Source organism: Chitinophaga sp. CF418 (assembly GCF_900142925.1).
Taxonomy (GTDB): domain Bacteria; phylum Bacteroidota; class Bacteroidia; order Chitinophagales; family Chitinophagaceae; genus Chitinophaga.
Genome location: NZ_FRCN01000006.1, coordinates 1 through 57,671, shown reverse-complemented (window position 1 = coordinate 57,671; position 57,671 = coordinate 1). Strand labels below are relative to the sequence as shown.

The window sequence follows — 57,671 nt, the reverse complement described above, 5'->3', positions numbered from 1 at the left end:
AGATAGCCTCTCAGCTGAAACGGGAAGACGTAAGCGAGGCTGACAGGTGGGCCATTATGCGCTGTATTCACACCACTGCAGATTTTGAATATGAAGACCTCTACCTCTCTAATGGGAGCGCTATTACACAATGGCATAAATATCTGAAAGAAGGAGGTACCATCGTTACCGACGTGACCATGGTACAATCAGGTATTACAAAAGAATTTCTGAAGAAATATAATGCCAATGTATACTGTTATCTGAATGATGAAGCAGTACTACCGCTGGCCGAAAAAGAAGGACTTACCCGTAGCCAGGCAGGTATGCGCATCGCTATAGAAAAGCATCCGGATGCACTATTTGTGGTAGGAAACGCTCCTACCGCCCTCTTTGAGCTCTGCGACCAGTTACAGGAAAACAGGTTCAGTCCTGCGGGTATTGTCGGGGCGCCTGTTGGCTTCGTGAATGTAATAGAGTCAAAGCTGAAATTACAGGCGATGAAAAACGTGCCATATGTCATCATACAGGGACGTAAAGGCGGCAGCAATGTAGCGGCCAGTATTGTCAATGCAGCTTTCACCGTAAATGATAAGTAGTGGAATATATTGTAATCGGCATATCAAATGAACCTGACTGCATCCTGCCGGATGAGGTCAGGATGTTGTTACCATCGCACAGGATATTCTCCGGTGGAAAGCGGCACTATGAGCTGGTGAAAAAATATCTCCCCGAACATCACCAATGGATAAATATACAAGGCAATATGCCTGTTCTCTTTGAACAGTTCCGCGATCACAATGGCACTGTCGTGGTATTTGCTTCCGGAGACCCACTATTTTACGGTTTTGCCGGCACTATACAGCAATTCGATCCGGCAGCAAACATGAAGGTCTATCCTTATTTCAACAGCATACAGCTGCTTTGTCATGCGAACAACCTCTCTTACGCCAGTCTGGTGACTGTTTCTGTACACGGACGAACATGGGATGAGTTAGACAATGCCCTGATCACACAAGCGCCAATACTCGGCGTGCTGACAGACCAGCATAAATCACCATCAGCCATTGCACAGCGTATGCTGGAATATAATTTCACTAATTACAGGATGATCCTGGGTGAAGACCTGGGTGGCCTTCATCATCATTCTTCCACATTTGAATTGAATGATGCGATCAACTATACAGCTTATCCGCTGAACTGTTTGATACTGATTAGAACATCCAGACAGGCATTCTCGCACGGCATTGCAGACCATTTGTTCTATGGCCTGGAGAACCGACCGAATATGATCACCAAGATACCCATCCGCCTTACCAGCCTTTCCTGTCTGGACCTTGCGGAACGTCATGTACTCTGGGACATAGGTTTCTGTACCGGTTCTGTTTCCATTGAAGCAAGAAGACAATATCCGCACCTGCGTGTTATTGCTTTCGAACAACGGGCCGAATGCAGCGAAATCATGGACAGGAATATGCGCAGGCATTCCACACCAGGCATTACAAAGGTAATGGGTGACTTCTTTGAGACAGACCTTCACATCTACCCTGTTCCCGATGCTGTATTTATCGGCGGACACGGAGGCAGGCTGGAAGAATTGCTGCGGAAACTGGATACCATTCTCCCCTCCCGCGGCAGGATCGTATTGAATGCGGTAAAGGAAGATAGCAGGTGGCAGTTTACAGCGATCGCTCAGTCATTGGATTACAAATTGTCCGAACCTATGGTGGTACGGGTAGACGATCATAATCCTATCACCATACTAATGGCAGAAAAAAGATAACATGAGTAAAACAGTTATTATAGCCAGCACTGATAAAGGCGTTGCATTGGGCAGCAGGATCAGGACAGAATTTCCGAAGTCCCTGCTGGTCAGTACCCGTCATCATGAGCAGGCAACACATATAGATAGCATTGCGACTTTCCTGGAAGCTAATTTCAGCACCTTCGATACCTTGATCTTTATCGGAGCCCTGGGTATCTGTGTCAGAAGCATTGCCCCTTATTTACAGGATAAAAAAGAAGACCCTGCCGTCATCAATATGGATGACAGGGGGCTATTTGTACAGTCGGTGGTTTCGGGTCATATCGGCGGCGCCAATGACATCACCCGCAAACTAGCTGCTGCCATTGGCGCACAGGCGGTGATCACTACCAGCAGTGATCTACAGGATATCTGGTCGCTGGATACACTGGCGGAGCAATTTGGATGGAAGGCCGCCGCCAGTCAGGGCATGAACAGTATTATTTCGTTATTCGTCAATAACCAACCAACAGCACTACTGCTCGACATCAAAGACAAAGGCACGGCACATCTTGAAAAGACACTGCCGGCCTTTGTGGATGTCTATTATGATCTGGATCAGGCAGACCTGTTGAAGTATTCCCTGCTGATTGCGGTGACGCATAAGAAGTATCCGGTAACAATACCGGTGTTATACTTTCATCCACCGGTATTAAATATCGGGATGGGCTGCTCGCGGGATATAGAAACAGAGCTGCTGGACTCTTCTGTATACCAGCAGTTAGCACAGCAAGAGCTGGCTATGGAATCAGTAAAGGCTATTGGTTCTATTGATGTTAAACACGATGAAACAGCCTTCATTGCATTGGCAGAAAAGCTACAGGTTCCTTTCGTTACCTACACGGCAGATGAACTGAATACGCAGGCTGTTCTTAATCCCTCAGAAGTGGTAATGTCAAAGCTGGGTGTGCATAGTGTGTCTGAAGCATCTGCCATGTTGTTGTCCGGAAATAAAGAACTGTTATTGGAAAAACAGAAGATCACGGTTAGTTCCGGTAAGAAACATACGATTGCTATTGCCATTGACCGTCAGGTTGCCAGAAAGGCGGTGATCGCCATTGTGGGTGCAGGCCCGGGCGACGCGGAGCTGATCAGCCTTAAAGGCAAACAACTGGTGGAAGAAGCAGACCTGATCTTATACGCAGGTAGCCTGATTCCGGAAGAGATCACCCATTATGCAAAGAAGGATGCGATTGTAAGGAACTCTGCCAGTATGACCCTGGAAGAACAGATCGGCTTAATGGAAGAGCATTATGCAAAAGGACACCTGATAGTGAGGTTACAATCCGGTGACCCCAGTATTTACGGCGCGATACAGGAACAGATGACCATCTTCGATGAGAAAGATATGGATTATTACATTGTACCGGGCATCTCTTCATTCCAGGCAGCAGCTGCCAGCCTGAAATCGGAATTCACCATTCCGGAGGTGGTGCAGACCATCATCCTGACTCGTGGTGCGGGTAAGACGCCCTTACCCGAACATGAGAAGCTGAATGAGATGGCTAAACACAAAGCCACCATGTGCATCTTCCTGAGCGCCACTATTGCGAAGTCGGTACAAGAGCAATTACTGGAGCATTATGAACCGGAGACGCCTGTAGCAGTATTATACCGTGTAAGCTGGAAAGATGAAGAGATCTACACCGGTCAGTTAAAAGACCTGGCGCAGATCGTGCGTGATAATAAACTGACGCTGACCACCCTGGTGATCGTAGGTGTGGCTATCGGCGCAAGAAAGAACCGTTCACATTTATACAATCCTGACTGGAAGCACACTTTCAGAACAGGTAAAGCGATAAAAACTCACTAAATGATCTTAGTCTTTGGCGGAACAACAGAAGGTAAAAAGGTGGCAGCCATCCTGGAGAAGGCGGCATGTCCCTATTACTATTCCACCAAAACAAGTATTGATTTTCAACCGGGCGCATATGGCCGATACCGGCATGGAGCGCTGACAGCAGTGCAGCTACAGGCATTCTGCAAAGAGCATGCTGTCAGGGCCATCATTCATGCCAGTCATCCATTTGCCACATTACTGCATGCCACCATCCATGAAGGCGCGCAGGCATTGTCTCTTCCGGTGCTTCGTTTTGAACGCAGTTACCCGGAGAGGCAGGAACATCCGCTTGTGAAATATTGTACCTCTTACGCGGAGGCAATGTCCTGGCTGGACCAGCATCCGTTGAAACGGTTGCTGGCTTTGACGGGCGTGCAGACCATCGCTCCGCTGACTGACTATTGGAAAAACAATGATACCATCTTCCGCATCCTGCCAAGGGAAAGTTCTCTGGCGCTGGCGGAACAGGCAGGGTTTCCAAAAGAGAACCTGATACGGGAAATGCCAGGGGACGATCTGCAACAGGAACTGGACATTATACGGCAATACCGCATTGACTGTATACTGACAAAAGAAAGCGGGGAATCCGGTTTCCTGGCTATCAAAATACAGGCAGCCCTGAAAAGTAATATTCCCATCCTGATCATTGAACGTCCTGCCCTGCCGGATACATTCATACCGGTCAGCGATGAAGCATCACTCATGGCAGGGCTCAACAGCGTATTGTCATGAGCCTGCAGCCGGTTCCGGAAGGGCCCTTAAGACAAGGGTATACTACAGGGGCCTGCGCCACCGCCTGTACGAAGGCTGCGCTGTTGTCGCTCATTACACAGGAACCGGTAACTGAAATAGAGATCACGCTGCCATTGGGAGAGAAGGTAATGTTTCAGATCAGCGCCTGCTCTTTCAATACAGAGAGTGCCACCTGCACCACGGTGAAGGACGCCGGCGATGATCCGGACGTAACCAATGGAGCGACTATCGGCTGTAGGGTGTCTTTCAACGACACACAGGACGTAAGGTTCTTTCGAGGGGAAGGCGTCGGGGTGGTCACCCTTCCTGGTCTGGCCATCGGTGTGGGAGAACCGGCCATTAATCCGGTACCTAGAAAAATGATGACGGATGCAGTCCAATTCCTGACACACCGTTATTCGCTCCATAAGGGGGTAAATATCGAGGTTTTCGTAGTGAATGGGACGGAGATAGCTAAAAAGACTTTAAACAGTCGTATTGGCATCTTAGGGGGCATCTCCATATTGGGTACCACCGGCATCGTGAGGCCCTTTAGTTCCTCTGCCTACATCGCCAGCATTACACAGGGTATCGATGTGGCGCTGGCTAACAACTGCAGGGAGATCGTCATTAATTCCGGCGGCCGTTCAGAGAACATTCTCCGGAAACGCTTTCAGCACCTCCCGGAGTTTGCCTTCATTCAGTACGGTAACTGGATCGGGGAAACACTGGAGAAGATCCGCGCTGTTCCCCTGCAAAAGGTGACCATGGGCATCATGCTGGGTAAAGCCGCCAAACTGGCCCAGGGTGAACTGGATACCCATAGCGGGAAGTCCACCTGGGATAAACAGTTCATCTATTCCCTGGCCAGGGATTGCGGTTATAGTGAGGAACAATGTCAGCCCATCCTGGAACTGAACATGGCCCGGCGACTGACAGAACTATTCACCTTCAATGAACAGGAACCTTTTTTCCGGGAACTGACAGCACGCTGTTATGCTGTCTGCACTCCGCTCGTGCCGGATGTGCAGCTACAGCTACTATTGATTGACGCAAATGATACTATTCTAACTTTTTAATATGATCGGATACTTATTTACAGATTCAATACTCCTGGGCATCCAGCACTCATTCGAGCCAGACCATATGGCGGCCGTATCTGTGCTGGCCTCTGAAAAGGCGAACAACAGGATAGGGCTCTCAAAACTGATCTGGCGTTCTTCCCAATGGGCATTGGGCCACGCTGTTTCGCTGATCCTGTTTAGTTGTTTTGCCTTACTGCTGAAGTCTGCACTGCCCTTGGACGTTTCTTCCTATGCAGAAATTGTAGTAGGTCCGGTGATGATCTGGCTGGGAATATCTGCCATACGCCGCAATCATAAGCTGAAGCAGATGATGGCTACCCACAAGGTCTTCTCTGAACATGAGCATATCAACAACGCCCTGCATATTCACGGTAAACAGGGTCAGGAAATTGCCATGAACCCTTTAAGCCGTTCCTTTTGGGTAGGCATGCTACACGGACTGGCGGGCACCGGCGGAGCATGTGCTGTTGCACTGATCATGGCATCCAGCAGTACAGGTATTGCCATCGGCATCATCGTACTGCAAAGCATCGGCATCGTGGTAGCCATGACCACCTACAGTTGTGTACTGGCCTTTTCGGTATCCAGATTCATAGAACGCAACCAGCTGGCGTTTAAATCGCTCAATGCTGTTGTTGGCCTGTTCTCTATTGGCGTAGGCTGTCTCTGGATCTATAACAGTTTCGCATAACCATTAAACGGACCTTTTGATGAGATCATTTCCTTTTACAGCGATATATGCACAGGAAGACTTTAAACTGGCGCTCATACTCTGCATGATAGATCCGGGGCTGGGAGGCGTACTGGCACTGGGCGACAAAGGAACAGGCAAGACCACTACCGTAAGAGGTCTTAGCCACCTGATGCAGCACACCATAACAGACTTCCCCTTCATCAACCTGCCCATCGGCGCTACCGAAGATAGGGTGCTCGGTACCATCAAACTGGATATCCTCATCAACGAAAAAAGGACGGAAGTCCAGCAAGGACTGCTGGCTGCCGCCAATCATGGCATCCTCTATATCGATGAGGTCAATCTGCTGAATGACCACCTCATGGACGTACTGCTGGACGCTGCTGCCAGCGGAGGCTATCACCTGGAACGGGATACCATCTCCAAATGGTTTGAAAGCAGGTTCTGCCTGGTAGGCACCATGAATCCTGAAGAAGGCGAACTGCGTCCGCAACTGCTGGACAGGTTCGGTCTGAGTGTAACAGTAAAGACTCCCATGGACAGGATAGACCGTATGGAGATCATCAATCGCCGCTTACAGTTCGACACCGATATACCTGCTTTCCATGAAAAATACGAAGCACAGGAACAGCAACTGGCCCAGCAGATCATGTACGCAAGGGAGCATGTAAAGCGGGTCTCCTACTCCGACATTATATTGGCCAGCATCGCTTCTACCTGTATCCAATACCAGGTAGAAGGACTCCGTGCAGACATCCTGCTACTGAAAGCGGCGAGGGCGCATGCAGCCTTCTATAGCAAAAAGGAAGTCACTAGTGATGACGTTCACAAGGTGATGCCTTTTGTATTGTCGCACCGTTCGAAACATTATTCCTCCACTCAAAATTCTCAGCAGAAAAGGGAAAGCCAGTCCCCGCGGGAAGAAAAGGAGGGTGATTCGATAAGGGTCAGAATGAGCTGAGTAACAGCAAAAAATATCTGCTGCAGGCCGCAAAAACAGAACAATATGTGCAACTGAAAACGCGATCGGTCAATGCCAGGAAAGGGATCACAATGAAGGTTTCTCTTCCCCGCCAGGGCATCCAACAAAAGGTAGCAGCGCCATCGGCACAGATAGATATACTGGAAACAGTGAAACATTATCTGACGCATGACAAAGTAGAAATCAAACATAAGCATCACCGGTCCAAAGCGAGCATGTATGTTTTCTTCCTGATAGACTCCAGTGGGTCTATGGTGAAAGACAAACAAATCGCATATATCAAAGGGCTCGTTGCGCAAACCATAACCCGCTATAAATCAAAGCGGATAAAATATGCGGCGGTGGCACTAAACAATGGAGATGCTGAATTACTATCGGCTCCTACGCTACATGCAGAAGAGCTTATCAATACACTTGCTCAGCTAACCACCGGAGGGAAAACTAATATGAGAGCAGGATTCAGTATGATCGGCCAGTTAGTGAAAACGAATATACAGGAACATGTCAGCCTGTACATATTCACTGATGGGAAGATCAATGCTGGCAATACGGATGATCCATTCCGGGACGCGGTTGCGTTTTACAGACAATACCTGACCGGCATTAAACAGACGACCATCATTGACAATGAGAATGGCTTTGTGAAACTGGGACTAGCGAAAAAACTGGCAACGTCCATCAGCGGCGGATACCAACATATCCAACAAAACATCACCATCCCCGGCGATCAGCTCCGTTAGGAGCCGCGTGGTTGTAGCCTAGGTGGCAACCCGGGGAAACAATAACGGGGATTCACCGGTACGCAATCCCGGGGAACGGGTGGCAACCAGGGGAAACGATAAACGAAAAAATCATCATCATCAAATGATCCACTATATATCAGGCGGTCAACGCTCCGGCAAAACAAACTACGCGGTCCAACAGGCGCTACTCCTGTCTGAACACCCCGTATATCTCGCCACGTCCCGCATCTGGGATGAAGACCATAACGCCCGCATCACATCACACAAAAAAAGCCGTGACGCGCGCTGGGAAAACATTGAAGAAGAAAAGGAGATCAGTAAACTACAGCTCACAAATAAAACAGTCGTACTGGACTGCGTCACTTTATGGCTCACCAACTTCTTCGTGGACAACAACTATGATGTAGCCCTGGCACTAGCGGAGGCACAGAAAGAGTTTGATGCTTTTATACAACAGGACTTCAACCTGATCATCATCTCAAATGAAATAGGTATGGGCGTGCATGCCTCTACAGAAGGAGGCAGGAAGTTTGCCGATCTGCAGGGATGGATGAACCAATACATCGCGCAAAAGGCGGATAAAGCAACACTGATAGTTTCAGGGCTTCCGCTGACATTAAAATAACAAGTAACCAGACATATAACATGGCAACATTCAATATTCCACCGGTTAATAGCGACATCGCAGCAGCGCTGCAACATAAGATAGACAACAAGACCAAACCACTGGGATCATTAGGGCAGCTGGAAAAGATCGCTTTACAGGTGGGTGCTGTACAACAGACGCCCACACCTGCATTAAACCAACCCACTATAGTTGTCTTTGCCGGTGATCATGGCATCGCCAATGAAGGTGTCAGCCCCTTTCCGCAGGAAGTGACCTATCAGATGGTCTTTAACTTCTTACAGGGCGGCGCCGGCATTAATGTCTTCACCAGTCAGAACGGCATGCAGATCCGGGTAGTGGATGCAGGCGTGAACTTTGATTTCAATCAGCATCCCGGTCTCATACATGCGAAGGTAGCTATGGGTACTAAGAGCTATCTGCATGAACCGGCCATGACGAAGGTACAATGCCAGGAAGCGATTGAAAAAGGCGCTGCTATTGTCCGGGAGATCCACCAGGAGGGTTGTAACGTAATCGGTTTTGGTGAGATGGGCATCAGTAATACGTCTTCCGCCGCTATCATTATGAGCCTGCTTTGCGATATTCCGCTGGAGCAATGCATTGGCCGGGGAACGGGATTGGACGATGAAGGGCTGGCGAAGAAGAAGGCGATCCTCTCAGCGGCGATAGCCCGGCATAAAGGCATCGAAAAGACGCCCCTGAATGTATTGAGCACCTTCGGTGGATTTGAAATCGCGATGATGTGTGGTGCGATGTTACAGGCCGCTGCGGCAGGTATGATCGTTCTCGTGGATGGATTTATTTCTACCTCCGCACTGCTGGTGGCATCCAAAATAAATGAGCATATCCTGGATTACTGCATTTTCACTCATCAGTCCAATGAGCAGGGGCACCATCTCATGCTGACCCAGCTGAAAGCTGTACCTTTACTGAGCCTGGGCATGCGTTTGGGAGAAGGAACAGGCGCCGCGGTAGCTTACCCCCTTATCCGGTCAGCTGTGAACTTCCTGAATGAAATGGCCAGCTTTGAATCTGCAGGCGTATCCAACAAAGCATAGCGTATGAAAAAGGAGGTCCGCATATTCTTAACAGCGCTGATGTTCTTTACCCGCATCCCCGTACCCGCAGGTATTGACCATAATACAGCTGATCTGAACAGGTCCAGCCGCTACTTCCCCATGGTCGGCATCCTGGTGGGTATCATAGGCGCTGCCTGTTTTGCCGTCGCCTACAGCCTCTTCAAAGACATCTTCACAGCAGTTATACTCTCGCTTATCGCAACGCTGCTTGTTACAGGCGCATTCCATGAAGATGGTCTTGCTGACGTAGCTGACGGTTTTGGTGGTGGCTGGACGAAACAACGCATTCTGGAGATCATGAAAGATTCCCGCACAGGCGCATTTGGTGTCATAGCCCTTATCGTGATATTACTCCTGAAGATATGCCTGCTGGCGAAACTGGCTTTGCTGATGATCAATACGCATCTGCTGCTGTTCTGCCTCCTCTATGTGGCTGCACATGCTTTCAGCCGTACCATGCCTGTATTCCTGTTACGATACATGCCTTATGCACGGGAAGATGACGCTACATCCAAAAGCAAACCACTGGCTACGAAGATCAGCTGGCCGGGCTTCTCTGTGGCGCTCATCACCGGACTGATACCGTTGTTGCTGATGATATATGCCCTTCATTACTCGTATCTGCTATTGCTGGTCATCATTCCCTGCGGATTACTGACATTATACCTGGCCCGCTTCTTCCATAAGTGGATAAACGGATATACGGGCGACTGTCTTGGGGCAGTGCAACAACTGAACGAGATCACCTTTTACATGGGCATACTGGCAATATGGAATTATATCTAGTAAGGCATATCAAACCGGATTTCCCTGAAGGAACCAACTACGGACAGACAGATGTACCCCTGCCTGCAGATCATCATACGCTGCATGAAGCGATTATCAGGCTGTTGCCCACGGAATATGATGCCGTGTACAGCAGTCCGCTGACAAGATGCAAACTGCTGGCACAGGCCATCACCACCAGGCACATTACAGACAAGCGCCTGATGGAACTTCACTTTGGCGACTGGGAAGGCAGAAAATGGGACGATATCCCACGGGATGAACTGGACGCCTGGATGGCAGACTATATCAACCTGGCCCCACCCGGGGGAGAATCATTGCAGCAATTAGTCGACCGGTTTGCAGCGTGTATCAGAGATCTGCAGGCAACACAATCTCAACGGATAGTGATCATCACGCATGCTGGCATTATCCGTAGCGCCATGCATTTGTTCAATGGCATTCCACTCAGCCAGATCATGATGGAGAAAGTGGAATACGGAGGCATTTACACATTCAACCTGAAATAATCAACACATGAAAATATATACCAGGAAAGGAGATAAAGGCACAACGGCGCTCTTCGGCGGCAGCCGGGTAGATAAAGACGATGTACGGGTGAACTGTTATGGCACACTGGATGAGGTCAACTCTACTATCGGGTTATTACGCGCTAAACTAGGCAGCGACCATGAATGGCAGCCTAATTTACATAAGATCCAGAAAGACATGATGGATATGATGTCTCACCTGGCGCGTCCCTCCGATTGTAAAAAAGAGAATCCTAACCCAAAACCAGCCGATGGCCCGGAGTTCTGCGAACAATGGATCGACGAGCTGGAAGCCGGTATAACGACAAAGTCTGATTACTTCCTCTTACCCGGCGGCAATGAAATATCCGCACTATGCCATGTGGTAAGAACACAGATGCGCAGAGGAGAAAGACTACTGGTCTCTCTGATGAAGGTGGATACGGTGGATGATTATATCCTGTCATACATCAACCGTTTGTCTGATCTCTTCTTCATTCTAAGCAGAGCAGAGATGGACAAGGCTGGTGTGGCAGAAGAAAAATGGCAGTTGTTCCTGTATAAGAGAAAGAAGACTGCAGAGTAAGCATCCGCTCATCTGTTTATAATAACAATAATTATACACGCTTAAAAGATACATAATGGCTCAAAAAATTCCTGTTACTATCATCACAGGCTTTCTCGGTTCAGGTAAGACTACCCTGATCCGAAATCTTATTCAGAACGCCAATGGCCGCAGACTGGCCGTTATTGTCAACGAGTTTGGCGAGATGGGTATAGATGGCGAGATCCTGAAATCCTGCTGTTCCAATGAAGAAGATGTACTTGAACTGAACAATGGCTGTCTTTGCTGTACCGTACAGGAAGAATTCCTGCCGGTTATGTTACAGCTGATGGAACGTAAAGACACCATCGATCACATCATCATTGAAACCTCAGGACTTGCATTACCCAAACCTTTGCTGCATGCCTTTAACTGGCCTGAATTGAAACCACAGATCACGGTAGATGCAGTAGTGACTGTAGTAGACGTCGTAGGACAAGCTACCGGTGAGATCTGTGACAGGGAACGCGTACAGGCGCAAAGGCTGGCAGATGATTCCCTGGATCATGAAACCCCGATAGAAGAGCTGTTCGAAGACCAGTTGTCCTGCGCTGACCTGGTAGTGATGACAAAGAAAGACCTGTTAGATGAAATCCAATACGAAGAAGTGAGAGCGATCATCGCAGGCAAGGTACGTCCCGATGTGAAAATGGTGGCAGCAGCCAATGGCGTATTGTCCGCAGAGATCCTTTTAGGTGTAAATGCCGCGGCAGAAGATGACCTGGACAGTCGTCACTCCCATCATGAAGAAGATCATGCCAATGGTCTGGAACACCATCATGATGATGATATTGATTCCGTAGTAGTAGATATTCATGCACCTCATACACCAGAAACGCTGGTAGAAGCATTGAAAGAGCTGATCGGAGAATATGAGATCTATCGTATAAAAGGGTTTATTGATATTCCCGGTAAACCTATGCGGATGGTATTGCAAGGCGTATCCAACCGTTTCGATCACTATTTTGACCGTAAATGGAAAGATGGTGAAACACGTAAAACAAGCCTGGTGATCATCGGAGATGAGTTACACGATAAAGACCTGGGCACTATTATCAATGAAAGACTGAGTGTAGTCAGCTAATATCATACATGCATCTTATTCCAACTATTCCGGGAGGATGGAACCCTAATGGTGAAGGGGTCTTCCATATACAGCAGCAGCCTGGCGACATTGTGTTCCTGTCAGCAGCCGATACAGAGATACATTCCCTGAACAATGCGTACAGGGAACTGTATCAGCAGGCGGCAACATCAATGTTATCAAACACAGGAAATACGCCCCTGCCCTCACTGCGTATCGCTAATCTTGTGTACCTGAAACAGGAGCTCACGATCGATAAGTATGTAGAGGAAGTGATCGGGGAAGCGAAATTAGTTATCTGTCGCTTTCTGGGCGGTAAAAACTATTATCCATACCTGTTCGAAGCGGTCAGCATAACCTGTGAACTGAAGAAGATCCCTGTACTATTCCTCCCGGGATATGATGTACCTGATATTGAGCTGCTCAACAGTTCTACTGTTGATATCCATATTACAGATACAGTCTGGAAATACCTTTGCGCAGGCGGCAGGCGGAATCATCTGCAATGTCTGCAATATATCTTCCACACCTTCTTTCACCTGCCTTATTCATTTGAGGGGCCACAGCGTTTACCGGACCTGTTCCTCTTTCATCAGGAAAAAGGTGTCATTCCCGTAGGCGAAGAACATACGATCGTTCCACAACATTCTCAGTCGGGAAATGCGGTGATACTCGTATATCAGACCCATTACCTGGCGGATAATCTGGAGCCGGTATATTATCTTGCTTCGGCTTTAGAAAAACAGGGTATTAATCCTATCATTGCTTTCGCCAGTAATCTCCGTGACCAGGCTACCTGCGATGAGCTGTTTACCCTGTTGCACAAGGTCGGAACTGCCATAGATGTCATCATCAACACCACCAGCTTTTCCATCAAATCATTACTGGATAGTACAGACGATCAGTTCATTTTCAGAAAAATGAATGTACCTGTTATTCAGGCCATCTTCGCTTCCTGCACAAAAGAGATCTGGCAGGAGAACCTGTTTGGCCTGACGCCTACAGATGTAGCCATGAACATAGCGCTGCCGGAAATAGATGGAAGGATCATTACCACAGCGGTTTCGTTTAAGTCTTCTTTAGGGAGGGATGCACTGACGGATTCAGATATCCTTAAATATACCACTCATGAAGAAGGCTGCGACTTCGTTGTGGAATTCACCAGGCGTTGGATAGCCATCAGGAATAAAGAGAATGGAGATAAACGCATCGCCCTCATCATGCCTAACTATCCGAACAAGGATAGCCGTTTGGCCAATGGTGTCGGCCTGGACACGCCTGCCAGTATCGTGGAGATACTACGTGCATTAAAGGGTCACAATTATCATGTAGGAGAATTTGTACCAGCGGATAGTGGGGAGCTCATAGAACTGATCACGCATTACATCACTAATGATACGGATACTGCCTTATACAGACCTTACCAGGTAAGTCTAAAGATCTCGCAATTCTACCAGTACTACAATGCGCTTTCTCCTGTTTTAAGACAGAAGATTGAACAGCAATGGGGCCATCCTGATGGCTCTCCTAATTATAACGAGAATGAATTTATTATCCCTGGTTTCCTGCTGGGCAACACTTTTGTGAGTATTCAGCCTGCCCGTGGTTATAACCAGGATATTAAAGCGATTTATCATTCTCCCGATCTGCCGCCTACATATGCTTACCTGGCTTATTATTTCTGGGTGAATAATGTCTTCCACGCAGATGCGGTAGTACATGTTGGTAAACACGGCAACCTTGAATGGCTGCCCGGTAAAAGTGTGGCCCTCAGCAGAGATACCTGTTTCCCTGCAGTGTTGTTAAATCCCATCCCGCATTTTTATCCTTTTATCATCAATGATCCCGGCGAGGGCACACAGGCCAAGAGGAGGAATCATGCCATTATCATCGATCATCTGATACCACCTATGACAAGAGCGGAGAGTTATGGTGTACTGACAAAACTGGAACACCTGATCGATGAGTATTACGATGCATACAGTATAGATCCGAAGCGAACAGCAATCATCAAAACACAGATCACCCAACTGGTACGGGAAGCCAACCTGGAAGCCGACTTGCAATCGTCAGTGAAGGACATTGATGAGTTGCTGGTGAAACTGGATGGCTATCTATGTGAATTGAAAGAAGCACAGATCCGGGATGGCCTGCACATTCTGGGTAAAGCGCCGGAAGGAGAACAATTGACGGATCTACTCGTAGCATTACATCGTGTGCCGGTAGCAGGAAGGATGGGGATCACACAGGTACTGGCAAGGGATCTGGGGCTGTCATTGGATCCTTTGAATTGCGACTATCAGGCAGCTCTTATAGCCGATGACCAACATACTGTATTTGCGGAATGCCGGATCAATGGGGATGTAATAGCCGTACTTGAGGGTCTGGCTAAGGCACTGATCAGTGAAATGCTTACAGGATCTGATCAGCTGAATCCTGAACAATACCCGCTCACCAGCGAATACTGCCGGTTTATTATTGAGGATACCTTACCTAAGATACAAGCCACCAGCGAGGAGATCACTAATCTCCTACAGGGATTGAACGGTCATTACGTACCTTCAGGCAGTTCTGGCGCTCCTACGCGCGGACGGCTGGATGTACTGCCCACAGGACGTAACTTCTACTCTGTAGATGTGCGTGCTATCCCTACACAAACCGCCTACAACCTGGGTGTGAAGAGCGCCAACCTGATCATCGACAGGTATTTACAGGAGCACGGGGATTATCCGGAGTCGATCGGACTGTCTGTTTGGGGAACCTCCACTATGCGCACCGGTGGTGATGATATAGCCCAGGCGCTGGCATTGATGGGCGTGAAGCCCGTATGGCAGGCAGCAAACAGGCGGGTGAGCGATTTTGAGATCATTCCACTAATCACCCTGCGACGTCCACGGGTAGATGTAATGTTGCGCATCTCCGGCTTTTTCCGGGACGCTTTTCCTGATGTGATCTCCCTCTTTAATGCTGCCGTAGAGAAGGTGGCCCAGCTGGATGAATCTTTGGAGCAGAATCCCATCAGAAAGCGTTTCCTGAAAGAAAAACAGGAATGGCAAGCCAAAGGACTGGATGAAGAAAAAGCGTATAAGCGCGCTTTATTCAGGGTGTTCGGTTCCAAGCCTGGCGCCTACGGAGCAGGCCTGCAGGCCGTGATCGATGAGAAGAACTGGCAATCGAAAGAAGACCTCGCAAAGGTGTATATCAACTGGAGCGGTTATGCCTACGGTGCTGACCGTATTGGTGAGTCAGCTCACGAGGTATTTGAAAAACGTTTGTCTGATATACAGGTGGTCATGCATAACCAGGACAACCGGGAACATGATATACTGGATTCCGACGACTATTACCAGTTCCAGGGCGGACTGGCCAATGCCGTACAGACTATAAAGGGCGAACAACCTTCCATTTATTTCGGAGATCATGCAAGGCCGGAAAATCCTCAGGTGAAAACTTTGAAGCAAGAGCTGTTAAAAGTATACCGCTCCCGTGTTATTAACCCTAAATGGATTACAGGAGTAAAACGGCATGGGTACAAGGGCGCTTTCGAAATGGCCGCTACAATGGATTACCTGTTTGCTTATGATGCGACTACCGACCTCGTGGACGACTTCATGTATGAGGGTATTACCCGGGCATATCTCTTCGATGAAGAGAACAGGCAATTCATAGAACAGGTCAATCCCTGGGCGCTGAAAGATATGACAGAACGTATGCTGGAAGCCATCCAGCGGGGTATGTGGAAACAGCCGGAGAAAGAGACATTGGAGCGACTGCAGCAGTTGTTTGTGGATCAGGAATAAGGCTTAACATCACCCCTCACTGTCAGGGGCTTTTTCTTCCACCATGACAATCATTTTATCGGGGTCCCAGATATACGCACAATGTACATGTATTTCACTCAACAGGAAATACAAACTTGTTGGTATTTTTCAAAAGAGAAGATGCATTGGAAAGGATATATATGTTTTTTGCTGTATTCAAAATTTCATTTTGACAGCTCCGGAAAAAGTATTTAACTTTAAAAAGACCTCGAATTGACCGGCTCGTTTTAAGTACTATTACAGACAGACAAGATAACTCTATTGTAAAACAAGTCATGTGAAACCTCAGCATTGCTGGTAAAGGTTACTATTGTTTCATTCCACACCAACTCACTAATTATCTAAACACCTACTGATCATGCAACGTAATTTTGAACGTTACCTCGGACCCGTATTTAAAAGAGCGCAACTCAATCAACTGCGGACAGAAGCATTAAAGTCCGCCCAGTTTACAGGAAAGGGTATACAGCCGATGGAATACTCTACCTTCGAAAGTGATGAAGCTCCTATTGCAATTCCCCCGGAATTTAATGGTAAAGATTATGTCTCATTCCTGTTATGCATCGATGCTGAGATAGAACATGGCCTGATGCTGCAGTACCTTTACGCAGCCTACAGCCTTGGCGGGCCTCAGGTGCCGCCAGAACATCAGGAAGATGTGCGTAATGCGCAAGAGGTCATCCTGGGTATTGCAAAAGAAGAAATGGGACACTTCATTTCCGTACAGAACGTTCTGAAGCTGATCGGTGCTCCATTGCATTTCGAAAGACAGGATTACCCCTGGGATACTCCTTTTTATCCATTTCCCTTCAAGCTGGAACCACTTACTTTATCTTCACTGGCAAAATATGTATATGCGGAAGCCCCTCAAAGCTGGCTGGACAGCGACGATCCGTACGCTATAGAAATAGTCAATATTGTCAAACAGGAAGTACCGCACCCCAATACAGTCGGTGCGTTGTTTGAAGTGTTGCTCAAACTTATCAAAGATCCCAACGTTATTTCCGATGAAGCCTTCCAGGCAGAAACATATCCTTTCCAGGCTAAGTTTGATGAATGGGGCAGAGGTTACAAAGGCGGACACCGGGGCAACACCTTATCAGGCTTAGCCGGCACTCCTGATGTACTGGTGATGCCACTCGCCAGCAGGGATGACGCGTACAATGCCATCAATGAGATAGCTGAACAGGGTGAAGCTACTACGCTGGACACCAAACAGCCTTCACACTTTGAACGCTTCCTGACCTTATATAAGACCCTTAAACAAATAACAGCCGGTGCCAGCTGGTCTTTCTCCCGTAACCTGGCGGTTAATCCTGAAATACCTTCCAATTCCGATGATCCGGAGTCATCACCTTCTGATGGACAGACTTCCGATGAAGCACTCGACTACATCACCAATATAGAGGCACAGAACTGGGGTCACCTGTTCAATATCCGTTACCGGATGTTGTTGAACTTCCTTACACATAGTTTCGTGCTGGATAATGGTTACAACAATGCAGGCGCCATTTCCCCACGTGGTATGATCATCAATTCCACTTTCGGGGAAATGTACAATCTTCGCAGTATTGCCGCTGTGATGATACAATTGCCACTACTGCAGGATCCCGGTACTATCGATGAAAACACCAAATATGCCGGTCCGCCGTTCCTGGTGCCATACACCCTCCAATTGCCTGCAGGTGAACACAACAGGTGGCGTGCACACAAAGACCTCATCTTTGCATCCGGGCCAATCATCCAGACCTTGCTGAACCAATCGAAAGAACAGCATCACCGCTATCTCTATTCATTGCTTGAAGCAGATGCGAAACTCCTGCAGGTAATAGAAGAGCTTACAAGCATCTGTAGTTGTTAACTAACCAGTAAAAACAAACGTTATGCAAATCAAAGAAATCCGTATCCTTCCTCCCATCGCAATAGGCCGCCTTGGCGCTTCTCCGCTGCCGGTAGCCGCATATGACCTCGTTATTCCCGACAATAAACCTCTTGACTTCAGACAGATAATACCTCAGGAGACACTTACCGTGGACAATATTCAGAATACCGTCAGCGCCCATGTACCAGACCAGATCGTCTTCAAGGACCCTCCCGAAAGCGATGGTTACATTTGTCCGGTAGCACCTTTCCTGGAGCTCTTTGCTATTACTTCTGACAATCCGGATATGCTCGTTCCCCTTACAGAGGAATTATTGCAGCAGGCTGGCCTCACTCTCGACAATGTTAGCTGGTCTGTTACTGTGGGCAACTTAAAATTATTCCGCAGAACAGGTAATATCAAAGACAAGATCATCGCCACAGTGGAGAACATAAAAGACGCCTACGTATACAAACTGGTAGGGGAATGTCCCAACTTCCACGATGGCAAAACGCTGCCCCTGGGTTCGGTGCAATTCATTCGCCCATCAAACGATTTTCCCGGGTTACGGTTCCGCTTCACGCCGGCAGCCGGTAACGTGTACGGATCTTCCACAGAGAGAATAGAAAGCGAAGGCGCACAAGCGACTGCCGATCCGGTTATCACCAGTGACCTCCAGGTATTATATGACCCCGCCAAAGGCGGCTGGCAGGGATATAGTGAAACAGCGAAGTTCAATCCCACCTATACTATGCCGGCACAGATATTTGCCGGCTACAGTACAAAGCATGGTGACCAGGTAAGCTGGGGCTATCTTGATGATGAATGTGATGGTATTGTTACAGCTACCCTGCAGCCTGCTGATAACGGTCTTGCACCACTCAGCGCTACCGCACATATAGTGGCAGGTCCTCCTGCATTTGCACCGGATATACTGCCTATCCGTGCTGTGTCTGATGAACTGGAACAGATCATCATGGGCACAGCACCTGATAAGGAAGTGCCTATTGAAGTAGCAGAAGAAATAGTCCGCCGCGCCTTTGAATCCATTACGCTCATGAACACGGCTGTCATGAACGGCAACCCCATTAATGGCAGGGAGAATGTGGCCAGCACCATGGTAAGACAGGACACCAACGATTTCGGCCGCCTGTATGAACCTATTATGGCAAGTTCCATAGTTGACAACCTGGCCCTTCGCACCCTGCATGAAAGAGTCTTTAACGGGTTAAGCTCAGGAGCTGCCACCTGGTTTGCCTCCGCCCTCCGCAAGCCGCACAAGATCGGCGACCTCTCCGATACAGAGCGCCGCAAGATGCCCGGTCTCATGAGGGGCGCTGACGGAAGAGCGCTGACGCTCACCCACCGGATGATCAACAGTGTGATACAGGCAGCTTCGAATGCCATGTTCCGCACTGGTAACACGGCTACACCACCGCCAGCACCTCCGCCACCACCACCTGTTCCGGGCCAGCCATTGAAAGCAGATGAACTCATTGCGCAATTGCACTATCGTGGTCTCGGTAATCCGTACAGCGTATTGCCAAGGACCGCTATTTCCAACTGCTTCCCCGGACTTGAGTTCGACTTCAGGAACCTGTGGAGGCATACTTTCCAGAACGTCACCATGAGTGAGAATGATAACTATGTGCTCAATGATACTACCAGCTTCAATCTCACAGGCCGCCGCCTGGTAGCGGTGAACGGACAACCGACCATGGTGCGTGGCATAGGGCCGGTATTCCCGGGTGGAGACAATGTCCATTTAACCACCAGCGACAATCCCAGCGGTGCTGCATTTATGGAATGGTCCAATCTCATTGCAGGTTTTAAACTGACGCCCGGACAAACCGTACAGGCACAGTTCACCGCGGGAGAAGCCACACTACCAGTGCTGGTCACAGCAGATGAATTAAGTGATAAAGTAAAATATCCCGAGTTCACGCTTACCGTCAACAGTTACATGACACCCAATACAGCAGCCTTGTCGCCCACTATCGTTGCTCCCGGAGAACTGACACATGGTCTCTGCGCACCATGGCAGAACGACTACCGGGAATGCGCATGTTATTACTGGGCAGCCAGCCGGCCTGACTATGTGAATGTGGAACCAGGTGAAGATGGGCTGAGCCATGGCGATATGTGGCTCGCCAAACGGCGCACAGGGGAATATGTGCCCGACAACCGGACAGACTCCCGCCTTTTTTCTTATGACGATCTCTTCCAGGACTGGCAGGGTGAGCTCAGCTTCATTATCAATGGCCGTGATGCGGTAGCATCGCCATCGACCTCCGGAGATGGCGGCGGACAAAGTAGTGATAAAGCGGCCCAACCGGGTACGCAGGTGCATCCTAATCCTTCACTAATCGATAAATAATGGCTCCTGCAGCACAACATTCAAGCCCTAATTCACTGGCAGTCATTGCCGGTGAATTAGCCTCCCATATCAATAAAAAGTCGGGCCCGCGATCGCCGCAGATACATATGGTGCCCACAGCAGGCAATACCCAGCTGTTTGTTGCCAACGGCAGCCGTCTTTACAACATGTCGCCTTCCATTGAAGCACGTATAGAACAACTACTGCAACAACAGGATGAAACAGGCATCACCAATGAACTGATCACTCTCGGGCTGGACATGCCGGTGCTCATCAACGACGAGCCGCTGAAAAGCCCGAAGATCTATGCACTGTCGCTCGCCATTGCCCAGAAATGCAACATGGGCTGCACCTATTGTTATGCCGATCAGGGCGACTTTGGAGGTCCGATGAAGAACATGACAGCCGATATCGCCCGGCAATCCATTGATCTCTTGCTGAAAGACTGTGAACCCGGCAGTAAGGTACAGCTCACCTTCCTGGGGGGCGAACCGCTCATTAACAGGAAGGCATTGAGGGATGCCACCGTATATGCGTTTGAACAGGGTCGTCAGCGAGATGTACAGGTCAATTTCTCACTAACCTCCAACGGCACACTGCTGCAGGAAGATGATGCCGCTTTCTTTGAAGAATATGGCTTTGCTGTCACTATTAGTCTTGACGGCATTGGCGAACAGCATGACCAGCTACGCCCCCTGAAGAATGGCGCCGGTACCTATGGACAGATCATTAAAAAGATACAGCCATTACTGAGCACTCAGCGCAGGATGCAGGTATCTGCCCGGGTAACCGTCACCCCTGCCAATATGGACCTCCCAAAGACCTTACAGGAATTTGTGAACATGGGCTTTCACAGCGTCGGCTTTTCGCCCTTACTGCGTTCCAGCAGTGGTAAAGGTGAAATGTCAAAGGAAGACCTGGAGCAGATGCTGCAGGGCATGATAGCATGCGGACTGCTCTTTGAACAGCATGTCATCATGGGTAAGCGCTTCCCCTTCCTGAATATGGTCAATGCCTTGAAAGAGGTTGCCAAAGGCACCCACAGACCCTATCCCTGTGGTGCGGGCGCGGGTTATATGGGTGTATCTGCCGACGGTGAATTATCGGCCTGCCACCGTTTTGTAAATGAACCTGCCGGCCATATGGGAGATCTTACTAACGGAATAAATCCTACCTTACAGAATAACTGGCTGGCATCAAGACACGTGCACAACCAGGAACCCTGTCACCAGTGCTGGGCCAGGTATCTTTGTGGTGGCGGCTGTCACCACGAGGTATTGGAAAGAGGCCGTAACGCCTGTGACTATATCCGTGGCTGGCTGCATTACACGATGCAGGCCCACGAAAGGATCGCTAGAATGGCGCCCCATTGGAACAAATAGCTATTCAACACATATTATGACCCCACAACAAAGCACTGATGTGCTTATCATTGGAGCTGGCCCTGCAGGTACCTGCGCTGCATTACGCCTGCTCGCCCTCGGCCACAAAGTGGTGCTGGCAGAAAGTGAACCCTTTCCCCGTCCACAGATCGGCGAGTCCCTGTCACCCGGTATCCGGAACATCTTTGATTACCTGGATGCCACGGACCTGCTTACCCGACGCAATTATTTCCACCAGCTGAACGCACAGGTAATATGGGATACCACCACGCCGCAAACGGTCAATGCCGCACAACGCGGCCCGGGCGTAATGGTGGACAGAGGACAGCTTGATAAAGACCTGCTCGACCTGGCGATGCAGCGTGGACTGCAGCTTTACCAGCCAGCCCGCTTTGAGTCATGCAAACAGACAGATGGCGGATGGCAGTCACAACTCCGCCAGGATACGCAGACCATTACTGTCAACAGCAGGTTCATACTCGACGCTCGTGGACGCCGGGGCAACCATATGCAGAACAGGGTGCTTACCGCTCCACCTACAATCGCAATATGGGGCCATTTACCGGCACATCTCATGCCAGCCGACACATTGATTGAAGCAACAGAAAAAGGCTGGATTTGGGGCTCTCCTACCCCTGACGGACAATTCAGGACCATTACCTTCATCGCCCCCGGGGAGCTAAGAGGTAATACCGTTCCTCATGTATTCTATGACCTGCTTTCCCGGACGCAATTATTTCAGCAGGCAGCCGGCGACTGGCAGATGGATGACTTACAAACCTGCACCGTATTTACCTACGCACATACGTCCCCCTGGCAGGACAACTACCTCCGCTTGGGTGAAGCAGCATTTTCCCTCGATCCGCTTTCTTCTACGGGCGTGGAAAAAGCCATGCGCTTTTCTTTGCAGGCGGTCATCGCGGTCAATACCATTCTCAAAACCGGTCATACGGACATGGCACAGACGTTCTATGAAGACCGCATGATTGAATCTATCAGCAGCCATACACACTGGACCAGCGGCTACTACGCACAGGCCTGGCCGGGACAGCAACATGCTTTCTGGAGGGAAAGGTCTGTACCATTCATCGACAAATCGCCAGTGCCAACGGCATTCTATACAAGGCTCAGGGATAAATTCAGCGCACCCAAAGAAAAAGGACCAGAGCGACTGATCAACGTACAGCAGGAACTGCAACGCCTGTGGCATGAACAGGTACACCTGTCTTCAGCCCTGATATTCAAAGAAACACCTTGTGTGATCGATGATATACTGCAGCTCCGCACTGCCATCCAGCACCCCAACCTGGAACGTGAAATGGCCTACCTGGAAACGGTGGAGATATCCCCCCTGCTGTCGGCAGCGTTTAAAGAGGCCACTTTTGGCAGTATTGTACAGGAGTGGAGCAAAATAGTTCCTTTCGAACAGGCTGTCCGTATTGCCTTCTTTTTGTGGGATAAGGACATTTTATGTACCACTGCGCAGTAAAGGCGTCCGTTTCCGGACGCACCTCATGCTAAAAGCGAACAATTTAACAGGTGCAAAAACATACAATCAATTGACTATAAGACTATTGAAAGGTGGCATTGGCTTTGATCCACATCGGCACATCCTCCACCTAAACGTAACCTTATATGTTCAGGAACTATTTTGTTCTAGCCATCAGACACCTGAAACGCAATCTTAACTATGCCACACTAAATATCATTGGGCTTACCTTAAGTATTGCTGCCTGTCTGATCATCTTTCTGATCACTAAGAATGAACTGACTTTCGACAGCTATCACCGTAAGGCCGACAGAACCTACAGGGTCACCATGAATGCGCTTGACTTTAATCCGAGCGTATCCCTGGCTATTGCTCCTGCCATGCGTAGCACTTTCCCTGAATTGGAAACAGTTTCCCAGTACTGGCACCGTCTCGATGGTCTCGTGAAAGTAGGCAATACCCGTTACATGCAGAAAGAATACGCGTTCGCCGACGGTTCGTTTACGGACATCTTCGATTATCAGTGGTTGTCCGGCAATCCGCATACTGCACTGTCCACGCCCAATACGGTCGTTCTGACGGAAAGTGTGGCCCGCAGGTATTTCGGCGATCAGAATGCCCTGGGCAAGACATTCCAGCTTGACAATAGCTACCTGATGACAGTTACCGGCGTTATCAAAGACCTTCCTCCCAATACAGGCATGACCTTCGGATTCCTGGCATCTTTTGCTACCGTTGAAAAAGAGATGAAAGAGGCCATGGCCGAATTCTATGCCATTGTAGGCGGCAATACATTTATCGTTGTTCCGCCTCATTACGATATCAGAAAGATCGAAAGCCGCATGCAGGGTTTTATCAAGCAGAACTGGGGAAGCCAGATCGCGGCAGAAGCTAAGCTGCTGATGCAGCCCCTGAAGGAGATCCATTTTGATCAACGTTATATACAGAGCGCTACTACCTCCCGTAATACCTACCGCGCACTGATCGCTATTGCGATCTTTATCATTGTGACTGCCTGTATCAACTTCATTAACCTGGCCACTGCACAGGCCATGAAACGCGCCCGGGAAACCAGCGTCAGAAAAGTGCTGGGCGCTCACCGTTTCCAGCTGATACGGCAGTTCCTGGGTGAAACCAGTGTACTGGTGCTTATGACGGTGGTACTCGGTGTTGGTATCGCCTATCTGGCATTACCACAGGTGGCATCCTGGCTGGATGTACACATCGGCATAGCGCAATTAAATCAGCCCCTGATATACTTACTGCTGGCGGCCCTGACACTTATCATCATTTTACTGGCAGGGCTGTACCCAGCATTCGTACAATCGTCCTTTCAGCCTGCCGTCAGTCTGAAAAGCTCCACCGGTCAATCATCCCGTGGCTTAACCCTGCGCAAATCACTGGTATTCGTCCAATTCCTGGTATCACAGGTGCTGATTATCGGCACACTGGTGGTGGCCAAACAAATGGACTTCTTCAAAAACCAGGATCTGGGCTTTAATAAGGAAGCAGTGATCTCTTTTGGCATTCCCGACAGGGCAAAACGGGAAGTACTGGCGCAGGAACTAAAGGATAATACCGGTATCAAAGAAATGTCGTTCTCGACCGGCGCTCCTTCCTACAATCAGAATTTTGGCCCATTCTCCTGCCCGGAAAGAGGTCTTACAAAAGACGATGTAATGGAACTGAAATTCGTCGATGAAAACTTCATGAAGATGTTCGACATGAAAATGCTGGCGGGAGAAGGTATTACACAGGTAAAAGACGGCGATACCATCCGGCGGGTAGTAGTTAATGAGGCCCTTGTCCGGAAACTGGGATTCACACACCCGGAAGATGCGCTTGGACTGAACTTTATGTCAGGCAACGCGAAACTCATGATCAAGGGGGTCGTACAGGACTTCCAAAGTGAATCCAAACACAAGGAAAAAAGACCCTGTGTCCTCTTTAACAATCCACGTGCCTTTAATACAGTCAGTGTAAGACTGTATCCACAGCAGATGCCAGCTACTATTGCCCGGATTGAAAAAAACTGGTCAGCGCTGTTCCCTGATGACCTCTTTGCCTATGAATTCCTGGACGACCATATTGCAGCTATGTACAAACAGGAACAGAAACTCTATACGGCATACAGGCTGTTCTCAGGGCTGGCCATTATCATCGGCTGCCTGGGATTGTACGGACTGGTGGCATTTGCAGCCGTGCAGCGCAATAAGGAGATAGGGATCAGAAAAGTGTTGGGGGCGTCCATTCCTGATATTGTTGTACTGTTCGGCAAGGAGTTTATGTTACTGATAGCACTGGCATTCCTGGTAGCTACGCCATTGTCTTATTACCTGATGTACAACTGGCTGGGCAACTTTGCTTATCATATTTCGCTCAGTGCGGGCATCTTTATTGTTGCGATTGTGACATCAGTGCTTATAGCAGCGGTAACCATCGCCCATCAGTCTATTAAAGCAGCATTGTCCAATCCTTTAAAGAGCCTGAAAACGGAATAAATAAGGATATTGTAAGTACATAAAAGAGGGCGTCTCCTGGTTAATGAGACGCCCTCGCTTTATATAGGTAGTTCCACAGGCATTTACTGCCAGCCAGGCGTCTGTCTGAATATCTTATTGCCATAAGCGGCTGCTATATCTATTTCCGACTGTGGTACCGGCCACAAGGTATCGCGTAAGGGGAATTTTCTTGGGGAACCACTGGGATCTTTTATAGTAGGTATAATAGTTCTGTCAGTCCCCCAGCGTTTCAGATCAAAATAGCGTTGCCCTTCCATTGCCAGCTCTATCCTTCTCTCATGGCGGATAGCAGTGCGCATGGCATCCTGTGAAAGTCCAACAGGCAGTACCGGCATGCCTACACCGGGTCGGGTGCGTACAGCATTCACGGCATCGTACACACTTCCATCAGCTCCGGCAATTTCATTTTGTGCTTCCGCATACATCAGCAATACATCTGCATAGCGCAGGTATACCCAGTCCTGGTCACTTTGTGTACCAATAACAGTTAAGCGGGTAGAATCAACGCCTTTCTTATTCAGGAAACCAGAGGACGCGCCAATAGCGGCAGGATCAAAGACGGTCCCTCCTTTGTACAATACACCCGGCACCAATATAGTAGCCAGCAAGCGTGGGTCCCTGTTATTATAAGGCTTAGTGGGATCATACAATGGAGAAGTGGTAATAGGCTGACCATCAATACATTCATAGTCATTCACCAAATACCCCATCGGCTGAAAGCTGGCGCCGTAAGTATACAGGTATTCCGCAGGACTATAGGCGTTCGGCACCTGATAGCGCCCGGAGAACATAATCTCCGGATTATTATCCTGACCGGGTTTCAGGAACAATTTGCGATAGCCGCCTGTATACAAACTAAAGCGGCCTTCCGTCATGATCGTTCTGGCGGTAGCAGCCGCCTCCTGGAAGTTGTGGACGGTGAGGAATACCTTCGTGATATATCCCAGGGCAGCACCTCGCACTACATGGCCCTTATAAGCAGTATTCGGAAGATTAGCCGCGGCAAAACGGAAGTCACTCAATACCGAGTCCAGTACCACAGCTTTCGGTGTCCTTCCCTGCTGATAAGATGCCGGTTCCTTTCCCAGTGGCTGAAAGCTCAGTACAACATCTCCATATAACTGCGCCAGCAGGAAATAATAGTATCCACGTATGAACCGGACCTCTGCTATATACGTATTCTTTTCTGTATCGTCCATCGTTACGTTACCAATATTAGCCATGAAGATATTACAGGCTTCTATGGCCTTGTAGGAGGTATTATACGCGTCTGACTGAATAGTGCCGGTTGTAGGTTCTATAGAGCCGTTAGCGACATTTGAAAAGGCGCCGCTGTATGCATTGTCTGTCAGCGTTTCCCAATATGGTGTACCCGCACCCCAACCCTGACCGGTATTGTTGGCATTGGTATAATTATACCCTTGTATCAGGTAACTGTAAATGGCAGTCAAGGCCTGGTCTGCGTCGGCTTTCGTTTTCCAGAAAGTACCCGAAGACTGCTGATCCTGCGGATACCTGTTCAGAAAGTCCTTCCCGCAACTATAGAGTGTGATCATTACCGGTAACAGGATGATCCAATATTTTATGTTGTACTTCATTTTCTTAAGATTAAACTGTTTTAGAAAGCTGCTTTAATACCGAAAGCAAACACCTGGTTCTGCGGATGCGATACAAATCTTGTATTGTTTGAAACCCTTTCCGGATCAAGCCCTTTAAACCCGGTGAAAGTGAGCAGGTTATCACCGGCAAAGAATACACGTAAGCTGCTTAGCGCCGCGCGTTTTGCCAGGGCGGCCGGCAATGTATACCCTATCTGCACGTTCTTGAGCCTTAAAAAGGAAGCGCCTTTCAGATAGTAGGTGGATGCAGTGCTGATATTACTGCTGGCATCTCCCTGTCCGGTTATGTAAATCAGCGGCATAGTGGTGCTGGGGTGCTCCGGGGTCCATGCATTCAGCCAGTCTGTAGTGGGAGGAGATCCCTGGTTGAATGGCTGAACGCCCCAACCGTTCACAAACAGCTTCTGTCCGTAGGAGCCATACAGGAAAACAGAGATATCAAAGTTCTTCCAGGAGGCGCTGGCGTTAAAGGAATAATCAAACTTTGGAAAAACACCCGGCACGATCACCCTGTCACTGGCATTAACAGTATCGTTACCTGTTACGTCCCTGAATTTCAAATAGCCTGGTTTAGGATTGTACTGCTGAATGGGAGACCGGGCTACTTCATCGGCCGACTGGAAGATACCCGCGTACTCATCCAGGTAGAAGCTGCCATACGGCTGCCCTTCCTGGATGATGGTGTTATTACCCGTATTGATGGAGGGTGCGCCAAACTTAATGACCCTGTTCTTATTTGTCTGAAAAGTAGCCCCTGCGGAAAACCTTACATTCCCTATGTTATCTGTATACTGCAAAGAGGCTTCCAGCCCTGTATTCTTCATTTTGCCCCGGTTGACGGTGGCTGCATTCAAACCCAGGTAGGCAGGAATTAAAGGCGTATACAGGATATCGTAGGTCAGTTTATTATACCAGTCGACAGTGACATCCAGTTTATTGAACAGGGTGATATCTGCACCGGCATCAAAAATGCGGGTGGTCTCCCACTTAATACTGCCGTCTACCAGTCCGTTCTGCGCTACGCCGGAGCTCAGCGTATTGCCCGAGAATGAATAAGCGTAACCGGTATTGGTATTATAAGCATTCTGGCTGGTATATACATCCTGATAAGGATAATTGCCAATGTTCTGGTTACCCAATTTACCCCATGAACCACGTACCTTCAGATTATTCAGCCATGTAATATTGTGGAGGAATTTTTCACGTGTAAGCACCCAGCCGGCGGAAACAGAGGGAAAAAGTCCCCAGCGATTGTCGGGCGGGAAACGGGAAGAGGCATCATAACGGGCATTGACCTCCAGCAGGTATTTTTCATCATAATCATAATTCAGTCTTCCGTAATAAGAGCGTAACGCCCATTCCGCGGAAGTACCGGTTGCAATCTGGGAGCCTGCCGGACCTGCATTCAATTCGTGCAGGCTATTGCTGGGGAAAGGAGTATTACGGCTGGCTACAAGTCGCTGTGCCTTGTTGTACTCTGCCTGGGTACCGGCCAACACCTTGAAATTATGCCGGTTGAATGTTTTTGAATACGTAAGCTGGGTATAGCCCACGGGGTAAACCATATTACTGTCTGTTACCACAAGTCCTTGTCCGTTCACATCCAGTGGCCGTTCGGCAGGATCGTTCGGTTTCGCAAACCAGTTATACTGATTGATCACGGGTTTGAAATCATACACCTTGTTGAAATTGAAATTAAGCCCTCCGCTTGTTCTCCATTCCAGTCCTTTTAAGAGACGGATGTTCAGGAAGAGACTACTTTGCAAATAGTAGTCATTACTGTTCACGAGCGCATTCTCTGCAATAGCCACGGGATTTTTATTGGGTGTTTGTACGCTGGGATATACAGAGTTCACATAACGTCCGCTACCGTCAGGCAATTTAGGTCCGTACATCGGCGATTGGGAGAGCGTGGACAGGAACATATCCTGGCTGCCCCTGGAGGCATATGTTCTTTTTCCGTAGTTGAGCGTAACACTGGAACCGAAAGTAGCCCAGTCATTGATCTTCGAATTCAGGTTAAACTGCAGGTTATACTTCTTGTATGAAAAACCGATCATGATATCCGGCTGATCTACATAACCAATACCGATGTTATAAACAGTTCCGTTACTGCCACCGGTCATGCCGATATGATGGGTTTGTACCCGTACTGTCCTCATGACCGCATCCAGCCAGTTGAAATTAGGATACCGCTTAGGATCGGAAGGATTAGTATAAGCGGCAATCATCTCGGGGGTAAACCTGTTTGTATAACCTGAATTGGCAGCTGCTACGTTGTACATCTGCATATACTGTGCAGAGTTATAGATCAGGTTATCAGGCAAAGCCGTGGGTTTGGTGATGCCGAGGCTATAGTCGTACGACAGCTGGAACTTCCCGCTTCTCCCTTGTTTGGTCGTCACCAGTATCACGCCATTGGCAGCTCTCGTACCATATATAGCAGCAGATGCCGCATCTTTCAGCAGCGTAACTGATTCTATATTCTGTGGGTCAAGTACTGTAAGACTTCCCGGTAAACCGTCTACAATCACCAGGGGGCTGCTTCCTGCGGAGCTATAGGAACCCAGTCCTCTCACCCGCAACACTGCGCCTTCATTACCGGCTTCGCCAGAGCCTTGGGTGAGCGATAGTCCCGGCATTTTCCCCTGTAACAGCTGCACTGGATCTGTAGCGATCCTTTTATTCAGTTCGGCGCCGTTCACAGTGGCAATCGCGCCTGTCAGGTCACTCTTCTTCTGTGTGCCATAACCTACTACCAGTACTTCGTTTAATCCCTTACTGCTTTCTGCAAGCGAAATATCTATCTGCTGACGGCCATTTACGGGCAACTCCTGCGTCTGAAAACCGATGACAGTAATCACCAGTGTAGCATTAGCAGGTACATTTGCCAGGGAATAACGGCCCCGGTCATCTGTAGATGTGCCGGTATTACTACCTTTTACTCTTACGGTAGCGCCGGGAATGGGTTGTTTATCGCTATCACGGGTAATGATACCGGTTATTGTCCGGACCTGGGCGTGTACAGCCGTCCAGGCGAAAATTAGTGTAATGCACAGGAGCAATAGCCTGATGCGGGGTCTGTAAGCATTAATCATAACGTATGGATTTAAGTGATGAAAAACATGTTTAACGGATCAACAGCTACAAAAAGAAAGGAATCGCAGGGTAATACCTATAGACAATGCAAACGTTTGCACATAAGCATCTGGTTTTAACGTGGGAAACAGGATAATGTGCCGTAAAGTCGGTGATTAGTATTACTGACGATCTATGATCATGGTGCCGGATACGAAAGAATCAGATATTGGGTTAAATAGCTCTCATGATTTTCTCCAATACAGATACTTTTTTCGCTTTTTTGAAAGACGCTGGCAGACAGTGCTGACGTAATACTGCGTCATATGGGGTAATTAAAATAAAAAAGGCGCCTCGTTCGTGAGACGCCCCTTTTATGGTTGGCTATTTTATCAGAACCGCAGGTCCTTCTCTCCCATTTTTCTGATCTTCACATTCAGCTCCTTCAGGTGTCGCTGGGTTTCTTTATCCAGACGGGGATCTGCCTGGTACCTGGCAATCAGCTGCTGTTCTTTTGCAAGCGATGCTTTCAGGATATCGCTCATATCTGTCTGGTAATAGGTATACACCTGATTCATGCCCGAGAACATCTGGTCCATATCATCACTCGGATAAACCATATCCAGCAGCTTATTGATATAGATCTTCTGCAGGTTACGCCTGTAGAAGCTTACACTCTTCCCTGCATACAGTTCCTTAAAGATGATCTTGTCCATGTCCTGCAATAACTCTTCTACAGTATAGGGGTTCGCCACTTTATCATCATACTGTGCGGCCAGCATGGAGGTTAAACGCATGCGGTTTAGCATACCGTTCATGGCGCTGCGGTAAACTTCCGTCAGGTCAATACCGAATTTGTCCGGTATCCTGTCCATCAGGGGCTTCTCATTCAGCCATTCGGGAATAGTAAAGAGTTCCTTATCCAGGAATGCCATCGCCTCTTTCTGACGCTTATATGCTACGGCCTCGTATACTGGACCCGGCTGACTACCGACCTTCTCGTAATGATACTGTCCGCCAACGATCTTCATCACGTGCCCTACATAGGTTACATACTGATTAAATAACGTAGACAGCATCTCCCGCATATTCGTAGCATCCTTTTCCGGCTCATTCGTCCATTCTCCCAGGTGCTTAATGATCCGTTTCAGGTTCATGATACCATAGGTGCTTGCCTTCACAGCATCGTCACCCAGGTCTTCATTCTGACTGCGGGGATCCAGGGGCTCCATCTCATTGCCAAACCAGAGCCTTTTATTCTTCAGGCTATCCGTTACTATGGCAGTCAGCACTTTCTGTTCTTCCCACTCGTCTTTGATATCCGGGCGCCATGTATATCCCCATTCAATTGCCCATTTATCATAGTCATTGATACGGGGAAACAAGCCGGCACGGCTGATATTGTCTTCCGGCTGCGCTACGTAGTTGAAACGGGCATAGTCCATGATGGAAGGCGTATGCCCATATTTTTCCACCCAGGCTTTATTACGCAGGTTCTCTACCGGAACGGTGGAGCTGGAACCAAAATTATGCGCCAGTCCCAATGCATGTCCCACTTCGTGGGATGAAACAAAACGGATCAGTTCTCCCATCAGTTTATCGTCCAGCACCAGTTTTCTGGCCCCGGTATCTACAGCTGCACACTGCACGAAATACCATTTCTGTAACAGAGACATGACGTTATGATACCAGAACACATGGCTTTCCAGGATCTCGCCGGAACGCGGATCGGTTACACTGGGCCCCATGGCATTCGCAATAATAGAAGGACGGTATACAATAGCGGAGTGTCTTGCGTCTTCCAGGCTCCAGGTGCTGTCTTCCTCACGGGTTGGCGCCTCCCTGGCATAAATAGCATTCTTAAACCCGGCCTTCTCAAAGGCTGCTTTCCAATCATTTACCCCTTGTATCAGGTAAGGCACCCATTTCTTAGGCGTCACAGGATCAATATAAAATACGATCGGCTTAACAGGTTCCACCAGCTCGCCTCTCTTATATTTTTCCACGTCTTCCGGTTTAGGCTCCAGTCTCCAGCGGATAGAATAAGCGGCGTTAGTCACCCCCTGTGGATGCGCGTCAAAGTCCCTGTGCGTAACAGAGAAAAAACCTACGCGTTTATCCTGCAAACGGGGACGTGCAGGTGTTTCGGGCAGTAATACCAGGGAGGAGTTCAGCTCCACACTGTAGTTGGATGAGGTAGGGTTCCTGCCTGCACTGTATGTTTTAAAGGCACGCACTTCCAGGTTGGTGGTATAAGGATGTACATACTTGATATAACTGCGGTCATTCTGTTGCGCACCCATACCTGCACGGTCTTTAAATAACTGTTTGGAGAAGTACAGGATATCATTATCGCTGTTGAGGAATTCCCCCATATTCAGCACTGCCCCGGTGGAATCAGCGTTATAGGCCACAATAGGGAAAACGGCAGCAATAGCCTGCAGGTTGTTCTTCTGCACACTGGCAAACATCGGCTTGGTGCTGTCGCCGGTGTATTCTGTAAAAGAGATCCTGCGCAGGAAGAGTTTATTACCTCTTCCCATCTCAAAACGGTATACACCCTGTCCGATATCGTCACCTACCAGGCCCCATATGCCATTACGCATATCCACAGAGGCTTCGGCAACACGGTTCACGATCAGGATGTCTTTACCCATCACGGAAAACGGCACTTCAAAGTAGTACTCGTCTTCTTTGGAATGCACCGTAATGAAGCCTTTGGACGTATGCATGTCCTTGGTGATCACCTCACTGTATTTCTTCAGTTTGGGCGGCTCCGGTTTCTTAGCCGTAGTATCTGTTTTTACCTCGGCGGAAGGAGCAGGTTTGTCCTTATCCTTACCTTTTCTCTTCTGCGCCGTTACATGTAAGGACGCAGCTAACATCGCGCATGACAACAGCCATGCACTTCTGCTTGATCTTAATTTCAACATATGTAATTTGTAATGTTTTTACCTCGGATTCTGTGTGATCTCCGGATTGAATTGAATATAAGTTGTGGCTATAGGAAATACGTATCGGTTGCTGTTTGGTTCCAGCGTATAAGTTTTGCCCAGGTAGGTACGTGTGACCGTTGTTGCAAAGGCCGGCTCAAGATTCAGTCTCTTTTGATCAAACCAGCGAAGCCCTGTACCCATCAGCTCACGGCGGCGTTCTTCCAGTACCAGGCGTAAAGCTTCTTCCGATGTTGCAGCCGTCAGGTCAGCATAGTCTTGTGCTGTAAAGCGTTTTACACGTAGTGCATTCAACAGCGATAAGGCATCTGCTGTCTTGCCATTGCGCGCATCACATTCCGCCCTGATCAGCATCATCTCCGGCACACCAGGACCTGTCCAGGCGCCTGTATTTGTAAGCATAGGACGCCAGAATCCCCGGCCCGTAAAAGGCGCCCAGGCATAAGTCGATCCATCAGCTGTGAATATGGTATAACGCAGGTCTCCCGTAGTAAAGAGCTGTACCAGTGAAGGGTTCATGGCATAGACCTGTGTCATGCCACGTACCTCCTTTGCCAGCATGACCTCAGGATCCTGGTACAACAGCGGTAACGAGATCACATTGTCTACATATTTCCGCAGGTCAAGCAGGGTGTATTGTCTTTCCAGCGCACTATCTGCATATTTTGCTGCATTCGAATAGTCAGCCATATAAAGCGATGCACGCGCCAGCAAGCCATAAGCTGCTGTAGCAGAAGGCACCATATTGATGATAGCCTGATCGGGCAATGCAGGTATTGCCGCTTCCAGATCAGCCTTTATCTGGTCGTACACTGCCTGTACGGAAGCCCTGTGCAAGGGTGCATATAGATCGGGTTTCAGCAACACTGGCACACCTGGATCAGCAGCAGCAGTTGTTTTGTTATAGTGTTTCGCATAACTATTCACCAGCATCAGGTAAGCGTAGGCGCGATGTACCAGCGCCTCTGCTCGTATACGGTCTTTTTGTGCCGGTGTGCCACCTACACTACCGGATACACCCTCAATGATCTGGTTGCAGACATAGATCTGCTTGTAAAACCGGGCCCAGTCCTGGTCTTCCCCTTCACCCACAAATGTGACTGCCCAACTATATACCGCGCCCAGCACAGAGAGCATATTCGTTTCAAAATTAGCGTCACTGATACCGTAGTCGTCAGATGCATAAGCGGGGAATGAACCCGAAGGCTGGAAGTCGTTTGCATTATATAATAGCTGCTGATAGTCGCCCGTATTTACCAGCGCCCGTCTGCCAATGGGTGAGACCTCTACATAGTCCCTGCATCCTGTGTTGAGGCACAAGAACACAATACCCAGCGCGAGATATATTAACCTGTTTACGATAGACATGATCTGTAAAGATTAAAATGAAACATTGAAATTGAAGGTATAGGTAGGTGCCGGCTTAAGACTACCGAAATTATTTTCCAGCACATACATCGGGTCAATACCCTCTTTATTCTTACGCCATATGACACCCAGGTTACTCACTGTCGCCCCCACATTCATGGTCTTAATGAACGGCCACTTTTTAAGTATGCGGGAGCCCGCCATATAGTTCAGCGAGAGCTGCTCCAGGCGCGCATGAGAAGCACTGATCACATTGATGTCTGCATCCCGGTAGCGCGCCAGGCTGGTGAAATTGGAATGGATAATTCCAGGGATATTGGTATTAGCCTCATCACCCGGCTTCCGCCAGCGGCGTACCAATGCCTTTGATGTACCTGCAAATCCCGGCGCGTTACCGCTCTCCGGATAAAGACCCGGTACCACTTCCTTTTTCATCATGTTATGTCCCATATAGAAAACCATTCTCGCAGAAAAACTCAGCTGCCTGAATCGTATTAAATGCATAAAACCTCCAAATACCGGCGGATTTAAACGCCCTTTAAACACCCGGTCTTCAGGCTTCACTACTTCCCCGTCAGTAGACGTCAGGATCTTGCCAGCATTGTTGTAGATCAGCGATTGTCCTTCCTGGTCCAACCCAGCCCATCTTAGTGCCGTCAGGTAATCGACCGGGTGACCCGCTACCGGAAATCCGGTTTCAAGCGTATTCGCGTTCACATTAAACCGTGTATCGGTGACCCTGTTGGTATTGTAAGCCAGGTTGAAATTTGTGCTGTATCCCCAGTTTTTTGTACGTATGATATTGGCATTGATACCGAACTCCAAACCATGACTGTTCATTGAGGCAGTATTATATAACAGTGTGCTCCAGCCATAGGTGGCATTGAAAGGTAAGGTGGCCAGTATACCGGAAGAGTGTTTACGGTAAATATCAAATGTGATACCCAGCAAACCATACAGGATATCAGCATCAATACCTCCATTCAGCGTACTAGTCGTTTCCCAGCCCAGGTGCTGATTACCCGGAGTACCGATAGTGCCGTATGTTAATCCCGTCATAGGATCAGCCGGCATTACATTTACCACAGGATAATTGGAACCGCCGGAAGGAGCTGTACCTGCTGTACCATAAGTAAGACGTAGCGCCAGGCCTGTCAGCCATTTCTTTCCCGGCATAAAATGTTCCTTCCTGACATCCCATTTCAGACCTGCCGACCATAAGGGAATAGCCCTGTCACGGCGCTCTATACCCAGCATGCTGAAATCATCAAAGCGCAGGCTCCCGGATACGAAGTACTTATCATGCAGGGAATAGTTGGCATTGGAGAAATAAGAGAGATAACGTTGTATATCAGACATCAATGCGCCGTCGGAATACCCCAGCGTACGCGTTCCGTAAAAGAAGGTCCTGTAAGGTACTGTCGGGTTCCAGGCCTGCGCAGAACCTGTATTGGGGTCATACCCATAGTGTGTCTGACGGTAGCCTTTTGACTTTGTCTCACGGATATCAGTACCAGCGATGAAGTTGATATGATGGATCAACTTCCATTGCTTATCTATATTCAATTGAGCCCTGAGGCCATAGTCACTTGACCAGGTATTGGTATGCTTTACGACATCCCCTATTGGAATACCATATACCAGTTTTCCGTTCTGGATAGATGTAGCTGTGTTCAGCAGATCTCTCGTAGTATAGCTGTTCAGTTCATCTATCAGCTCGATCTCCTGTGAACTGCGCTGGTACATACCCGACAACTGCAGGTCTGCCCAGGGAGTCAGGCGGGTGGTTATTGAAGTCTGTACACGGGTTGTCTGCTTGAAATAGTGAGTATTGGAATAATTCAGCTGATCAACGGAATTGTAAGTCCAGGGTAGCATGCCTAGTCTCCGCAGACTATCTTCCACTCGTGGCTTGAACAAAATACTGTAATTCACTGGCCGCCCCTGCTCATCTACCAGCAGATCATAAGGACGCAGGCCAAAGAAGCCTGGATTCAAAGCAGTCAATGCAGCCGCGTTCACCACACTGCTTGAATAATTGTGGTTAATGCCGGTAGACAATTTCACTTTTCCGTCCAGCAGGTCGGTATTGATATTACTGTTCACGAAATAGGAACTTGTCTTGTTTCCCTTGAACACCGGCAGGTTTTTAGAATAGTTACCGGACACATAGTAGCTGGTATTCTTTCCGCCACCGGTAACAGACAGGTTATACTGTTGTGTCACCGCCTGGCGTAACAGGTATTCCCTTATCTGAGACTGGTTGTTTGTGTTAGCCAGTCTTTCCAGGGCCTCATCACGCTGCTGGGGAGTAATATCGCCACGTTTGCCCAGGAACATATACTTCACGGCCTCACTGGGATTGGTATATCGCCAGTGCGTAAAAGGGTCCTGGTAAAAGTTGGCGTCAAACATCTCGCGTTCGAAGTCGATATACTCACGACTGTTCATCGCATTCATGTTCTTCATGTTTGCAGGGGCCGCAATACTCAGCGTTCCTCCCAGGGTAAGGGTTGTCATGTCTCCCTTCCTTCCTTTCTTTGTTTCTACCACGATCACCCCGTTTGCCGCACTGGAACCCCATATGGAGGTGGCGGCAGCATCTTTCAGGAAAGTAATACTTTCAATGTCTGCCGGGTTAAACGCATTTAATACATCGTAGCTGGTACCCGCCTGATCGCCCAGGAGCGGTGTATACCCCGGGCGCAATGCCAGGTTCTGATCAATGGCAGGAAAACCGTCAATGATAATCAGTGGAGCGCTTGTACCGAAATTGTTCACCCCTCTTATCTGGATACGGTTGTTACGAATATCGAACCGTACGCCAGGTACCTTTCCTTCCAGGCGCTTCATAATATTGATATCAGGTGTCTCATCCAGCTCTTTTGCCGTAATTAATGAGTAAGAACCCGTTGTAGCTGCCTTTTCTATCTTCTGAAAGCCCGTACTGATCACAACACCCTTTAACTCCCGCTGCTGTGGTGTCAGGGAGATAGTCACCTTCACATCCTTATCCCCCACTACGATCTTCTTCTGTGCCGGCAGGAAGCTCAGATGCCTTATTTCCAGGGTATAGTTACCCGGCGGTACTGCCGCCATGATAAAAGAACCGTCTTCTTCTGACATCGTCCCCCTGTCCTCAGTAGGCAACAGCCTGATAACCGCTCTTGTCACAGGACGACCTTTTTCATCCGTAATAACACCCGACACCATCGGGATCTTCAAAGCTTGTGCATAAGGCACCTTATCTGGTACTACCTTCCTGGATATAATGATCGTCTTATTCTCGATAGAATAATCCAGTGGCTGATCATCCAGGGCTTTCCTGAGGAATGGCTCCAGCTCCAGGTTTTTGACCGTCAGGGTAACACGCCTGGTCTTTACCAGCAGCTCCTGGTCATAGAACACGACATACCCGGTTTGTTGTTTAATGACTTTAAACACCTGTTCAAGCGGAGCATCTTTACAGGTATAGGTGATACTTTGCGAACGACTGCTCTTAGCGCTCGCCTGCAGGATGCAGACCAGCAAGAGAATGGTTGATAATCGCATAACTCGTAGCGTTTGGATCAATAACCGGTGGTCCTTCCGGACGGGCATAGGCTTCCCTTGCCGGTTACAAAAAGCTTGAAAAATCATACTTTTGTACTGGTTGTGGTTGATAAATAAATAAGCGTCTGACGAAGACTGTTTGTTTGCCGGCCATGGCTGTGGTCGTTCTACGGGGGTAGAACGACTTTTTATTTTGGCTGATATTTTCCTGCTACATTACGATTAGTCTGTTCCCATTTTCAATCCTGCATTTTACATCCATCCTTTCCAGTATGCGGAGTACCTGTTGCAGCGAAAGATCCCGCTGCATTTCACCACCAAATTTCCTGGCAGGTATCTTTCCTTCATATATGATCTCTACATCGTACCATCTTGCCAGTTGCCGGAGTACTGCTGGCAGGTCCATATCCTCAAAGTTGAACATACCGTTCTTCCAGGCCATTACCTGGTCCATGTTCACCTGTTTACTGAGCAGCAACTGCTCTTTATCTGCTACTGCCTGCTGACCTGGATTCAGCACAACGCGCCGGAGTAATGCGTCACTTTTAGTCATCACTACTTTACCTTCCAGCAACGTTGTACTGATCTGGCTTTCATCGGAATAGGCATGGATATTAAAGTGTGTACCGAGCACCTCTACGGCAGTGTGTTCGTCTATCTGCACGCGGAAAGGTTTGGCATTTTTAGCTACTTCAAAGTAGGCCTCCCCTCGTAGCATCACTACTCTTTCATTGCCATCAAAGGCGGTAGGATAACGTAGCGAGGTCGCGGCATTCAGCCATACGGCTGTACCGTCCGGCAATACCAACCGGAACTGTCCGCCGCGGGGAGTGCTTAGCGTATTGAACCCGGCAGCATGCGCACCGGCACTGTATTTTAACAGACCGCCCTGTTGCTGTATAGCCGTATTTCCCTGTACGACCTGTCCTTTACCTGTGCTATCCAACGCTACAACGTGTCCATCTGACAACGTCAGCAAGGCTTTGTCGGTGCCCGGCGCCTTATCATATACTGTGGCTATGACAGTTTCCCGCCGCTGTAGACGACTCATAAAAAACCATGTACCTGATACCAGTAGTAAGAGCATAGCTGCAGCGGCCCACCAGTAGCGGGGAAGAGAGAATATTCCACGGAAACCTTGTTGTTGCTGCAGATCATCTGTCAGGAATGAAAGATTGCTGAATACCTTATCAACAGGCCGCTGATAGAGGGCATACAATTCCCCGGCAGTACCTTCCACATCCACAGCTGCAAGCAATTCCTCCAATACAGGCCTTAGCCGGTCTACACCGGCATAAGCCATCAATCTTCTTATTTCTGCTTCCGAGCAGTCTTTTTGTAAGAATTTACCGAACAGGCGACGCAGTTCCTCCTCATGAAATATATCTTCCATAATAGCCATTACGAACAAGCTTGAATAAATAACTACTCCGAGGGAAAAAATTATTTAAATAAAAAATAGAGCAGGAGCATCCCGGTAATATCGGGACGGCTGGTCAGGTACTCCCGCAGGAATTGTGTGGCCTTAACTACGTGATTATTAACGGTAGATGGAGATATACCTAATAAGCGGCTTACTTCATCATGACTCTTGCCCTCCAGTTTACAGAGGGTAAATACCAGTTTACGTTGCGGGGGTAAGGCATCGATGGCTGTCTGGAGCAGGAATGCATTCTCTTTTTGCTCCAGTCTTTCTTCCGTATGCGTATAATGATCAATACTGGCTTCCAGCAGGCGGTTGATCAGCTGCGCGCTACGGTTGGCTTTCCTGAAAAGGTCTATGGCCAGGTTATCAGCTATTTTGAACAGATAGGACCGGAATGAACGGGTGGGATCTACCAGGGCATGCTTTTGCCACACGACAATAAATACCTCCTGCAGCAGCTCCGTAGCCAGATCTTCGGAATGTAACAATTTCAACAACTTGCCATATATCCTTGGGGCATAATGATAATAGATCACCTGGAAGGCATCCTTATCTCCCTTCGCCATTCTTTCAAGTAATGCTGTTTCATTATCTAGGACCTCCGGCATACTACCTCCATTCCCTCACTTTTTTTGGTTGAATCTGGGAGCTAATGTAATAAAAAATGGCAGGTTGTTATAACAGAACAAAAAAGCCGTTCCCCCGGGAAGGAGGAACGGCTTTCACTAATATAATCAACCGACCGGAGTGGCTAATGCTCTTCGGATAGTTCTTTTACTTTTTCCAGCGCCTTAGGCCAGGTCTCTGCGAAATAATCTTTATACTCGTCCACAATATCCATGTCCACCACCAGCTCTGTCTTACCATTTACACTTTTCAGTGTATAGTTCTCATGAGCGCCTGACCACTTTTTGACTTCTTCACTTTCTTTGTCTTCGACACCGTTCTTTACAAATCCGAGATGTTCTATCGACATGTACTCATTAGGAATATTTTCTTCTATCCTGGATATCATTCCGTCATTCTTTTCATTCAGGAACCGGACCTGACTGCCTTTTTTCCAGTCAGTTTTAGCGTATGATCCCGGAGTAAAGACTGAAGTCCATTCACGATAGGATGCATCCTCCCAAAGGACGCTCCAGACCTTTTCCCGGGGTCCGTTGATAGTGATCTTGAATTCATGTTTTTCCATAACATGTGTTTTAAATGTTTATAAACGTATGAGTAATGGAAAGCTTTGTCATTACAACAAAGATGAAATTCTTTTCACTTATACAAGCGGTGCAATTACGACATTTTAAAGGGGCAAACCAGTCGCCGGGAATGCCCCTCAGTTCGCTATATGGTCAACAGCCTGTTCTTTATTTTCCCGTTGTCTGTACGACTTTCCGGATAGTACCGTCGTCATTATAGAACAGCTTATCTACGCAGATCGACCTCAGCCAGTCGTGATGTGACAGTGCGCTGTTATGATAGAAAGCGTACCATTGACCTTTGTATTCCACAATAGAGCCATGGTTGGTATAACTGTCCGTAGGGTCCATATAGATCCCTCTGTATGTCCAGGGGCCCAGGGGACTATCGCTGGTAGCATAACGCATCTGGTTGTGCTTACCGTCCTTGTCATTATTATCAGAATAGGACAGGTAATATACGCCGTCCTTCTTATGCACCCAGGTAGCTTCATGAAAGTCTACCAATCCTTCCATTGGCTGCATGGTGCCGTCTATTTCCATCATGTTGTCCATCAGTTTACCGCCTTTGCAAACGCCGCCACCACCATAGTAGAAATAAGCAAGACCATCGTCATCAATGAATACACAGGGGTCGATCATTGATTCGAGATCAGGCAGATATCCCTGCACCTTGAAATCGCCCGCCGGACTGCTGCTGGTAGCCACTCCTATCTTCCAGGTCTTATTCCATTCGTCTCCGCTGGGATGAGGGAAGTAAAAATAATAGGTCCCTTTCCTGAACACACAATCAGGCGCCCACATAAAACCGCCGTCCTTTCTTCCCCAGGGCACCTGGCTGGCACGCAGTATCTCGCCATGATCTTTCCAGTTGATCATATCATCGGTGGAGTAAACATGATACTGGTCCATCAGGTCGCAGCCTCTTGGCGGCGCAATATCATGAGATGCATAGACATACAATCGTCCGTCCGACCATACATGTGCCGATGGATCAGCCGTATACATATCTGTAATGAAGGGGTTTTGTTGTGCCGTGGATGAAAAGGCCGACATTAGTAGTAATAAAAATAAACCTGCACGCATGCTGTTGATCTTTTGCATAGTCCTGAAACTTTGTAACTTATATTATGGTACTTTAACTTCAATTATCTGCGAATAGTTAAACTGCTTGAAACTGTCATCCACTCTTACACCCACCCTTGCATAGAATGTTCTGGCGGCCTTCAGATTGGGCACCCGTATTTCATAGGTCTTTGCAGCAATATCGGCCGACCAGCTGCTGTTGATATCAATCTTATTAGGATCGGTATACTGGCTGATAGTAGCGCCGCTGCCCACATACTCGCTTGTATTCACGAAAGGCTTGACATCCAGTATCCTGGGCAGGCCAGTTTCCACCGGTGCTGACAGTTTAAACCGCATGATCAGCGTGGTACCTTCCAGCTCATGTGTGAATTGGGTAATGCGCAGGTAAGGCGTCAACGTGAAATCTTGCGTAGTGGTTCCATTGATATCCATCTCAACACCCTGTACCGGCCAGAAAGCGCCATTGACAGGCGTTACGCGATAATGCCCGCTGAACAGTTTTGTATCTTCAAAGGTGCCATCAATTTTAGAAGGAATATATTGCGGCGTAGGCGTGGCGCTCCAGCTCAGTTCTTCCAGTTTGATCTGCACACCACCAGTTTCTGTCAGGAAGTTCTCCTTTGAATCATTATCAAGCAGTCTTCCCTTAAAAGCGGCATCCGGCCCATCGAAATTATCTTCCTTGGTACAGGAAGCCATCGTTACGGCAGTAAGTAAGATAAACAATCCTTTTATGATGTTTTGCATGGTAGTCGTTTTAATTTAGTGGTTAGGGTTATTGGGATACAGGTTGGGGTTCTTACCTAGTTCTCCGCCGGGAATAGGCTCGTAGTAGAACTTCTTCTCGAAGTTGTAGGAACGCTGGAAGGGTTCGAACTCACGGAGGAAGATATATTTCTGTTCATCAGCAACATAATATGGCATCAGTGCATGGTATTTTGTATTATCCAGTATCTTGTCTGCAATACGCCATCTTCTGAGGTCCCACCAGTATTGTTTTTCGAAAGCCAGTTCTTTACAGCGTTCATTACGCACAGTGTCTATCGTAAATGCCCCCGTTAAAAGGGGAGCGCCCGCGCGGTCTCTGATATCATTGATCACATTCCGGGCATCAGCCATGTTGCTCAGCTCAACAGCCGCCTCTGCCCTGTTCAGCAAAACTTCCGCATAACGCATATCTATCCAGCTCTGCGTGCTCATATATAGCCCGCATTGGGATTGAGCGCGGTTATAATCAATGTATTTCCGTACATAGAAACCAGTACGGGTAAGGTCGTCATTATCAGTGCTGATACCCGTAAAGCCTATGATACGCATGCCATTGAATAAAGTTTCTGTTTTACCAGCCAGGTGTCTGTAGGGCCGATTGGGAGGATTCTGCCCCAATTCATCAGCAGCGGTGCCGGTAAAATGCTCATAGATCCCGCGCTGCATATCGAATTGTTTACCCCTCAGCGTAGTGCCGGGGAAATATATCGTTGCCAGCAGGCGTGGCTCCAGCCCCTGTGCCAGCTGACTGGTATTATCAAAACGACGGGGAGTGCCATCGGCGTTCACCACGGGCAACTGTCCTGTATAGCGTTCAATAAGCTCCAGGGTCGGATAAGCACGGGAAAGACCATCCGCAGTCATGAAGCGGCAGGTCATGGTAGCATCCCAGCTGTGGGCTGTACCGGTGGTCAGCGAATAATCTCTCACCAGGATATTCTCTGTACTTTCCCTGTCCAGGAACAGGTCCACATAGTTCAGTTCCTTATCCGTCTTTTTACGGTATAAACTATAATGTCCTTCCAATAGTTTCGCGGCATCCCAGGCTCTCTGGAAGAAACCTGCTGCTGCAGATGCGGGAATACCAGCATATCCCTGATCACGGGCATCGCCGGCCACAAAGTTCTCTGAACCATATTTCGCTATACTGCCCGCATACAGCATAGCCCTTGACTTCAGGGCAGCGGCCGCATAACGGTTAGCACGCGCTCTTTCGCTGGTAGCCGGCATTTTATTGTAAGCGCTGTCCAGGTCATCGCCTATAAAGTTCCATACATCCACTTCCTTATCTCTGTGTACCTGCAGTTCTTCCAGGCTTTGCTCAGGATAATGCTGTACTTTTCTGATAATGGGAATGCCACCATAACGTTTAGCCAGCGCAAAGTAAAAATACGCCCTGCAGAAGTAGGCCTCACCCAACCAGGCATCGATCTGCTCCTTAGAAAAGCCTGTGCCATAAACAGGCAGGTTCTCGATAAAATAATTGACAGTACGGATATCACCATACGGCCAGTAACCGAAACCACCAGCCCCGTCATAGGTACTGCCGTAAGGGCCTACCAGCTCTCCGCAAAGTGCACCGGGATGATAAAAATGTTCCCATTGCCTGTTAAACCCGGAACCTTCCTGACGATAGTAGAAATCTTCTATAGGCAAGGCCCTGTATATAGTAGCCAGATATCCTTTTACACCTGCGTCGGTAGCAAAAACGTCCTTGTCCTGGATCACATTCAGCGGATCGATATTCAGGTCCCTGCACGAAGGCTGTAACAATACTGCCAGTATGGTGATGATGCTTATATATAGCTTGTTCTTCATGTTGTTTTCTATTTAAAAAGTAACACTGGCCCCTACACTGAATGTCCTGTTCATAGGATACTTATATCCGCCCTGGGAATAGTTCCAATCGGCACCATTGGCCACGCTGCCGGGATGCTCCGGATCACTGTTCTTTAAACCCGTAAAAGTGGCCAGGTTATAACTGTTGACATATGCCCTTATGTTGCTGATGCCGATACGGCTAAGCAATTTCCGGGGAATAGTATATCCTACCTCCAGGCTTTTAATCCTCAGATAAGTGGCGTCCTGCACGGCTTTGGTACCTTCTGCTACCGGCGAGCCCATGGCAGGATATTTGCCGGGCACCCACACTGTATTGGGATCAAATACATCTGCATTGGGATCAGCTGTATGCCACCTGTCCAGGAACTGTGTCAGCGCGCCACGGCCATACATCAACGGCTCCGCCATCTGCTCAGCATACTGTACATAGAAATCGGTAGCGCCCTGCAATAGCATGTTGAAGTCAATGCCTTTCCATGCCGCACCAAGGGTCATCCCGAAGTTGATCAGCGGGAGATCCCTGACTGCGATGGGTGATTCGTCCTTGCCATCTATTACACCATCGTTATTCCAGTCCTGGTAGTAGTAATCGCCCGGTACGATGTTCTGGTTACCGCCACCGGCATTGACATTGTAATTGTATATCTGGTCGTAGGAGGTAAATTGCCCGCCGTATTGTTTTCCCCACCAGATATTCGTGTAGCGGTTCTGCGGGGAGTTCTTCCAGTTCTCATAAGAGTTTCCCGCGCGGGTCTGCTGTACATTACGCAGCATGGTGCGTGTAGAAGATACGTTCGCACTGATATTATAGCTGAAATCACCGATGGTATTGCGGTGCGTCAGCACTACTTCAAGCCCCCTGGTCCGGTCGCTGTTCAGGTTCTCCTGTGGCAGGTTAGTACCTACAGTACCCGGCAGTGTGGTTGTTCTGGTAGCCAGCAGGCCATCCCTGTTCCTGATGAAATAATCCACGGAACCACCTATCATTCCTTTCAACAGGTCGAAGTCTATACCCATATTGAGTGTTTTGGCAGTGTACCAGGTCAGGTCCGGATTCACTACACCCCGGGAAGCCATCCCATTCACATAATTACCACCGAAGAAATAACCCGGGGAGGGATAGTTATACCCGGATATGTACTGGAAGCCGGTGGCACCGTCATCCCCGGTTTTACCATAAGAAGCACGTAATTTCAGATTGCTCATGATATCAGGAGACACCAATCCCTGAAAGAAATGCTCCTCTGTCAGACGCCAGCCAGCCGATATAGCCGGGAAAAATCCCCATTGCGCCCCTGGTTTGAACTTACTGGACCCATCATACCTGAAACTGAAATCAAGCAGGTATTTGCCCTTAAAATCGTAATTTACTTTACCCACGATACCCTTATTCACGGTTTCCCACAAACCATTGCCGTCCATACTGCCCAGCTGATTGTTCGCATCGCCGGCAAACAGGTAAGGAATACCCAGCGAGAATTCACGTTGTGCGTAAAAGTTGTCGGCTGTGGCATGGCTTTCTTCGTACAACACCAGTCCGGTCACATTATGCCTGCCGCCGAATTTTCTTGTATAGTTCAGTGATAACTGGTATAGCGTAGAAGTGTTATTACCATAAGTACGGTTAACAGTGGATGGAGAATTGACCATTGTTCCGATATATTTATCATTCTGCCGGTCGTATTCAAAGAGTGTATAAGATTTCTTCACCATGGTATTGTCCACGATATTAAAGCCATAGTTATACATTCCCCTGGCCATCAATCCTTCAATAGCCGGTATATCATATTCCAGCGCCAGCTGCCCCTGGAAGTTTTTATTCTTAAATGCCTGGTTACCTACATAATCAGCATCTGTCATGATCACCGGATTGGCATTGTCCGGCATCACGTGGGGATACAGGGGATTATTGTTCGCATAGATCTGGTCAGTCGGCAGCTGGTTCCAGGTATATTTGAACATCTCCCATATACCTCTGCCGCCTGGCTGGTTCTTGGTATCAGTATAACCTGACAGCAGCAACTGCGCACGTAGCCTGTCCGTGATCTTAGCGTTGATGTTCGACCTGAAGTTCCAGCGGTCGTAGTTCATGTCTCCGCTGCGGAACAAACCATCCTGGTTGAAATAACCCAGGTTAAAGAAGTAATTGGCCTTATCATTGCCCCCGTTCACGCTAAGGGTGTGTTGTATTTCCGGCGCAAAGTCCTTCATCGTAGCGCCTACCCAGTCGGACGATTTTAATGTGCCACTCCGGTACAATTCCATATCAGCATCAGAGAAGGAAGGCGGCATCTGGTTATAGAAGTTGTTGCCGAAATCACGTTTCTGTTTCTCGTTCTTCAGCATCATATATTGCAGTGCATCCACTCCCTGCGGCACATTCAGGAACTGCTGCCAGCTCTGGTTCACCGCATAGGTGATGTCAAACTTGCCTGTCTGGCTGCGGGTTCCCTTTTTACTCGTCACCAGGATCACCCCATTGGCCGCACGCACACCGTAAACAGCGGCAGAAGCATCCTTCAGGATAGAAATACTCTCTATCTCATTGGGGTCCATCCTGGAAAGGTCGCCACTACTCCGGGGCACGCCATCTATGACCACCAACGGACTACCCATCCCCCGAATATCAAACACATTATCATAGGCGCCCGGCTCACTGCTTTTCTGCACCACACGCAAACCAGGCAGCTTGCCCGTCATCATATTGATGACATTTTCGTTTTTGGTCACTACCAGTTCACTGGCTCTGATCACAGAAACGGCGCCCGTCACCGTCGCCTTTCGCTGGGTGCCATAGCCCGTTACTATCACCTGGTTTAAGCCGGTGGTAGTAGACGGCAGGCGCACCACTAAATTTCCTGAACCGCTGTAAGGTATCCTCAGTTCCCGGTATCCCACCAGGCTGACGTACAGGGATACGGGTTTTCCCTCCGGTACTTTCACCGTAAAGCGGCCTTCCCTGTCGGAAATGGCGCCCGACTGTGTACCGATAATACCGATAGTCACCCCCGCCAGTACATTCCCATTGGCAGAATCGACGACCTGCCCGGTAATGGTCCCGGACGCCGAGCCTGCACTATCCCTCTTTTGTGCGGCGCTCTTCTCCGCCCCGGATAAAATGATGGCCCCAATAAACAGTAATTGTAACAACAGGGACTTTCCGCCCGTGTTCTTCATAACATGGACGCATGCGTCATACGTGGATCTTTTCATATTTGCAAGCTTTGCTTTTAACAAGGAGGTCTGTAGATCTCTGATTTCATAACAGGAATAAACTCTTTATACTATTCAAATACTTTTAATGCTGATCCAGGAAAACAAAGACATGACATAGATTCATAAGTTCCCCTCAAAGAGAACTGGTAATCAGACCATACGCAACTGAGTGTAATAAACTATCCGGGAGATTAAAAAAGGCTTAACAAAAGGGTTAATGCGGAGATTAACTGATCATTTTCTTTAAAAAATGCGTCACAAACTCTGATTTGGGAACAAAACACCAATCAACCCCGCCAGGGGTTGCCGTGTTTGTAGCCCGGGGTGATAACCCCGGGAATCCGATGACAACACAACCCCACGGATGGATAACAACCCCACCAATCCGGTAACCACAACAAAACACCAATCAACCCCGCCAGGGGTTGCACGGTTTGGGGCGGCCCGGAAGGGTATATATTCGCCTAAGATGGCCTTGAGTTTCGGTGGAGTCTATAGCCTACAGGCTCCCTACTATAGCTTTATAGGCACTGTTCTATAGCCAACGCTATAGAACAGCAGGTGTAATGCAGGACTATAGCGCCTTTAGATAGGAATTCGCAGGATAGTCGGACCGAATACCGACCGAACCCTGACCGGATCAAAAACTATCTGATCACATCATTAAACGACTTATAAAACTCCTCCCCATAAATGTCTCTATAATCCTTTATGAACTTTTCATAGGTATTATTCGCCAACGAATATCGTTTCAACTGTATCAAACTCTTACACTTATACTCCAGCGCCTCCTCATTCAGGCGGTCAAAAAGAAAGACCGCGTTCGTCACCCTTATCACAAATTCCGCGTCTTCCCCTGCCTGTTTATCTTCTTTCAGGTATCCCAGGCTGAGATCAATAACGGCATTGCTTACTTCAGCTTTGATATCATCCAGCCAGTCATATTCCGTCTTAGCCAGAAAGGCCCCTGTCTCGACCACCTTCAGCAGGTCTGCAATGAATGCCCGGTCTGCAGCAACCTTTCTTTTAGTCAGGCTGACAAATCGTTCATAATCAAGATAAAAATAGTTTTCTGTGTACTGAAATTGCCAGTATACCGACTTCTTATTGACCATACAATTCCCGATCCTTTCCAGGATGGTTTTCAGCTTGGCCAGGTTGACCGATCTGTTATTCTTGGCATCTTTAGCCGATTTGCCATTCCAAAGGATCTCATTCAGTTCGTCAGCGGTGATACCCTGCCCGGTCCTCACGGTATAAATCAGGATCAGGAGCAACAGTTCTTTCATCAGTGGAGTGAACAGTCCAGTCAACTCTTCTCCCTCCCCGTTAAATGCCTGGAAAGGGCCAAAGAGGCGGATGCTTGACCTGGGAGATTCCGGCTGTTCCTCTACCTCTGGTTGCTCGTCCGTCTCCGGCTGAACTGTTGTACTTTCCTCAGAATACGGCTCTTCTACCATCGGTTCTATGGCAGTATGCGGCTCTTCCACAGATTCCTCCTTTATGGGTTCTCCTTCAACCACAGTATCGTCTTCTCTCCGCTTTTGCAAGCTAATTTTCCGGAATCGCCACCACAAAGTCCCTATAGCAACTACAAAAAACAACAGCATGAAAATGAGCCACTTACTTAAAAGTCCCTTTCTGGCAGTTGTTTTCTCTTCTCCACTTCCGAGGTCAAGCGGAGGGAAATCAATGGTATAAACATTCACAGTCGTTTTCCGCTGCCGCAGCTCCTGATCATCATACAACAACGTAACCGCGATCAGCTTACCGACACCGGGGGCATAATAGAGGTCTGCAAAGGACTGCACATCATAAAAAGAATAAGGAATGGGGGTACCTGTCAGTTTGTACACCGGTTTGTCCAGCGAGCCTTGTATAAGCTGCAGGCGGGAGTTAAAACTATCTTTGGAAAATACCAGCCCGTAATATTGTCTTCTCTTAGCGTCGATGACCAGGCTATTGGCAAAAGTGAAACTGCCATATACCGAATCCAGGCTAAAACGCTTGCTGAAAGTCTTCCTACGTACATCAAAAGCAAAGAGGTCATAATACCCGCGGGGATCCAACATCTGATCGCCGGTCATACTGCCATAACCTCCGATAATAAAAGCAGTATCGCCGATAGCATTCAGGCCCAGACCCGCAAGATAACGCGGCGGGAAAAAGCTTCCTCCCGTGGACAATACCTCCCATTGACCAGTGCGCAGCTGGTATCGCTGTACCAGGTTCTTATATTTTAGCTGCCCGTATCCACCGATAATGTATAAAGCAGTATCTACGGGAGAAATGAATTTATTGGCATGCCAGAATTCCGTGAGTATGGTATCCGGGAAAGAGGCGGTCCACTGCAGATGTTCGGAGCTGTACGCAGCCACCTTCTTATGGTCAATGTAAACATTATACAACTGGCTGCTGAGCGTATCATAGATGCTCTGGCATCCCACCAGGATATTCTCCTGTTCCACAGCCTTTGCGGTCCTGGCGTGCTGTTGCTGACGCAGATCGTAGGTAATAATAGAATCAATACCGGTGATCAATAGCTGCTCGTTCCGCTGGTCAAATGCCACCACTGCATTTCCGTTCAGCTGAAAAGAACCGGTCGTTTTCCAGTACTGGTGCCCCGGTTTCAGCCATACCCCATTCTTGACCTTCGCAGGCTCCTGCCGGATATCGTCATAACAGAGCGTATCTGCCACTTCTGCCAATGGCCAGTGACAGGTAAGCTGTTCATCATGAAAGATCCGGATATCTTTGATACGCATGGGAGGAATATCCCTGGTGTGAAACCGCTCGTCATCATTCGCTCCATAGAGGAATTTGAAGCAGTTACCTTTAAACGAAAAGGCGTGGCTGCCCACATTTTTATTATTGACAGCTAATGCGATCTGTTGCCGCTTCAGGTCCAGGGTAACAGATACGCGGTTCCATTCATTGTACAATTTATAAGCATCGCAGGAGAACGAGATATTGAAGAAATGCTGGCCGGAGATAACCCGGAAAAGAGAGGTCTTCTGATCATAGATCAGGTCAATATTCTGATTGTCGTTAACAATACGGAGTATGTAACCAAAATAGATATGATTGTAGGATACAAAGTTCAGATCAAATTCAATACGCACGACACCGGAAAAACAGAGCGGCTTACCAGTGGCAATTTCAAAAGCGGTCCTTTTCTCCGCAACTGCCTCATGTCCATTAAAGGCCAACCCATAGGATAAATAAGATTGTGCCTGTCCTATGGTATTTAAAATGAGTAACAAAAATAGCGTAAGGAACGATCGATACATACTTAAGCAAAAAACAATATTAAGCTGTATTGAGCAATCTTACACGTATTTTTTTACTCCTCCGGCCTAATAGACAACAAGTACGGCGCCCTTCTCCTGGACAGGATGCCCCAGGATGTCAATCCCCTGTATCATCCACACATAACCGCCTGCTTCTACTTTCTTACCGCGGAAAGTACCATCCCATCCCGCCTCAATACTTTTTGTAGAGAACACCACATTACCCCAGCGGTCCATAACGGTAAAGAGATTGTAGGAGGCCAGACCATATCCTTTAGGTTTGAATATATCATTATGACCATCTCCATTGGGAGAAAAGGCTGTGGGGGCCACTACCTTAATAGCATCTATCACATGTACCGTAAGGGTGGTAGTCGGGCTCACACAATCCCCGAACTGATAAGTCATTCCGAATGTCGTGGTTTCTGTAATCCCGGGGATCCGGAACAAACCTGAATCATTGTTTTCCGACCATTCCGTACCAGGTTTGAACAATGTATAGATACCAATACGTTTGTCGTTTACCTTGATCTCTGTCGTCATTCCTTTCATGATAGTCACATCTTTTGCCGCAGGAGCCAGCAAGAGGATATCTACCATCAGAACAGGAAAAGGACGACTGTTGACAATACATCCGTAGCCGTCAGTTACCTGCAGGGTATAATCCCCTCCGGGCAGACCGTCCGCCCTCAGGGAAGTTGAAACAACCGTGCTATCTTCGTTCAGCCATGCATAGCTTATCGGCTGTTTTCCAGCAACACTGATACCAGTGATCATACCGGAAGTGGTATTACACACATCATCTATCACATAGGCTAATTTGTCATCTATCACAGGTAAATCAGGGGTTTTCAGACTAACAGTGCTTACCAGTTGTTCACATTGTTCAATATCTGTGATATATAACCTGTAAGTGCCATCGCCCACATTTGTCAGATCTTTATTCTGAGTGATGAGGGTACCACTCTGATCAAACCACTTGTAAGTAGCCGGTGTTCCCCCTACTACAACAAGACCTGTCACACTGCCGTTCTGCAGATTGCAGACAGGGTTTTGTGTATTGATCTGTCCTACGTACATAGGCACAGGCTTATGTTTCGGAACGGTAAAGTTAGCCGTTGCAGAACATCCTGTTGTATTGCTGATCTGCAAGATATAGGCACCTGCCGGCACATTAGTCAGGTCGAGACTATTCCCCACAGTCAGACCATTCTGATCTACCCAGCGCACCGTCTCCGCATTTGTGGCCTGCAGACCGGTCACGCCACCATCATCCACAGCGCAGGAAGCCTCTTTTATCACGACTGCATTCTGGTCAATGTTGATCACACCGGGTGCAGCTATGGTAAATGGAGCGGAAGGTAAGGCCGGGCAGAAAGATTCATCAGTAAACGACAATGTATATACACCTGCCGGCATATTTAGCAGATCAGGGGCATTCCCTACTACCTGTTGACTGGCATCTTTCCAGGTATATGTAACAACGCCAGTACCCGTCACTTTCAATCCTGTAATGCTACCGGTAGGCTGGCTGCATATAGCATCTTTTACCACTGCTCCGCTGGCATCCAACACAGGGGCTGCAACTCCTTTAATCACAAACGGGCCTCCCATAGCCGTACATCCATTAACGGTATCGGTAATAGTCAGTGTATAGCTATCCGGCGCCAGGTTGTTAATGGTAGGACCTGTTCCAACCAACACGTTTGCACTATTGCGCCATGCGAATTTCAAATTGATCCCCTGTAACTGCAATCCGTTAATACTGCCGTTATTAACGCCACAGGTAGCAGGTGTTATCACTGCTGTGGTTGTTTTTACGAGCGGGGTTTCATCCTTTACCTCAAAGAAGGGAGAATACACGATACACTCCGGTTTGTTACATCCTCCTCCGTACATCACCAGCCTGTATTTACCGGCAGATACGTTGATCAATGAAGTATCAGTTCCAACTGTATTCCCTGCCTCATCTTCCCAATGGAAAGGTGTGGCATTGTAGAGTAATTTATTGGGGATACTACCTGTGCTTTTACCACAGGCGGTATGAATAATATCACGTTCGAGTCCGACAGTCTCACTCCATACAGGATTACTATAATCCGAGGTCGCCCCTGCCGCGTCAGTCGCAGATAAGATAACACCATCCCTGCCTTTCAGGGCATATGTCCACTTACCATCTGCACCTGCAAAGAAGGTCTCAATATAGTTCCTGCCATCGCACTTCTGTCCCCCACTGCATCTGTAAGGAGTGAAAACTTCCATCTTTGCATTGGGCGTAGCTGTTCCGCTTAGTGTAGTAGCAGTACACGCAGTGACATGCACGAACGGCATCGGCCTGCCATCCGTAGGATACCAGTTTTCCAGCTGAATGCTGTTTGCCGGGTATTGATTAAGGGAAGTGACATTATTACAGAACATTTCGTTCTGTGACACCGTTACGCGATAAGCATTAACAACAGTAACAGGCGCATCATAACATCCCGCAATGATATTTTTATCGGCCAGCGCCCCCCCTATAACCCCCTGATTACAGTCCGTAATCAGCACCCCTGAAGAGCGCTGTCCCAGCACACTCTGGCCCGTTATCTCTGTTCCTATTTTGTTTCTTAAGATCCTGAAAGTCGCGTTCTGTAAACCCAATATTCCGATACCGTGAATACTGACACCTGCAACCTGGTTATCGCTGATCAGCACAGTGCCGGTGGTACTACCATATATACCCAACATTTCTTCCCTGATACTGAAGTTCATTACACCCGTACCGTTGACATCCGTACCGATCTTATTAAAAGATACCACCACATCACCCGTCTCGGTTCGTAATGACACCCCATAATAGTTGCCCATGATCACATTACCCAGGCTTGGCAGATTACCACCCAGTGTTACACCATTCAAATGCGTAAGCAGGATAGGCTGATAACTGGACAACTGTGCAGTTGCAGTCACTCCATCTTCCTCAAAACCAATGATATTGCTTTGTATTACCAGCTTACTGATGGTCTTTGGATCGAAATTCCCTGAATCACCGTAGATACAATACTTGTAACCATTAATGACATTCCCTTTTCCTGGTCCGCCGATGGTGATATCCGAACAGGTGCCGCTCAGTTCAATACCATGGCCTTCTATAGTGCTATTCAAGGTATTCTTGATAGCCAGTCCATATATCTCCACCTGCTGCGCATTGTCGATCCTGAGCGCATAATATGTTGCAGGCGCACCTGTTACCTGCCGGTACAGGAATACCCTTGCCCCACTGGCGCCCAATAAGGGAGCAGTCTGTGTAGAGGCATCAACAGCAATATTGCTGGTCAGCCCTGGCAGGTCGTTGAGCAACGTAATTGTCACGTCGGTCGGTTGAGTGCCGGGAAGATTAAAATAGATATAGTCTTTTGCAGCAGTACCGTTACTGTTAGCTTTAGTGATTGCATCTCTTAGGGTTCCTGGTCCACTGTCCGCCTTTGAAGTGACGACAAAAGTAGCGGCCATGGTTGGAGTAAGAACACAAAAACAAGATATGGTAACGAGCAGGAGTAATACACCTGTTGTAGGTTTCATGTTAATCGATATTCGGGATATTTAGGTAGTATCTTTTTTACCACCGGCCGAAAAATACATATATTTATTAAGAATATAATATAGAAAGCGAGGTCTGCAGATAAAATAACATTAAAAGACCCTCAATAGGCCCAAAACATCGATTTAGATAACACAAAAGTGTTACCCCTATAGCATCTGTTCACCTTTTTTTACAACACGTCCCCCGGGACATACTAATGTTCGTATATCCATTGCGATATATTCGCCTTCCTCTCACAGGGGCCTGAAACAACCGTATTCCTCTTCAAACCTTGAAAGATCGCATTCCAGGGCCTTACGGTCCCAGTTGCCTGTATTGGCGGCTGCCTCATAGGTAGACTGCAAAAAAGCCAGTAAGGTTTCTTCCGGGTCCTCTGCCTGCTGAACGATGTCGTAGTACAGGAAGAATTCGCCCATTTCCTTGCTGTAGAAAGCCCCTTCCGGTCTGACAGGCTGTTCTCCAAACGCTGCATTAGACGGGTAACAGTAAGCGTAAAAGACCACATGCGGGAACTGCTCACTACCCGGCCAGAATCCACAGGAGCTCACTTCTTTGGAATAGGCTTCCCGCATTACTTCAACCGGCATGTTGGGGGCCTGTCCTGTGTGTGGGGGTGCATCTCTACCTGAAAATCGGGTAACCGCCAGGTCAAAAGCCCCCCAGAAAAAATGTACAGGACTGCATTTACCTGTAAAGCCAGATCTGAAACGGGTAAATACTTTCTGCACCCTGACAAGCGCCTGCCAGTAATCCCCCATTTTCTCCAGGTCATATGCACGCTCTACATGATCATCCTCAAAAGGAACAGCATTCTCCAATTCACTGGGAGTTGTATAAATGCTAACGTCTACGCCTGAAGCATATAATTTCTCAAACACCTCTTTGTAAAAATCTGCTACTGTCCGGGGTCTCAACCCGATCGCCTCTCTTTTACCGGTACTGGTGATAATTATCAACTGATGAAACAGGAAATCAAAATCAATCTGGAAAAGGCCATGCTTATAAGGCATGCTGCCCGTGCTAAGGCCAAATGGCGTAACATACAATGTAACATGCCAGGAATGATTTAACCAGGGCATCTTTCTAAGACGGATCTTCCCTGCAATTTGCGTCCACAGATGAACCGTTGTCAATGTGTCTTTCAATTCATCATACTTTAGCACCGGCCATTGGTCTGATTTTAAAGTGGCATCTTGCATAACTAACAATTGAAAATGAAGAGAGTATTCTTTCCCATAGTAATTTAGCGAAATAATCGGTTCCGCATTCCTCCCCCGAAGAAGTAATTTATGTTATCCCAGCGTTAACAATAATCAATTTCCGTTATATCATTTTATTTGTACATTTGTTGCGAACAATGAATACCTGATAACCTGGAGACTTCAAGGACCCTTCATATACAGTGAACATTTAAATCAAGTCAACATTTTAAAGAAAAACCAAGTATCCATGAAAACCAATTCTTTGCGCAATGTAGGGATAACTGTTTTAATGACATTTATTTTTGCTGCTTGTAACAAAAACGAAACCTCAGATACCAGTATAGCCAATACTGATACTGTCAGCGCGGCAGCTGAAGTAGCTGCTGCGACAACATGTTCTGCGCAGGCATGGGCATCTGCAAATGGAGGCACTACAGGTGGAGACACGGCAAAACCTACCGTGGTTTCTACATACGATGCATTAAAAGCTGCTATTCAGAATACGAGCATTAAAGTAATACAGGTGGATGGCTCTATTACCATTCCATCCGGAGGCAGGATTTCCTTCCAGGACCAGACAGGCAAAACCATCTTTGGCAGCCCGGGCGCTACATTAGTATCGACCGACCAAACCAAAGATAAGTCAGGCATCATCTATGTTAAGAGATGTAAAAATATCATTATCCGGAACCTGATCTTTGACGGTCCGGGCGCATATGATGTTGATGGCTGGGATAATGCCACACTGGATGCATGTACCAATGTGTGGGTAGACCACTGCGAATTCAGAGACGGAGTAGATGGTAACTTTGATATCAAAAACACTTCCGATTATATTACTGTCTCTAATTGCAAATTCACTTACTTAAAAGCACCAAAGACAGGCGGTCCCGGTGGTTCTGACGACCACAGATTTTCTGATCTGATCGGTTCCAGCGACGGCGCGACTGCAGACAGAGGCCATTTCCGCATCACCTTTGTAAGATGCTGGTGGGCACAGGGCTGCGTTGCAAGAATGCCACGCGTACGTTTCGGCCAGGTACACGTTGTAAATAACTACTTCAGTAGCACTGTAAGTAAGAGCTGTATACAGGCGGGCTTCGAAGCAAATCTGTTGATTGAGTCCAACGTTTTTGAGAACGTTAAAAATCCAATCGATCTGATGGATAAGACCTCTACTGCAGTGCAGCTGAGAGGCAATGCTTTCAACAACACATCAGGTACAGCTTCGGGCAACGGCGTTACGGCATTTATTCCGCCCTATAGCATTACAGTACTCGATACGGCAAGTGTAAAACTAACTATAACAGGAACAAATGGCGCCGGTGCCACTTTAGCTGGCAATAGCTGCTCATCTCTATAGTTGCAGAAAGGTCCTTGAAGATCATTTAAAACAAAAGAAGCCGTCTCAATAATAATTGAGGCGGTTTTTTCTTTTGTATAGCGCTATACACATGGGCATATATGCAGAGCCTTAATTTTATTCAGTA

36 protein-coding genes (1 of these 36 running past the window's edge) are annotated in these 57,671 nt (G+C 48.1%); 21 read left to right on the top strand and 15 right to left on the bottom strand.

What is annotated here, in order from left to right:
* From cobJ to F3I09_RS14405, 20 genes are all read left to right on the top strand, one after another.
* Positions 1–578: the end of a precorrin-3B C(17)-methyltransferase gene (gene cobJ / locus F3I09_RS14500; RefSeq protein WP_149695755.1), read on the top strand. It extends 778 nt beyond the left edge of the window; the window shows 578 of its 1,356 coding nt (coding positions 779–1,356); its start codon lies off the left edge, out of view; it ends in the stop codon at positions 576–578.
* The gene (gene cbiE / locus F3I09_RS14495; RefSeq protein WP_149695754.1) at positions 578–1,762 is read left to right on the top strand and encodes a precorrin-6y C5,15-methyltransferase (decarboxylating) subunit CbiE; all 1,185 of its coding nucleotides are present in this window, start codon (positions 578–580) and stop codon (positions 1,760–1,762) included. The genes cobJ and cbiE overlap by 1 nt, the downstream gene beginning before the upstream one ends.
* A 1-nt stretch (position 1,763) precedes the next feature.
* Entirely contained in the window at positions 1,764–3,596 is a 1,833-nt protein-coding gene (gene cobM / locus F3I09_RS14490; protein WP_149695753.1) for a precorrin-4 C(11)-methyltransferase, read from the top strand.
* Positions 3,597–4,355 (top strand): precorrin-6A/cobalt-precorrin-6A reductase, encoded by a 759-nt coding sequence (locus tag F3I09_RS14485; RefSeq protein WP_149695752.1) that lies wholly within the window; start codon positions 3,597–3,599, stop codon positions 4,353–4,355. It begins immediately after the preceding gene.
* Positions 4,352–5,434 carry a cobalt-precorrin-5B (C(1))-methyltransferase gene (locus F3I09_RS14480; protein ID WP_149695751.1) on the top strand — a complete coding sequence of 361 codons (1,083 nt, stop codon included), beginning with the start codon at positions 4,352–4,354 and terminating at the stop codon, positions 5,432–5,434. Before F3I09_RS14485 ends, F3I09_RS14480 begins: the two co-directional genes overlap by 4 nt.
* A gap of 1 nt (position 5,435) precedes the next feature.
* Complete coding sequence (locus tag F3I09_RS14475) at positions 5,436–6,131, top strand: hypothetical protein (protein ID WP_149695750.1); 696 nt, start codon at positions 5,436–5,438, stop codon at positions 6,129–6,131.
* A 19-nt stretch (positions 6,132–6,150) separates the two neighbouring features.
* A complete protein-coding gene (locus F3I09_RS14470; protein WP_149695749.1) occupies positions 6,151–7,095 on the top strand; it encodes an ATP-binding protein in 945 nt (314 codons plus the stop codon).
* A gap of 47 nt (positions 7,096–7,142) precedes the next feature.
* Positions 7,143–7,856: a VWA domain-containing protein gene (locus F3I09_RS14465; protein WP_149695748.1), complete on the top strand. Its 714-nt coding sequence runs from the start codon at positions 7,143–7,145 to the stop codon at positions 7,854–7,856.
* 124 nt (positions 7,857–7,980) lie between these two features.
* Positions 7,981–8,484 carry a bifunctional adenosylcobinamide kinase/adenosylcobinamide-phosphate guanylyltransferase gene (locus F3I09_RS14460; RefSeq protein ID WP_149695747.1) on the top strand — a complete coding sequence of 168 codons (504 nt, stop codon included), beginning with the start codon at positions 7,981–7,983 and terminating at the stop codon, positions 8,482–8,484.
* A gap of 20 nt (positions 8,485–8,504) precedes the next feature.
* Positions 8,505–9,545 carry a nicotinate-nucleotide--dimethylbenzimidazole phosphoribosyltransferase gene (cobT, locus tag F3I09_RS14455; RefSeq protein ID WP_149695746.1) on the top strand — a complete coding sequence of 347 codons (1,041 nt, stop codon included), beginning with the start codon at positions 8,505–8,507 and terminating at the stop codon, positions 9,543–9,545.
* Positions 9,546–9,548: 3 nt separating this feature from the next.
* The gene (locus tag F3I09_RS14450; RefSeq protein WP_149695745.1) at positions 9,549–10,352 is read left to right on the top strand and encodes an adenosylcobinamide-GDP ribazoletransferase; all 804 of its coding nucleotides are present in this window, start codon (positions 9,549–9,551) and stop codon (positions 10,350–10,352) included.
* Positions 10,337–10,861, top strand: coding sequence for an alpha-ribazole phosphatase (gene cobC / locus F3I09_RS14445; RefSeq protein ID WP_149695744.1), 525 nt, complete (start codon positions 10,337–10,339; stop codon positions 10,859–10,861). Before F3I09_RS14450 ends, cobC begins: the two co-directional genes overlap by 16 nt.
* Positions 10,862–10,868: 7 nt before the next feature.
* Positions 10,869–11,447: a cob(I)yrinic acid a,c-diamide adenosyltransferase gene (locus tag F3I09_RS14440; RefSeq protein ID WP_149695743.1), complete on the top strand. Its 579-nt coding sequence runs from the start codon at positions 10,869–10,871 to the stop codon at positions 11,445–11,447.
* A gap of 55 nt (positions 11,448–11,502) precedes the next feature.
* Positions 11,503–12,549 carry a cobalamin biosynthesis protein CobW gene (gene cobW, locus F3I09_RS14435; RefSeq protein WP_149695742.1) on the top strand — a complete coding sequence of 349 codons (1,047 nt, stop codon included), beginning with the start codon at positions 11,503–11,505 and terminating at the stop codon, positions 12,547–12,549.
* A gap of 8 nt (positions 12,550–12,557) precedes the next feature.
* Positions 12,558–16,349: a cobaltochelatase subunit CobN gene (cobN, locus tag F3I09_RS14430; RefSeq protein WP_149695741.1), complete on the top strand. Its 3,792-nt coding sequence runs from the start codon at positions 12,558–12,560 to the stop codon at positions 16,347–16,349.
* 379 nt (positions 16,350–16,728) lie between these two features.
* The gene (locus F3I09_RS14425; RefSeq protein ID WP_149695740.1) at positions 16,729–18,231 is read left to right on the top strand and encodes a ferritin-like protein; all 1,503 of its coding nucleotides are present in this window, start codon (positions 16,729–16,731) and stop codon (positions 18,229–18,231) included.
* Between the two features lie 22 nt (positions 18,232–18,253).
* Positions 18,254–20,608, top strand: a complete 2,355-nt coding sequence (locus tag F3I09_RS14420; RefSeq protein WP_149695739.1) for a hypothetical protein — start codon at positions 18,254–18,256, stop codon at positions 20,606–20,608.
* Positions 20,608–21,990 carry a radical SAM/SPASM domain-containing protein gene (locus F3I09_RS14415; protein WP_149695738.1) on the top strand — a complete coding sequence of 461 codons (1,383 nt, stop codon included), beginning with the start codon at positions 20,608–20,610 and terminating at the stop codon, positions 21,988–21,990. Before F3I09_RS14420 ends, F3I09_RS14415 begins: the two co-directional genes overlap by 1 nt.
* Before the next feature lie 16 nt (positions 21,991–22,006).
* Positions 22,007–23,479: an NAD(P)/FAD-dependent oxidoreductase gene (locus tag F3I09_RS14410; RefSeq protein WP_149695737.1), complete on the top strand. Its 1,473-nt coding sequence runs from the start codon at positions 22,007–22,009 to the stop codon at positions 23,477–23,479.
* A gap of 146 nt (positions 23,480–23,625) precedes the next feature.
* Positions 23,626–25,980 carry an ABC transporter permease gene (locus F3I09_RS14405; protein ID WP_149695736.1) on the top strand — a complete coding sequence of 785 codons (2,355 nt, stop codon included), beginning with the start codon at positions 23,626–23,628 and terminating at the stop codon, positions 25,978–25,980.
* A gap of 83 nt (positions 25,981–26,063) precedes the next feature.
* Here the strand turns inward: F3I09_RS14405 and F3I09_RS14400 are convergent, their stop codons facing one another.
* The 15 genes from F3I09_RS14400 to F3I09_RS14330 form a co-directional block, all read right to left on the bottom strand.
* The gene (locus tag F3I09_RS14400; RefSeq protein ID WP_149695735.1) at positions 26,064–27,599 is read right to left on the bottom strand and encodes a RagB/SusD family nutrient uptake outer membrane protein; all 1,536 of its coding nucleotides are present in this window, start codon (positions 27,597–27,599) and stop codon (positions 26,064–26,066) included.
* Between the two features lie 20 nt (positions 27,600–27,619).
* A complete protein-coding gene (locus F3I09_RS14395) occupies positions 27,620–30,718 on the bottom strand; it encodes a TonB-dependent receptor (RefSeq protein ID WP_149695734.1) in 3,099 nt (1,032 codons plus the stop codon).
* Between the two features lie 372 nt (positions 30,719–31,090).
* On the bottom strand, positions 31,091–33,631 hold the full coding sequence (locus tag F3I09_RS14390) for a zinc-dependent metalloprotease (RefSeq protein ID WP_149695733.1): 2,541 nt from the start codon (positions 33,629–33,631) through the stop codon (positions 31,091–31,093).
* Between the two features lie 18 nt (positions 33,632–33,649).
* Positions 33,650–35,020 (bottom strand): RagB/SusD family nutrient uptake outer membrane protein, encoded by a 1,371-nt coding sequence (locus F3I09_RS14385; RefSeq protein WP_149695732.1) that lies wholly within the window; start codon positions 35,018–35,020, stop codon positions 33,650–33,652.
* Positions 35,021–35,032: 12 nt separating this feature from the next.
* On the bottom strand, positions 35,033–38,572 hold the full coding sequence (locus F3I09_RS14380) for a SusC/RagA family TonB-linked outer membrane protein (protein ID WP_188133810.1): 3,540 nt from the start codon (positions 38,570–38,572) through the stop codon (positions 35,033–35,035).
* Between the two features lie 211 nt (positions 38,573–38,783).
* Entirely contained in the window at positions 38,784–39,965 is a 1,182-nt protein-coding gene (locus F3I09_RS14375) for a FecR family protein (protein ID WP_188133809.1), read from the bottom strand.
* 50 nt (positions 39,966–40,015) lie between these two features.
* Complete coding sequence (locus F3I09_RS14370) at positions 40,016–40,606, bottom strand: RNA polymerase sigma factor (protein ID WP_149695729.1); 591 nt, start codon at positions 40,604–40,606, stop codon at positions 40,016–40,018.
* Positions 40,607–40,749: 143 nt separating this feature from the next.
* Entirely contained in the window at positions 40,750–41,190 is a 441-nt protein-coding gene (locus tag F3I09_RS14365; protein WP_149695728.1) for an SRPBCC domain-containing protein, read from the bottom strand.
* A gap of 169 nt (positions 41,191–41,359) precedes the next feature.
* Positions 41,360–42,295 (bottom strand): family 43 glycosylhydrolase, encoded by a 936-nt coding sequence (locus F3I09_RS14360; protein WP_223233244.1) that lies wholly within the window; start codon positions 42,293–42,295, stop codon positions 41,360–41,362.
* A gap of 24 nt (positions 42,296–42,319) precedes the next feature.
* Positions 42,320–43,027 (bottom strand): DUF3823 domain-containing protein, encoded by a 708-nt coding sequence (locus F3I09_RS14355; RefSeq protein ID WP_149695727.1) that lies wholly within the window; start codon positions 43,025–43,027, stop codon positions 42,320–42,322.
* Positions 43,028–43,042: 15 nt separating this feature from the next.
* Entirely contained in the window at positions 43,043–44,866 is a 1,824-nt protein-coding gene (locus tag F3I09_RS14350; RefSeq protein ID WP_149695726.1) for a RagB/SusD family nutrient uptake outer membrane protein, read from the bottom strand.
* 12 nt (positions 44,867–44,878) lie between these two features.
* Positions 44,879–48,103 carry a TonB-dependent receptor gene (locus tag F3I09_RS14345; protein ID WP_149695725.1) on the bottom strand — a complete coding sequence of 1,075 codons (3,225 nt, stop codon included), beginning with the start codon at positions 48,101–48,103 and terminating at the stop codon, positions 44,879–44,881.
* Between the two features lie 650 nt (positions 48,104–48,753).
* Positions 48,754–51,369, bottom strand: a complete 2,616-nt coding sequence (locus F3I09_RS14340; protein ID WP_188133808.1) for a hypothetical protein — start codon at positions 51,367–51,369, stop codon at positions 48,754–48,756.
* A gap of 93 nt (positions 51,370–51,462) precedes the next feature.
* On the bottom strand, positions 51,463–54,957 hold the full coding sequence (locus F3I09_RS14335) for a gliding motility-associated C-terminal domain-containing protein (protein ID WP_149695723.1): 3,495 nt from the start codon (positions 54,955–54,957) through the stop codon (positions 51,463–51,465).
* A gap of 255 nt (positions 54,958–55,212) precedes the next feature.
* Entirely contained in the window at positions 55,213–56,178 is a 966-nt protein-coding gene (locus tag F3I09_RS14330; RefSeq protein ID WP_149695722.1) for a DUF5996 family protein, read from the bottom strand.
* A gap of 250 nt (positions 56,179–56,428) precedes the next feature.
* Here F3I09_RS14330 and F3I09_RS14325 point away from each other — a divergent pair, with 250 nt between their 5' ends.
* Positions 56,429–57,544, top strand: a complete 1,116-nt coding sequence (locus F3I09_RS14325; protein WP_149695721.1) for a polysaccharide lyase family 1 protein — start codon at positions 56,429–56,431, stop codon at positions 57,542–57,544.
* Positions 57,545–57,671: the final 127 nt, after the last annotated feature.

Coding starts and splice junctions, on each gene's coding strand:
- F3I09_RS14400 (WP_149695735.1), bottom strand. CDS start 27,599: ATGAAGTACAACATAAAATATTGGATCATCCTGTTACCGGTAATGATC.
- F3I09_RS14460 (WP_149695747.1), top strand. CDS start 7,981: ATGATCCACTATATATCAGGCGGTCAACGCTCCGGCAAAACAAACTAC.
- F3I09_RS14360 (WP_223233244.1), bottom strand. CDS start 42,295: ATGCAAAAGATCAACAGCATGCGTGCAGGTTTATTTTTATTACTACTA.
- F3I09_RS14475 (WP_149695750.1), top strand. CDS start 5,436: ATGATCGGATACTTATTTACAGATTCAATACTCCTGGGCATCCAGCAC.
- F3I09_RS14335 (WP_149695723.1), bottom strand. CDS start 54,957: ATGAAACCTACAACAGGTGTATTACTCCTGCTCGTTACCATATCTTGT.
- F3I09_RS14370 (WP_149695729.1), bottom strand. CDS start 40,606: ATGCCGGAGGTCCTAGATAATGAAACAGCATTACTTGAAAGAATGGCG.
- F3I09_RS14420 (WP_149695739.1), top strand. CDS start 18,254: ATGCAAATCAAAGAAATCCGTATCCTTCCTCCCATCGCAATAGGCCGC.
- F3I09_RS14350 (WP_149695726.1), bottom strand. CDS start 44,866: ATGAAGAACAAGCTATATATAAGCATCATCACCATACTGGCAGTATTG.
- F3I09_RS14440 (WP_149695743.1), top strand. CDS start 10,869: ATGAAAATATATACCAGGAAAGGAGATAAAGGCACAACGGCGCTCTTC.
- F3I09_RS14485 (WP_149695752.1), top strand. CDS start 3,597: ATGATCTTAGTCTTTGGCGGAACAACAGAAGGTAAAAAGGTGGCAGCC.
- cobN (WP_149695741.1), top strand. CDS start 12,558: ATGCATCTTATTCCAACTATTCCGGGAGGATGGAACCCTAATGGTGAA.
- F3I09_RS14410 (WP_149695737.1), top strand. CDS start 22,007: ATGACCCCACAACAAAGCACTGATGTGCTTATCATTGGAGCTGGCCCT.
- cobM (WP_149695753.1), top strand. CDS start 1,764: ATGAGTAAAACAGTTATTATAGCCAGCACTGATAAAGGCGTTGCATTG.
- F3I09_RS14325 (WP_149695721.1), top strand. CDS start 56,429: ATGAAAACCAATTCTTTGCGCAATGTAGGGATAACTGTTTTAATGACA.
- F3I09_RS14425 (WP_149695740.1), top strand. CDS start 16,729: ATGCAACGTAATTTTGAACGTTACCTCGGACCCGTATTTAAAAGAGCG.
- cobT (WP_149695746.1), top strand. CDS start 8,505: ATGGCAACATTCAATATTCCACCGGTTAATAGCGACATCGCAGCAGCG.
- F3I09_RS14380 (WP_188133810.1), bottom strand. CDS start 38,572: ATGCGATTATCAACCATTCTCTTGCTGGTCTGCATCCTGCAGGCGAGC.
- F3I09_RS14480 (WP_149695751.1), top strand. CDS start 4,352: ATGAGCCTGCAGCCGGTTCCGGAAGGGCCCTTAAGACAAGGGTATACT.
- F3I09_RS14405 (WP_149695736.1), top strand. CDS start 23,626: ATGTTCAGGAACTATTTTGTTCTAGCCATCAGACACCTGAAACGCAAT.
- F3I09_RS14390 (WP_149695733.1), bottom strand. CDS start 33,631: ATGTTGAAATTAAGATCAAGCAGAAGTGCATGGCTGTTGTCATGCGCG.
- F3I09_RS14345 (WP_149695725.1), bottom strand. CDS start 48,103: ATGAAAAGATCCACGTATGACGCATGCGTCCATGTTATGAAGAACACG.
- F3I09_RS14415 (WP_149695738.1), top strand. CDS start 20,608: ATGGCTCCTGCAGCACAACATTCAAGCCCTAATTCACTGGCAGTCATT.
- F3I09_RS14330 (WP_149695722.1), bottom strand. CDS start 56,178: ATGCAAGATGCCACTTTAAAATCAGACCAATGGCCGGTGCTAAAGTAT.
- cobW (WP_149695742.1), top strand. CDS start 11,503: ATGGCTCAAAAAATTCCTGTTACTATCATCACAGGCTTTCTCGGTTCA.
- cobC (WP_149695744.1), top strand. CDS start 10,337: ATGGAATTATATCTAGTAAGGCATATCAAACCGGATTTCCCTGAAGGA.
- F3I09_RS14385 (WP_149695732.1), bottom strand. CDS start 35,020: ATGTCTATCGTAAACAGGTTAATATATCTCGCGCTGGGTATTGTGTTC.
- F3I09_RS14470 (WP_149695749.1), top strand. CDS start 6,151: ATGAGATCATTTCCTTTTACAGCGATATATGCACAGGAAGACTTTAAA.
- F3I09_RS14355 (WP_149695727.1), bottom strand. CDS start 43,027: ATGCAAAACATCATAAAAGGATTGTTTATCTTACTTACTGCCGTAACG.
- F3I09_RS14375 (WP_188133809.1), bottom strand. CDS start 39,965: ATGGAAGATATATTTCATGAGGAGGAACTGCGTCGCCTGTTCGGTAAA.
- F3I09_RS14365 (WP_149695728.1), bottom strand. CDS start 41,190: ATGGAAAAACATGAATTCAAGATCACTATCAACGGACCCCGGGAAAAG.
- F3I09_RS14395 (WP_149695734.1), bottom strand. CDS start 30,718: ATGATTAATGCTTACAGACCCCGCATCAGGCTATTGCTCCTGTGCATT.
- F3I09_RS14450 (WP_149695745.1), top strand. CDS start 9,549: ATGAAAAAGGAGGTCCGCATATTCTTAACAGCGCTGATGTTCTTTACC.